Annotated in this window: 51 protein-coding genes and 2 pseudogenes (1 of these 53 running past the window's edge); 19 read left to right on the top strand and 34 right to left on the bottom strand. The window is 69.0% G+C overall.

What is annotated here, in order from left to right; genetic code table 11:
• A pseudogene (locus MKL20_RS25260) lies at positions 1–229 on the bottom strand (enolase C-terminal domain-like protein); the annotation flags it as partial.
• A gap of 342 nt (positions 230–571) precedes the next feature.
• Between MKL20_RS25260 and paoA the strand changes: the two are divergent.
• From paoA to paoC, 3 genes are read left to right on the top strand one after another with little or no spacing between them, the layout of a single operon-like run.
• Positions 572–1,207, top strand: a complete 636-nt coding sequence (paoA, locus tag MKL20_RS25255; RefSeq protein WP_243968022.1) for an aldehyde dehydrogenase iron-sulfur subunit PaoA — start codon at positions 572–574, stop codon at positions 1,205–1,207.
• Positions 1,204–2,154 carry an FAD binding domain-containing protein gene (locus tag MKL20_RS25250; protein ID WP_244038966.1) on the top strand — a complete coding sequence of 317 codons (951 nt, stop codon included), beginning with the start codon at positions 1,204–1,206 and terminating at the stop codon, positions 2,152–2,154. The genes paoA and MKL20_RS25250 overlap by 4 nt, the downstream gene beginning before the upstream one ends.
• A gap of 3 nt (positions 2,155–2,157) precedes the next feature.
• Positions 2,158–4,377 carry an aldehyde oxidoreductase molybdenum-binding subunit PaoC gene (paoC, locus tag MKL20_RS25245; RefSeq protein WP_244038965.1) on the top strand — a complete coding sequence of 740 codons (2,220 nt, stop codon included), beginning with the start codon at positions 2,158–2,160 and terminating at the stop codon, positions 4,375–4,377.
• Positions 4,378–4,649: 272 nt separating this feature from the next.
• Here the strand turns inward: paoC and MKL20_RS25240 are convergent, their stop codons facing one another.
• From MKL20_RS25240 to pobA, 11 genes are all read right to left on the bottom strand, one after another.
• The gene (locus MKL20_RS25240) at positions 4,650–5,084 is read right to left on the bottom strand and encodes a tautomerase family protein (RefSeq protein ID WP_244038964.1); all 435 of its coding nucleotides are present in this window, start codon (positions 5,082–5,084) and stop codon (positions 4,650–4,652) included.
• A gap of 171 nt (positions 5,085–5,255) precedes the next feature.
• Positions 5,256–6,665 (bottom strand): amidase, encoded by a 1,410-nt coding sequence (locus MKL20_RS25235; protein ID WP_244038963.1) that lies wholly within the window; start codon positions 6,663–6,665, stop codon positions 5,256–5,258.
• 136 nt (positions 6,666–6,801) lie between these two features.
• Positions 6,802–7,485, bottom strand: a complete 684-nt coding sequence (locus MKL20_RS25230; protein WP_244038962.1) for a type 1 glutamine amidotransferase domain-containing protein — start codon at positions 7,483–7,485, stop codon at positions 6,802–6,804.
• Between the two features lie 78 nt (positions 7,486–7,563).
• Positions 7,564–7,797 (bottom strand): hypothetical protein, encoded by a 234-nt coding sequence (locus tag MKL20_RS25225; protein WP_244038961.1) that lies wholly within the window; start codon positions 7,795–7,797, stop codon positions 7,564–7,566.
• Positions 7,798–7,930: 133 nt separating this feature from the next.
• Entirely contained in the window at positions 7,931–8,533 is a 603-nt protein-coding gene (locus tag MKL20_RS25220; protein ID WP_243967861.1) for a TetR/AcrR family transcriptional regulator, read from the bottom strand.
• 162 nt (positions 8,534–8,695) lie between these two features.
• Positions 8,696–9,889 (bottom strand): 3-oxoadipate enol-lactonase, encoded by a 1,194-nt coding sequence (gene pcaD / locus MKL20_RS25215; RefSeq protein ID WP_244038960.1) that lies wholly within the window; start codon positions 9,887–9,889, stop codon positions 8,696–8,698.
• Entirely contained in the window at positions 9,880–11,259 is a 1,380-nt protein-coding gene (locus MKL20_RS25210) for a lyase family protein (RefSeq protein ID WP_244038959.1), read from the bottom strand. The genes pcaD and MKL20_RS25210 overlap by 10 nt, the downstream gene beginning before the upstream one ends.
• A complete protein-coding gene (gene pcaG / locus MKL20_RS25205; protein ID WP_244038958.1) occupies positions 11,256–11,969 on the bottom strand; it encodes a protocatechuate 3,4-dioxygenase subunit alpha in 714 nt (237 codons plus the stop codon). The genes MKL20_RS25210 and pcaG overlap by 4 nt, the downstream gene beginning before the upstream one ends.
• A gap of 1 nt (position 11,970) precedes the next feature.
• A complete protein-coding gene (pcaH, locus tag MKL20_RS25200; protein WP_243967837.1) occupies positions 11,971–12,678 on the bottom strand; it encodes a protocatechuate 3,4-dioxygenase subunit beta in 708 nt (235 codons plus the stop codon).
• A 47-nt stretch (positions 12,679–12,725) separates the two neighbouring features.
• On the bottom strand, positions 12,726–14,111 hold the full coding sequence (locus tag MKL20_RS25195; RefSeq protein WP_244038957.1) for an MFS transporter: 1,386 nt from the start codon (positions 14,109–14,111) through the stop codon (positions 12,726–12,728).
• A complete protein-coding gene (pobA, locus tag MKL20_RS25190) occupies positions 14,108–15,316 on the bottom strand; it encodes a 4-hydroxybenzoate 3-monooxygenase (protein WP_244038956.1) in 1,209 nt (402 codons plus the stop codon). Before pobA ends, MKL20_RS25195 begins: the two co-directional genes overlap by 4 nt.
• A 132-nt stretch (positions 15,317–15,448) precedes the next feature.
• Here pobA and MKL20_RS25185 point away from each other — a divergent pair, with 132 nt between their 5' ends.
• Positions 15,449–16,312 carry a helix-turn-helix domain-containing protein gene (locus MKL20_RS25185; RefSeq protein ID WP_244038955.1) on the top strand — a complete coding sequence of 288 codons (864 nt, stop codon included), beginning with the start codon at positions 15,449–15,451 and terminating at the stop codon, positions 16,310–16,312.
• Positions 16,313–16,388: 76 nt separating this feature from the next.
• Here the strand turns inward: MKL20_RS25185 and MKL20_RS25180 are convergent, their stop codons facing one another.
• Entirely contained in the window at positions 16,389–16,766 is a 378-nt protein-coding gene (locus tag MKL20_RS25180; RefSeq protein WP_244038954.1) for a hypothetical protein, read from the bottom strand.
• Positions 16,767–16,900: 134 nt separating this feature from the next.
• Between MKL20_RS25180 and MKL20_RS25175 the strand changes: the two genes are divergently transcribed.
• Positions 16,901–17,278, top strand: a complete 378-nt coding sequence (locus MKL20_RS25175; RefSeq protein ID WP_091860741.1) for a PH domain-containing protein — start codon at positions 16,901–16,903, stop codon at positions 17,276–17,278.
• Between the two features lie 480 nt (positions 17,279–17,758).
• On the opposite strand, the gene MKL20_RS25170 is transcribed toward MKL20_RS25175, so the two are convergent.
• The 3 genes from MKL20_RS25170 to serA form a co-directional block, all read right to left on the bottom strand.
• Complete coding sequence (locus MKL20_RS25170; RefSeq protein ID WP_244038953.1) at positions 17,759–18,319, bottom strand: cytochrome b; 561 nt, start codon at positions 18,317–18,319, stop codon at positions 17,759–17,761.
• Positions 18,316–19,371 carry a catalase family peroxidase gene (locus tag MKL20_RS25165; RefSeq protein ID WP_244038952.1) on the bottom strand — a complete coding sequence of 352 codons (1,056 nt, stop codon included), beginning with the start codon at positions 19,369–19,371 and terminating at the stop codon, positions 18,316–18,318. Before MKL20_RS25165 ends, MKL20_RS25170 begins: the two co-directional genes overlap by 4 nt.
• 214 nt (positions 19,372–19,585) lie before the next feature.
• Positions 19,586–20,809 carry a phosphoglycerate dehydrogenase gene (gene serA / locus MKL20_RS25160; protein ID WP_244038951.1) on the bottom strand — a complete coding sequence of 408 codons (1,224 nt, stop codon included), beginning with the start codon at positions 20,807–20,809 and terminating at the stop codon, positions 19,586–19,588.
• A 523-nt stretch (positions 20,810–21,332) separates the two neighbouring features.
• On the opposite strand from serA, the gene MKL20_RS25155 reads away from it, so the two are divergent.
• The 6 genes from MKL20_RS25155 to groL all read left to right on the top strand — a co-directional run bounded on the left by MKL20_RS25155 (position 21,333) and on the right by groL (position 26,771).
• Entirely contained in the window at positions 21,333–22,376 is a 1,044-nt protein-coding gene (locus MKL20_RS25155; RefSeq protein ID WP_244038950.1) for an ABC transporter substrate-binding protein, read from the top strand.
• A complete protein-coding gene (locus MKL20_RS25150) occupies positions 22,373–23,152 on the top strand; it encodes an ABC transporter permease (protein ID WP_244038949.1) in 780 nt (259 codons plus the stop codon). The genes MKL20_RS25155 and MKL20_RS25150 overlap by 4 nt, the downstream gene beginning before the upstream one ends.
• 3 nt (positions 23,153–23,155) lie before the next feature.
• On the top strand, positions 23,156–23,977 hold the full coding sequence (locus tag MKL20_RS25145) for an ABC transporter ATP-binding protein (protein WP_244038948.1): 822 nt from the start codon (positions 23,156–23,158) through the stop codon (positions 23,975–23,977).
• A 137-nt stretch (positions 23,978–24,114) separates the two neighbouring features.
• Entirely contained in the window at positions 24,115–24,387 is a 273-nt protein-coding gene (locus tag MKL20_RS25140; protein ID WP_244038947.1) for an usg protein, read from the top strand.
• Between the two features lie 435 nt (positions 24,388–24,822).
• Complete coding sequence (groES, locus tag MKL20_RS25135) at positions 24,823–25,113, top strand: co-chaperone GroES (protein ID WP_244038946.1); 291 nt, start codon at positions 24,823–24,825, stop codon at positions 25,111–25,113.
• 35 nt (positions 25,114–25,148) lie between these two features.
• Positions 25,149–26,771, top strand: a complete 1,623-nt coding sequence (gene groL, locus MKL20_RS25130; RefSeq protein ID WP_244038945.1) for a chaperonin GroEL — start codon at positions 25,149–25,151, stop codon at positions 26,769–26,771.
• 192 nt (positions 26,772–26,963) lie between these two features.
• Here the strand turns inward: groL and MKL20_RS25125 are convergent, their stop codons facing one another.
• From MKL20_RS25125 to MKL20_RS25105, 5 genes are all read right to left on the bottom strand, one after another.
• Entirely contained in the window at positions 26,964–27,965 is a 1,002-nt protein-coding gene (locus tag MKL20_RS25125; protein ID WP_244038944.1) for a 4-hydroxyproline epimerase, read from the bottom strand.
• Positions 27,966–27,988: 23 nt separating this feature from the next.
• Entirely contained in the window at positions 27,989–29,245 is a 1,257-nt protein-coding gene (locus MKL20_RS25120) for an NAD(P)/FAD-dependent oxidoreductase (RefSeq protein ID WP_244038943.1), read from the bottom strand.
• A gap of 551 nt (positions 29,246–29,796) precedes the next feature.
• Positions 29,797–30,819 carry a glycosyltransferase family 2 protein gene (locus tag MKL20_RS25115; RefSeq protein ID WP_244038942.1) on the bottom strand — a complete coding sequence of 341 codons (1,023 nt, stop codon included), beginning with the start codon at positions 30,817–30,819 and terminating at the stop codon, positions 29,797–29,799.
• Between the two features lie 266 nt (positions 30,820–31,085).
• Positions 31,086–31,484: an MliC family protein gene (locus tag MKL20_RS25110; protein WP_244038941.1), complete on the bottom strand. Its 399-nt coding sequence runs from the start codon at positions 31,482–31,484 to the stop codon at positions 31,086–31,088.
• 142 nt (positions 31,485–31,626) lie between these two features.
• Positions 31,627–31,812 (bottom strand): hypothetical protein, encoded by a 186-nt coding sequence (locus MKL20_RS25105; RefSeq protein WP_243967716.1) that lies wholly within the window; start codon positions 31,810–31,812, stop codon positions 31,627–31,629.
• Between the two features lie 463 nt (positions 31,813–32,275).
• Between MKL20_RS25105 and MKL20_RS25100 the strand changes: the two genes are divergently transcribed.
• Positions 32,276–32,494 (top strand): hypothetical protein, encoded by a 219-nt coding sequence (locus MKL20_RS25100; protein ID WP_244038940.1) that lies wholly within the window; start codon positions 32,276–32,278, stop codon positions 32,492–32,494.
• A 13-nt stretch (positions 32,495–32,507) separates the two neighbouring features.
• Here the strand turns inward: MKL20_RS25100 and MKL20_RS25095 are convergent, their stop codons facing one another.
• Positions 32,508–33,983 carry a protein adenylyltransferase SelO gene (locus tag MKL20_RS25095; RefSeq protein WP_244038939.1) on the bottom strand — a complete coding sequence of 492 codons (1,476 nt, stop codon included), beginning with the start codon at positions 33,981–33,983 and terminating at the stop codon, positions 32,508–32,510.
• A 155-nt stretch (positions 33,984–34,138) separates the two neighbouring features.
• On the opposite strand from MKL20_RS25095, the pseudogene MKL20_RS33300 reads away from it, so the two are divergent.
• Positions 34,139–34,891: pseudogene (locus MKL20_RS33300) on the top strand (PAS domain-containing protein); the annotation flags it as partial.
• Positions 34,883–36,559 (top strand): ATP-binding protein, encoded by a 1,677-nt coding sequence (locus MKL20_RS25090; RefSeq protein WP_409568198.1) that lies wholly within the window; start codon positions 34,883–34,885, stop codon positions 36,557–36,559. The pseudogene MKL20_RS33300 and the gene MKL20_RS25090, both read left to right, overlap by 9 nt.
• Positions 36,560–36,671: 112 nt before the next feature.
• Here the strand turns inward: MKL20_RS25090 and MKL20_RS25085 are convergent, their stop codons facing one another.
• The 6 genes from MKL20_RS25085 to MKL20_RS25060 all read right to left on the bottom strand — a co-directional run bounded on the left by MKL20_RS25085 (position 36,672) and on the right by MKL20_RS25060 (position 40,982).
• Positions 36,672–37,727 (bottom strand): zinc ribbon domain-containing protein, encoded by a 1,056-nt coding sequence (locus tag MKL20_RS25085; protein WP_244038937.1) that lies wholly within the window; start codon positions 37,725–37,727, stop codon positions 36,672–36,674.
• A 51-nt stretch (positions 37,728–37,778) separates the two neighbouring features.
• The gene (locus tag MKL20_RS25080) at positions 37,779–39,092 is read right to left on the bottom strand and encodes an MFS transporter (RefSeq protein WP_244038936.1); all 1,314 of its coding nucleotides are present in this window, start codon (positions 39,090–39,092) and stop codon (positions 37,779–37,781) included.
• 36 nt (positions 39,093–39,128) lie between these two features.
• The gene (locus MKL20_RS25075; protein ID WP_244038935.1) at positions 39,129–39,272 is read right to left on the bottom strand and encodes a hypothetical protein; all 144 of its coding nucleotides are present in this window, start codon (positions 39,270–39,272) and stop codon (positions 39,129–39,131) included.
• 169 nt (positions 39,273–39,441) lie between these two features.
• Positions 39,442–39,933 (bottom strand): MucR family transcriptional regulator, encoded by a 492-nt coding sequence (locus MKL20_RS25070; RefSeq protein ID WP_244038934.1) that lies wholly within the window; start codon positions 39,931–39,933, stop codon positions 39,442–39,444.
• A 335-nt stretch (positions 39,934–40,268) separates the two neighbouring features.
• On the bottom strand, positions 40,269–40,550 hold the full coding sequence (locus MKL20_RS25065) for a hypothetical protein (protein WP_244038933.1): 282 nt from the start codon (positions 40,548–40,550) through the stop codon (positions 40,269–40,271).
• 60 nt (positions 40,551–40,610) lie between these two features.
• Positions 40,611–40,982 carry a hypothetical protein gene (locus MKL20_RS25060; RefSeq protein WP_243968005.1) on the bottom strand — a complete coding sequence of 124 codons (372 nt, stop codon included), beginning with the start codon at positions 40,980–40,982 and terminating at the stop codon, positions 40,611–40,613.
• Between the two features lie 243 nt (positions 40,983–41,225).
• On the opposite strand from MKL20_RS25060, the gene MKL20_RS25055 reads away from it, so the two are divergent.
• Positions 41,226–41,552: a hypothetical protein gene (locus tag MKL20_RS25055; protein ID WP_244038932.1), complete on the top strand. Its 327-nt coding sequence runs from the start codon at positions 41,226–41,228 to the stop codon at positions 41,550–41,552.
• 9 nt (positions 41,553–41,561) lie between these two features.
• Here MKL20_RS25055 and MKL20_RS25050 read toward each other — a convergent pair whose 3' ends face one another.
• On the bottom strand, positions 41,562–41,795 hold the full coding sequence (locus MKL20_RS25050) for a DUF2171 domain-containing protein (protein WP_092037671.1): 234 nt from the start codon (positions 41,793–41,795) through the stop codon (positions 41,562–41,564).
• Between the two features lie 156 nt (positions 41,796–41,951).
• Between MKL20_RS25050 and MKL20_RS25045 the strand changes: the two genes are divergently transcribed.
• Positions 41,952–42,194 (top strand): hypothetical protein, encoded by a 243-nt coding sequence (locus MKL20_RS25045; RefSeq protein ID WP_243967669.1) that lies wholly within the window; start codon positions 41,952–41,954, stop codon positions 42,192–42,194.
• Positions 42,195–42,330: 136 nt separating this feature from the next.
• Here the strand turns inward: MKL20_RS25045 and MKL20_RS25040 are convergent, their stop codons facing one another.
• The gene (locus MKL20_RS25040) at positions 42,331–42,669 is read right to left on the bottom strand and encodes a hypothetical protein (protein WP_244038931.1); all 339 of its coding nucleotides are present in this window, start codon (positions 42,667–42,669) and stop codon (positions 42,331–42,333) included.
• Between the two features lie 147 nt (positions 42,670–42,816).
• Here MKL20_RS25040 and MKL20_RS25035 point away from each other — a divergent pair, with 147 nt between their 5' ends.
• Both MKL20_RS25035 and MKL20_RS25030 read left to right on the top strand, forming a co-directional pair.
• Positions 42,817–43,173: a hypothetical protein gene (locus tag MKL20_RS25035; RefSeq protein WP_243967665.1), complete on the top strand. Its 357-nt coding sequence runs from the start codon at positions 42,817–42,819 to the stop codon at positions 43,171–43,173.
• A gap of 76 nt (positions 43,174–43,249) precedes the next feature.
• Positions 43,250–43,534 carry a hypothetical protein gene (locus MKL20_RS25030; protein WP_244038930.1) on the top strand — a complete coding sequence of 95 codons (285 nt, stop codon included), beginning with the start codon at positions 43,250–43,252 and terminating at the stop codon, positions 43,532–43,534.
• A gap of 12 nt (positions 43,535–43,546) precedes the next feature.
• Here the strand turns inward: MKL20_RS25030 and MKL20_RS25025 are convergent, their stop codons facing one another.
• A complete protein-coding gene (locus tag MKL20_RS25025; RefSeq protein WP_244038929.1) occupies positions 43,547–44,287 on the bottom strand; it encodes a DUF4336 domain-containing protein in 741 nt (246 codons plus the stop codon).
• A 777-nt stretch (positions 44,288–45,064) separates the two neighbouring features.
• Between MKL20_RS25025 and MKL20_RS25020 the strand changes: the two genes are divergently transcribed.
• The gene (locus tag MKL20_RS25020; RefSeq protein WP_244038928.1) at positions 45,065–45,400 is read left to right on the top strand and encodes a HigA family addiction module antitoxin; all 336 of its coding nucleotides are present in this window, start codon (positions 45,065–45,067) and stop codon (positions 45,398–45,400) included.
• Positions 45,401–45,741: 341 nt separating this feature from the next.
• Here MKL20_RS25020 and MKL20_RS25015 read toward each other — a convergent pair whose 3' ends face one another.
• The 3 genes from MKL20_RS25015 to MKL20_RS25005 all read right to left on the bottom strand — a co-directional run.
• Positions 45,742–45,975, bottom strand: a complete 234-nt coding sequence (locus MKL20_RS25015; RefSeq protein WP_244038927.1) for a hypothetical protein — start codon at positions 45,973–45,975, stop codon at positions 45,742–45,744.
• Between the two features lie 133 nt (positions 45,976–46,108).
• Positions 46,109–46,858 carry a Crp/Fnr family transcriptional regulator gene (locus MKL20_RS25010; RefSeq protein WP_244038926.1) on the bottom strand — a complete coding sequence of 250 codons (750 nt, stop codon included), beginning with the start codon at positions 46,856–46,858 and terminating at the stop codon, positions 46,109–46,111.
• A gap of 410 nt (positions 46,859–47,268) precedes the next feature.
• A protein-coding gene (locus MKL20_RS25005) for an amino acid ABC transporter ATP-binding protein (RefSeq protein ID WP_244038925.1) crosses the window boundary here: on the bottom strand, positions 47,269–47,938 show its 3' portion. 86 nt of this gene lie beyond the right edge of the window; 670 of the gene's 756 nt are visible here — the last part of the coding sequence; its start codon lies beyond the right edge, outside the window — the gene reads right to left on this strand; it ends in the stop codon at positions 47,269–47,271.

Here is a 47,938-nt window from a genome sequence, read left to right as displayed (position 1 = left end):
CCGGCCGTTCCGGCACCTGCACGAGGCCGCCGCGGATCGCCAGCGGCTCCCGGGTCAGGGCCTCCCCGTCCTGCCAGATCCAGTGGGTGTCGATCGCCGTGACCTTGCCCGGGGCCGCCGCGGCCGCGTGCGTGAACATGGCGAGCGACACGTCGAAGTGGTTGTTCGAGTGCGAGCCCCAGGTCAGGCCGTGATCACGGCAGAGTTGGGCCACCCGGACCGAGCCGGAGGATGGATGCCGCCTAATTGCGCCCGGGCGGCGGGTCGGGCCGTCGTTGGTTCGGCAGTTCCGGTCTTGGCAGGGGTGGAGGGTCTCAGCGGCGATCGCCGATCAGCGCCTTCAGCTCGACCTGTTCGGCGGCGTCGAGCTGGATAAGCCTGATGCGGCGACCGGCAAACGCGCCGCGTTCGTGCGCGGCGCGCATAGCCCCAGGCCGATTTGACCCACTCATCTCCGGACGCTCGCGCGGTACTTTGGATCCTATCCAAGGTGCTCGTGTTGCCTCGGGCATTCCGCTATCGATGGACGGTCCCTGGCCCGCCATCTCCCGCAACAGGCTCGGAGACCATGATGGGACGACCTGGAGACCTCGATATGAGTCGACGTGACATGGTCGCCGGCGCGACCGCCGCCGCAGCCCTCACCACGCTTCCGTCCGGCGCCCGTGCCGGATCCGCCGCCGCCGACAAGCCGGTGATGGCGAAGGTCGGACTGACCGTGAACGGGCAGCGGCGCGAGCTCGAACTCGACATCCGCACCAGCCTGCTCGACGCCGCGCGCGAGCACCTGCACCTGACCGGCTCCAAGAAAGGCTGCGACCACGGCCAGTGTGGCGCCTGCACGATGATCGTCGACGGCCGGCGCATCAACGCCTGCCTGACCTTGGCCGTGATGCATCAGGGATCCGAGATCACCACCATCGAGGGGCTCGGGCAGCCGGACAACCTGCATCCGATGCAGGCCGCGTTCATCAAGCATGACGGCTACCAGTGCGGCTACTGCACCCCGGGTCAGATCTGCTCGGGCGTCGCCGTGCTCGCCGAGATCAAGGCCGGCATCCCGAGCCACGTCACCGCCGACCTGAATGCACCGACCGAGGTGAGCGAGGCCGAGATCCGCGAGCGCATGAGCGGCAACATCTGCCGCTGCGGGGCTTATTCCAACATCGTCGAGGCGATGACCGAAGTCGCCGGGAGGCAGGCATGAGGTCCTTCACCTACGAGCGTCCGAGCACGCCCGCCGAGGCGGCCGCTGCGGTCACCGGCACGCCGGAGGCCAAGTTCATCGCCGGCGGGACCAACCTCCTCGACCTGATGAAGCTGCAGATCGAGACCCCGGCCCACCTCGTCGACGTGAACGGGCTCGGTCTCGACCGGATCGAGGCGACCCCGGAGGGCGGCCTGCGCATCGGTGCGCTGGTGCGCAACACCGACCTCGCCGCCGACGCGCGGGTGCGGAAGGATTACGGGGTGTTGTCGCGCGCCCTGCTCGCGGGCGCCTCGGGCCAGCTGCGCAACAAGGCGACGACCGCCGGCAACCTGCTTCAGCGGACCCGCTGCCCGTACTTCTACGACACCGCCCAGGCCTGCAATAAGCGCCAGCCCGGCAGCGGCTGCTCGGCCCTCGACGGAGTCAGCCGGCAACTCGCGGTCATCGGCGGCAGCGACGCCTGCATCGCGACGCATCCGGGCGACATGGCCGTGGCGATGCGCGTCCTCGACGCCACCGTCGAGACCGTCGACGCCCAGGGCACCCAGCGCAAGATCCCGATCGCGGAGTTCCACCGCCTGCCCGGCGACGAGCCCGAGATCGACACGACGCTCAAGACCGGCGAGCTCATCACCGCGGTGACGCTGCCCAAGCCGGTGGCCGGCACGCATATCTATCGCAAGGTCCGGGACCGGGCCTCCTACGCCTATGCCCTGGTCTCGGTGGCGGCCATCCTCGGCAAGGACGGGTCCGGGCACGTGGCCTTCGGCGGGGTGGCGCACAAACCCTGGCGGGTCGAAGCGGCGGAGGCCGATCTGCCGCGCGGCGCCAAGGCGGTGACCGACACGGTCTTCGCCGGGGCCAAGCCCACCCATGAGAATGCCTACAAGCTGAAGCTCGCCGAGCGGACCCTCGGTGCGGCGCTCAACCAAGCGAGGGCCTGAGCCATGAAGTTCGACACCCCCGCCGGCCAGAACCCCATCGACCAGCTCAAGGTCGTGGGCAAGCCGACCGAGCGGATCGACGGCAAGTACAAGACCACCGGCACCGCGGCCTATGCCTACGAGCGCCACGACGTCGTGCCGAACCAGGCCTACGGCTACGTGCTCGGCGCCGGCATCAGCAAGGGGCGCGTCCGTGCGATCCATGTCGAGGACGCGAAGCGCGCCCCCGGCGTGCTGGCCGTCGTCACCACCCTGGAGACCCCGCGGCTCGAACGCGGCATGATGAACACCGCCTACTTGTTCGGCGGCGACACGGTCCAGCACTACCATCAGGCCATCGCGGTGGTGGTAGCCGAGACCTTCGAGCAGGCGCGGGCGGCCGCCTTCCTGGTCACGGTCGACTACGCCGCCGAGGCCGGCAAGTTCGACCTCGCGGTTGAGGCGAAGGGCGCACCGCCCGTCCCGAGCGACAGCGGCGAGGGCAGCGGCGGCGATGGCGAGGAGCGGGTCGGCGACTTCGAGGGCGCCTTCGCGCAGGCGCCGGTCACCCTCGACGAGACCTACAGCACCGCCGACGAGAGCCACGCGATGATGGAGCCCCACGCCACCGTGGCGGCCTGGGACGGCGACAAGCTCACGCTCTGGACCTCGAACCAGATGATCGCCTGGGGCCACGGCAGCATCGCCAAGATCCTGGGGATCCCCAAGGAGAACGTCCGGATCGATTCGCCCTACGTGGGCGGCGGTTTCGGCGGCAAGCTGTTCGTGCGCGCCGATGCGGTTCTCGCCGCGCTCGGCGCCAAGGCGGCCGGGCGTCCGGTGAAGGTGGCGCTGACCCGCCCGCTGATCGCCAACAACACCACGCACCGGCCCGCCACGATCCAGCGCGTGCGCATCGGCGCGACCAAGGACGGCACGATCACGGCCATCGCCCACGAGAGCACCTCCGGGAACCTCCCCGATGGCGATCCGGAGACGGCGGTGAGCCAGACCAAGCTCCTGTATGCCGGCGCCAACCGCCTGACCGCGATGAAGCTCGCCCATCTCGACCTGCCCGAGGGCAATGCGATGCGCGCGCCCGGAGAAGCGCCCGGCCTGATGGTGCTTGAGGTCGCCATGGACGAGATGGCCGAGAAGCTGGGTCTCGACCCGGTCGCGTTCCGGATCCGCAACGACACCCAGGTCGATCCGCAGGCGCCGGAGCGCCCGTTCTCCCACCGCGACCTCGTCGGGTGCCTCAGGCTCGGCGCGGACACGTTCGGCTGGGCCAAGCGCAACCCGAGGCCCGGCCAGGTCCGGGACGGTCAGTGGCTCGTCGGCATCGGGATGGCCGCCGCCTTCCGCAACAACATGGTCCTGAAATCCGGCGCGCGGGTGCGCCTGGACGGTTCCGGCACGGTGACGGTCGAGACCGACATGACCGATATCGGCACCGGCAGCTACACCATCATCGCCCAGACCGCCGCCGAGATGATGGGCCTGCCCCTCGACAAGATCGTGGTGCGGTTGGGCGACTCGGACTTCCCGGTCTCCTCGGGATCGGGGGGGCAGTTCGGGGCCAACTCGTCGACGGCCGGCGTCTACGCCGCCTGCGTGAAGCTCCGGGAGGCGGTGGCGCAGCGGCTCGGCATCAACTCGGCGGACGCCGTGTTCGCCGATGGGGAGGTGCGCGCCGGGAACCGTGCCGTGCCCCTCGGCGAGGCTGCCGCCCAGGGCGCTCTGTCCGCCGAGGACACCATCGAGTTCGGCGACCTCTCCAAGAAGCAGCAGCAATCGACCTTCGGCGCTCACTTCGTCGAGGTCGGGGTCGATGCGGATACGGCCGAGATCCGGGTGCGGCGCATGCTGGCGGTCTGTGCGGCCGGGCGCATCCTCAACCCGAAATCGGCCCGCAGCCAGGTCATCGGCGGCATGACCATGGGCACCGGGGCAGCCCTGATGGAAGAGCTTGCCGTCGACACGAAGCGCGGCTTCTTCGCCAACCACGACCTCGCCGGCTACGAGGTGCCGGTCCATGCCGACATCCCGCACCAGGAGGTGATCTTCCTCGACGAGGTCGACCCGATGTCGTCGCCGATGAAGGCCAAGGGCGTGGGCGAGCTCGGCATCTGCGGCGTCGGCGCGGCGGTGGCGAATGCGGTCTACAATGCCACCGGGATCCGCGTGCGGGACTATCCGCTCACCCTGGACAAGTTCCTCGAACGCATGCCGGACGCGGCCTGAGCGGGGCCGGATGACGGGTCGGTTCCGAATCTGACACGTCGATGCTCGGATGGGATGGGTCGCCGCCTTGCGAGGCGACCCATTTCCATTTCAGGCTCTTCGCAGCCCGATCTTCGGCCCCGGGATCGATGCGACCGGCGTGCCGTGCCGGCGCTCATCATGCCGATCGCCGGGTTCGGCCCTCGCTTCAGGGGCCCCCGGAGCGGGCCTATGAGCCCGCTTCACCTATGGCAGTCGCGTCGACGAGGAGGCAGGGCCGGCACGGTTGCAGATCAGGCCGCCTGCCTGAGCTTCTCACGCAAGGCACTGGGTAACGCGGCCAGCCACGCGTCTTCCTCGCCCGGTTCCGGCAGGACGTGGCCGAACTCCAGGACGCCCAGCGCCGGGATGTCCGAGATGTAGACCCAGACGTCCTGGTCCGAGATGCCGAGGATCCCGCTCGTCTCTGCCATGATGCGCCGGAGCATCCTGGCCTTCTGCTCCCGGGTACGGCCCGCCCGGATATCGGCGCGCACCCAGACGTGATCGGGAGAGGCCGGCTCGCCGCCGATGAAGATCGACCCGGGCTCGACCCTGTTGAAGATGACCTGCACGAAGTAGCGCGGCGCGCCCGCCTCGACCGCATGGATCTCCGTGATGCTGGCGACGATCCCGGCGCGCTGTTCGGCCGTGAGGTCCCTCGCGGTCGAGATGACATAGGTCGGCATCGGCGTTCTCCCTGTCCTTGGGCGCTCGGCATGACGGCCGGTGCGCCTCACGCGTCCAAACCGGCCCTCAGCCTCTGCGAGGCCCACCGACTGGTGAAACCAAGGTCGGAGCGCCCCGCACTGTTCCTTACGGGGCCGACACCGGCACCCGGCATCCCCGCAAAGGGCCGCCTAGAGGCTCGGATGCAGGTCGCGAACCGGGCTCAGCGTCTCAAGCAGCGCGGCGACCTGCAGGATCGTCGACTCGGCCTGCCAGCTGGCCACGACCTGGACGTTGATCGGCAGTCCCTCCTTGCTCGTCCCGAACCGCATCGACAGGCCGGGCAGGCCGGTGACGTTCAGCGGCACGGTCGCGCCCTGGAGGTAGGTGGCGTCGACGGTTTGGCCGTTGATGACGAACGTGGTGACGCCGTGCTTGTGGGCCGGGATGGGCAGCACCGGCGTGATCAGCGCGTCGTAGCGCCGGAAGTACGCGGCGTAGCCGTCCCGCAGCCGCTCCGCCGCCTGTTCGGCCGCGATGTAGTCGTCCATCGACGTGTCGGGGAGTGCCAGCATGGTCTTGGCCATCGTGTAGAGCTCGTCCCGGCGTCGACCGGCGGTCGCCTCCCGGAAGGCCGGCTTCATCTCCATGACGTGGAGCTTGTTGAACACGTCGAGGGCGAAATCGCGCTCCAGCGCCGGGATGCGCACGGCCTCCACGAGGCAGCCCGCGCCCTTGAGGGCTTCGGCCGCCGCCTGGACGGTCGCGGCGACCTCGGGATCGATCGGGCCGAAGCCGGGCTCGACCAGCCAGCCCACCCGCAGCGGACGGCCGGGCGCGGTGCCCAGACCGGCATCGGCGGCGACGGTGCGGGAGGCGTAGCCGTCTTCGCCGTCCGGGCCGGACAGCAGCGAGAAGGCCAGCGCGAGGTCGCGGATCGAGCGCGCCATCGGGCCGACATGCCAGAAGCGCCGCGGCGCGCGGGGCCAGATCCCCGTCATCGGCACCCGGCCGTGGGTCGCCTTGAGCGAGACGATGCCGGTCTGCGCGGCCGGACCCCGGACCGAGATGGCGAGGTCGGTCCCGAGACCGAGCGGCGACATGCCCGCCGCGATGGCCGCCGATTCCCCACCGCTCGATCCGCCGGGCGTGCGTTCCAGGTCCCACGGGTTGTTCGACCGGCCCGAGAGCAGGTTGTCGCTCTCGATCCAGTAGGAGAATTCCGGCAGGTTCGTCTTCGCCAGCAGGATCGCCCCGGCTTCCTTCAGGCGGGCGACGCTCGTGGCATCCGCCTCGGGGACGCGGCCCTTGAAGATCGGCGACCCGCGCTGGGTCGGGACGCCGGCGGTGTCGATCGAATCCTTCACGGTGAACGGCACCCCGTGCAGGGGCCCGAGCGCGCCGCCGGCCAGAACCGCGGCCTCGGCCGCGCGGGCATCGTCGAGTGCCCGCTCCGCCACGGTGACGATGGCGTTGACCTTGGGATCGACCGCCGCGATGCGGTCGAGATGCGCCTGCACGACCTCCACCGGCGAGACCTGGCGGGTGCGGATCAGTTCGGCGAGTCGGGTCGCGTCCGAGAAGAGGATGTCGGTGGCCATGGGTCGGTGTCCTTCGCGATGCGTTTCGGGGGGGAGCACCGACCCGGGGCCGGTCTCCAACCGCACGGAGGCGCGGGCGGAGGTGCTCGGGGACGGCTTGGGAAAAAGGCTTGGAGACGGGACGGCTCGGAGGTGGTCAGCCGTTCGCGCGATGCGCGAGGAGACGCTCGGCGGCGGGTCCGGACGAGGCCGGGTTCTGGCCGGTGATCAGCAGCCCGTCGGCCACCACGTAGGGCGCCCAGTCGTCGCCCCTGGAGAACCGGCCACCGTTCCGGCGGAGCGCGTCCTCGACCAGGAAGGGAACCACCTGGGTGAGGCCCACGGCCTCCTCCTCGGTGTTCGTGAACCCGGTCACCGCCTTGCCCTGGACGAGGGGCGTCCCATCGGGGGCCTTCGCGTGGCGGAGGACACCGGGGGCATGGCAGACGAGGGCGACGGGCTTGCCGGCGCCGAGCGTCGTCTCGATCAGCCGGATCGAGGCCGGATCCTCGGCGAGGTCCCAGAGCGGACCGTGCCCCCCCGGATAGAACACGGCGTCGAACGGCTCATGGGTGAGGCCATCGAGCCGGGTCGTGTTCGCCAGCGCTGATAGGGCTTCCCCATCCGCCTCGAACCGGCGCGTCGCGTCGGTCTGGGAAGCCGGCTCGCTGCTCTTCGGGTCCAGCGGCGGTCGGCCCCCCAGGGGCGAGGCCAGCACGATCTCCGCACCCGCATCCTTGAACACGTAATAGGGGGCGGCAAGCTCCTCCAGCCAGAAGCCGGTCTTCCGGCCCGTGTCGCCGAGGCTGTCGTGGGAGGTCAGCACCATCAGGATCTTCATCGTCGCTCTCCGTGGTTTCCAGGATTGATCGGGTTGGGATGACGGGCGTCGGGTCGTTTGCGGAAAGACGGGGCGGCGTTACTGCGCCTTCGACGGGCGCTCCGCGATCTGCTCGCGTGCCGGCCTCGTCGCCACCGACCGGATTTCCGGGTTCGCGCGGCGGATCTCCTCGGCCCTGGCCATGCGGACGGCGCCGATGGATTCCAGGGTGATCCTCTCCTGCGCCGAGGCAGCGGGGGGCCCAATCAGGGCCGCCCCCAACCCGGCGATGCCGAGGGAGGGGAGGGCAAACGTTGTCGTGCGGTACGGCATGAGCTTTCTCCTTGTTGAATTCCCGGTTCCTCGCCGGCCTCGGCAAGGTGTGGTTGATCGCCTTTGAGTAGACCAGTCGTCTTTTATTCGAGCACAAGCGTGCAAGGTCTGGCTGCCTCCGTCTTGCCGCGCGTCAGCGTGAGGACAGGCCGAGGATCTGTCGTGTCGTCGCCATCGCTGCCTCGAACGGTGCGTCGGTCCGCACGATCTTCGCCATCAGGCTCGCGCCGAGCCAGACGTGATAGAGCGTCTCAGCGGTCGTATGCGGCTCGCCGGCAACGGTGAGCGAGCCCTCCGCGACGCCCGCTTCGATCGCCCGGGCCAGCCGCTCGATGATCCCGGCGGTCCCGCCCTTGAGGGCGAGGCGCATGGTTTCGGACAGGTCCGAGACTTCCGCGGCGAGCTTCACCGCCAGGCACTTGCGCTGGTAGTCGACGCTGCCCTGCGTCGCCTGCCATTTCCGCCAGTAGTTCATCAGGCGCTCGGCATGGCTCAGGCCTGGCTCGGCGAGAGTCGTGTCGAGATCGGCCAGATAGGTCTCGAAGTAGTCGTCGAGCAGTGCCTCGCCGAAAGCCTCCTTCGAGCCGAAATAGTGGTAGAATGACCCCTTCGGCACCCCGGCCGTAGCCAGGATCTCGTTGAGCCCCACGCCGGAAAACCCCTTCGCCCCCACCAGACCATAGGCGGTGTCGAGGATCTCCTGCCGGGTGTCGGTATGTGCGTTCAGGCGTGCCATGACGCTGAGATAGACCCGATTAGACCGGTCGTCTAGTGGGCGGGCGCATATTTTTGGCCTGCGATCCGAAATGGACTGCAGGTGACCCCGCGTTCGATGCACCTCCGCTCGCCGGACCGATCCGCCGCGCAGCGGCCGTCCGCCCGCCCTGTCCCGTGCCCCTCAGGTCGTCGGGACCACCCGAGCATCGGCCCCCAGGGTGTCGCGCACCCAGCGGAACGCACCGTTGGCGGCCGGTACGCCGGCGTAGATCGCGATCTGGAGGAGCAGCGACTGCAACTCCTCTAGATCGACACCGTTGGCGAGCGCGGGGCGGATATGGAGCTTGAACTCCTCCTCGTGCCCGAGGGCGACCATCAGCGCCAGGGTCACGAGCGAGCGCGTCTTCCAGGGCAGGCGCGGGTCGCCCCAGACCTCGCCCCACGCGGTCCGGGTGATGAAATCCTGCCACGGCCCGGCGAAGGGGCCCGCTGCGGCGAGCGAGCGTTCCACATGCGCCTCGCCGAGGACGGCCTTGCGGTTGGCGAGACCGGTCTCGAACGGCACCGCTCCGGCCGACGCGGTTGCGCCCCGATGGCGGTCGAGGAAGCCCAGCAGATGGGCTGCCGCCGCCTCCGGGTGCTCGACCGCCAACAGGTGTGCGGCCCGCGGAATCAGGACCAGCTCCGCCTGGGGGATGCCCGCACAGATCTCCTCGGCCATCGCCGGCGGCGTCGCCGGGTCGTCCCGCCCGGCGATCACCAGCGTCGGCGCCGTGATCCGGCCGAGCACCGGCCTCAGGTCCATCCGCCCGATCGCCCCGCAGGCGACCGCGTAGCCGGCCCGATCGCAGGCCGCGAACGCCTCCCGGATCGGCGCCACCACCGTCGGCGCCCGCTCGGCGAAGCCGGGCGTGAACCAGCGCCCGAGCGTCGCGTCGACGATCGCCGCCGTGCCCTGCGCCCGCACCGTGGCGGCACGCTCGTTCCAGCTCGCCTCGCTCGGCATGTAGGCGGCGGTCGCCATCAGGGTCAGGCTCAAGACCCGGTCCGGCGCCGCGGCGGCCAGAGCTTGCACCGTCATGCCGCCGAGCGAGAGCCCGACGAGATGAGCGCGGTCGATGCCGAGCCCGTCGAGCAACCCCAAGAGGTCGCCCGCGAGGTCCGCGATCTCGGCGGGCGCATCGCGGGTGGCGGAGGCGCCGTGGCCGCGTGTGTCGTAGCGCAGCACCCGGTAGCGCCCGCGCAAGGCGGCGGCGACGCCTTCCCACATCGCCCGGGTCGTGCCGAGCGAGTTCGAGAACGCGACCACCGGCGCGCCGCTCGGGCCGGTGAGATCGTAGGCGATGTCGAGGCCGTTGACGGGGATCAGGGGCATGTCGGCTCCGGGGTCGAAGGGGTGAGGCGGGCGGCGAGCCGGTCGAGCTGCGCCAGCGCCCGATTGGTCGCGGCGGCGGCGGCCGCGACTGGACGGTCGATGTCGAAGGCGCGGTCGAGATCGACGCCGTGCGTCTCCGGCATCCCGGCCAGGACGCTGCGCAGGTCGCGGCCGGTGTCGCGGACCTCTCCGGCCGCGCGCTCCACCAGGGCGTGGGCCGCCCCGGCGCCGAGCGTCCGGGCGCAGGCCGCGGCGGCCGCGTCGGCGAAGAGCAGGCCGCGGGTGAGGTCGAGATTGGCGGCCATGCGGTCCGGTGCGATCACCAGGCCCTCGGCGAGGGCGCGCGCCTCGCGCAGCGCGCCCGAGGCGAGGCCGAAGAGCTGCGGCAGGGCGTGCCACTCGGCATGCCAGGGGCCAGCCGCGCGCTCGTGGGCGCTCGCCATCGCGTCGAGCAACGTGGCCGCATGGCCCTTGGATGCGCCGAAGGCGGCGAGGATCACCGTGGCCGAGACCGGGTTGCGCTTGTGCGGCATCGCCGAGGAGCCGCCCCGGCCCGGCACGTGCGGCTCCGACACCTCGCCGACCTCCGTCGAAGCGAGGTGGGCGACGTCGCCGGCGAACTTCGCCAGGCTGCCGAGCAGCCGTGCCAGCCAGGCGCCGGCCTCGGCGATGCGGGCCCGGCGGCTGTGCCAGGCCACCGTTTCGGGGGCGAGGCCGAGATGCGCGGCGTAGGACAGAGCCACCGCCTCCGCCTGCCCACCGAGGCCCGCCAGCGTACCGACCGGGCCGCCGAGCGAGGCGGTCAGCAAGCGCGCGCTTAGATCCGGCAAGTGCGAAAAAACCTCGGCGAGGCCGAGCGCCCAGGTCGCGGCTTTGTAGCCGAAGCTGATCGGCGCCGCGTGCTGGCCGTAGGTGCGCCCGGCGCAGGGTGTGGCGCGATGCGCCTCCGCGATCCGCCGGAGGCCGGCGAGCACGGCGGCGCTCTCGGCCGCGATCAGGTCGAGGCCGTCGCGCATCTGCAGGACCAGGGCGGTGTCGGCGATGTCCTGGGTCGTGGCGCCCTTGTGGAAGCCCGCTTCCAGATCGGCCGGCAGCAGCTTGCGCACGGCTGCCACGAAGGGGATCACCGGCACGCCCGCGAGCGCGGTGCCGGCGCCGAGGGCCTCCAGGTCGAGCGCCGCGGGCGTGAGCGCGTCGAGGGCGTCGGCGAGCGCGGCCGGCACGAGGCCGGCCTCCGCTTCCGCTCGCGCCAGGGCCGCCTCGGCCCGCAGCATCGCGGCGAGGCGCGCTTCGTCGGAGAACACGGCGCGCATCGCCGCGGTGGCGAAGAGAGGCCCGAGCAGGCCGGAATCGAGGGCTGAGAAGGTCATAGGTCGAAGAACACGGTCTCGCCGTCGCCGCTCAGGACGATATCGAACCGGTAGGTCGGCGGATCCTCACCGACGCGGGGCGCGACCAGGGTCTGCCGACGCGCCTCGGGAACGAGAGCGAGGATCGGATCCTCTTCATTCGCGTCGGCATCGGCGAAGTAGACGCGCGTGACGAGCCGCTTGAGCAGGCCGCGCCCGAACACGCCGACGGCGATGTGGGGGGCCTGCCAGCGGTTCCCGCCGACCTGGAGCGGCACCGGGCCCGGCTTGACCGTGAGGAACCGGAAGGTGCCCTCGGCGCTGACCGCCGCCCGGCCGAATCCGATGAACCCGGGGTCGAGCGCCACATCCGCGCGGTCGTCGGCCGCCCCGTGATAGCGCCCGGCGGCGTTGGCCCCCCAGATCTCGATCATCGCGTCGGGGACCGGCCGGCCCTCACCGTCGCGCACCGTGCCGACGAGGGCGATGGCCTCCCCCCGCACAGGCCCGCGCGGCGGCGCGCGATGGAGGACGTCGTGCTCCTCCGGGAACAGGTCGGTGCGCGCACCGATGTCGCTGCCGCCGACGAGGTCGGCGCCGCCCTTCCAGGGCAGGCCGTAATGGAAGAACGGGCCGACCGTCTGCCAGGGCGTCTGGCCGAACAGGGCCGGATCCTGGTTGTCGGGCCGCTGGTCCGGATTGCGGGGCAGGCCGATGGGATCGTCGGTCATCTCAGGGCTCCCAGGGCGTCGCGTCGCGCCCGCGCAGAACGATGTCGAAGACGTAGCCGAGGGCGTGGTTCGGCTCGGTCGTGTCGATGTCGAACCGCGCCACCAGCCGGTTGCGGTAGGGCAGCGGCACGGCGTTGGCGATCGGATCGATCTCGATGAGCGGGTCGTCAGGGAAGTAGAGCTGGGTCACCAGGCGGGTCGCGAAGGCGGGGCCGAGCAGCGAGAGGTGGATATGGGCCGGCCGCCAGGCGTTGCGATGGTTGCCCCACGGATAGGCGCCGGGCCGGATCGTGGTGAAGCGGTAGCGGCCCTGCGCGTCGGTGACCACGCGGCCCGTGCCGGTGAAGTTCGGATCGAGGGGGGCGTTCCACTGGTCGTTGCGGTGGATGTAGCGCCCGGCGGCGTTGGCCTGCCAGATCTCCACGACGGTGTCGGGCACCGGTCGGGCGTCCTCGTCGAGGACCCGGCCGGAGACGATGATCCGCTGCCCGATCGCCTCGCCCGGGCCGCGCGCGTGGCGGGTGAGGTCGGCGAGCGCCGGCCCCATCAGCGCCTCCCAGGCGCCGGCCGGCCCGGTGATCTCCGTGAGCGTCTGCGGCACGCGCACCAGCGGCTGGCGCGGGCTGCGCAACGCCGTCGAGCGATAGGGCGGGAACAGCGAGGGCGGCTGGCCCGGATCCTCGGCTCTGTAGGGTCTGGCATCCGGCATGAGGATCCTCCTGTCCGGCGGGTGGCGTGAGGGGTGACGTATGGTGGTCAGTGGCCGAGCGCTTCGGCCGGCTTGGGGGCCGCACCGCCCGGGCGACCGCCGGCGAGGCGCTTGACGACGATGGCCAGGGTGGCGATCGCGGCCGGGATCGCCACGACCGCGAAGGTCGCGCTCAGGCTCCAGTCGGATAAGCCCCCGACGAGGAAGGAACCGGCGATGCCGCCGAAGCGGCCGAGCCCCAGCATCCAGGCCACGCCGGTGGCCCGTCCCCGCGTCGGGTAGAAGGCCGCCGCGAGGGCGGGGAGCGAGGATTGCGCCATGTTCATCAGGGTGCCGGCGACCAGCACCGCCGGGATCAGCAGGCCGAGATGCCCGACCGCCTGCCCGATCAGCGCGACCGCGAGTGCGGTCAGCGCGAAGGTCGTCGCCACCACGATGTCGGCGTCGAGCCGGTCCATCAGCGCGCCCAGCAGGACGGCGCCGATGCCGCCCAGCGGGAACAGGGCCGCGATCAGGGCCGCCGAGCGCGGATCGAGCCCGGTCTCGCGAAAGAGGATCGGCATCCAGTTGACCAGGGCGTAGAAGATCGTGAGGCCGCAGAAATAGGTGATCCACAGCATCACCGAGCCGAGACCGTAGGCCGGCGAGAGGACGAGGCGCAGACCGCCCGGCCCGTCCGGGGCGGCTCCGCTGGGCGTCGCTTCGCCGAGGGTGTAGCGGCCGGCGGGGGCGACGCCGGGCACGACCCGCCGCAGGATCGCCGCCACGCGCTCCGCCGGCGCCCCGTGGGCCACGAGGTGGCGGATCGATTCCGGCAGGAGCGCGCCGAGCAGCAGGGCCAGCAGCAGGGGCGCGACGCCGCCCAGGATCAGGACGCTGCGCCAGCCGAAGGCCGGGATCATCCAGGCGGCCAGGAAGCCGCCGAACGCCGCCCCGAGCGGGAAGCCGGAGAACATCAGATTGATCAGGAGCGCCCGGCGGCGGGCCGGGACGTACTCGCTGGTCAGCGTCACGGCGTTCGGCATCGCCGCCCCTAGGCCGAGGCCGGTCAGGAACCGCAGGATGCAGAGCCATGTGATGTCCGTCGCGAACGCGGAGGCGAGGCAGGCAGCCCCGAGCTCCGCGACCGCGGCGACCAGGACGGCCTTGCGACCGTAGCGGTCGGCCACGGGGCCGGCCGCGAGCGCCCCCAGCGCGAGGCCGAACAGGGCGGCGCTGAGCACCGGTGCCAGCGCCCCGCGCGGCACGCCCCACTCGGCCATGAGCGAGGGCGCGACGTAGCCGATCGCGGCGGTGTCGAACCCGTCGAGCAGCACGATCAGGAAGCACAGGCCGAAGGTCAGGCGTTGCAGGCCCGAGACCGGGCTCGCGTCGATCAGGGCCGGCACGTCGGTGGCCGGTGCCATATCGCGGATCATGGGTTCGCGGATCATGGGCGCGCCTCCAGCGAGAGCCGTCCGGCGTCCGGATCGAGCGGCAGGCCGATGTAGTTTTCGGCGAACGCCGTCTGGGCCGCGCGCGAGGTCCGCAGATAGGCGAATTCGGCCACCTGCATGCGGCGGTCGAAGCCGGTCGCCTCTGGGAAGCGGTGGGTCAGCCCGGTGAACCACCAGGAGAAGCGCTCGGCCTTCCAGACCCGTGCGAGCGCCCGCGCCGAGTAGCCGTCGAGGCCGGATCGTTCATTCCGGGCGTAAAAGCCCTCCAAGGCTTCGGCCAGCATGAGCACGTCCGACACGGCGAGGTTCATGCCCTTCGCGCCGGTGGGCGGCACGCTATGGGCGGCATCGCCCGCCAGGAACAGGCGGCCATATTGCATCGGCTCGCCGACGAAGCTGCGCAGCGGCGCGATGCTCTTCTCGAAGGCCGGCCCGCGCACGACGCCTGCGGCGGTCTCGGGCCCGAGGCGCAGGCACAGCTCGTCCCAGAAGCGCGCATCCGGCCAATCCTCGATGCGCGCGTCGATCCCGCACTGGATGTAGTAGCGGCTGCGCGTCGGCGAGCGCATGCTCGACAGCGCGAAGCCGTTGGCATGGCTGGCATAGATCAGCTCGTGCGCCGCCGGCGGCACCTCGGCCAGGATGCCGAGCCAGCCGAACGGATAGACCCGCTCGAAGGTTTTTCGGATCGCCTCGGGGATGAATTGGCGGCAGATCCCGTGGGAGCCGTCGCAGCCGGCGACGACATCGCAGGCGAGATGCTGCGTGCCGGCAGCGGTCCGGTAGCTGACGGACGGGGATGCGCTGTCGATGTCGTGCAGTTGCACATCCGCCGCCTCGAAGACGATCGGCATCCCGTGCGTCTCGGCCGCGTCGAACAGATCGCGCATTACCTCCTGCTGGCCGTAGATCGTGACGGCGCCGCCGGTGAGGTCGGCCATGTCGATGCGAAAGGTCTCCCCGTCCAGGGCGAGAGTCGTGCCGGTATGCACGAGGCCCTCGGCGCGCAGACGCCGGTCGAGACCGAGCCGGGCGAGCGCCGCGACGGTGCCCTGCTCCAGCACCCCGGCCCGGACGCGGCCCTCGACGTAATCGCGCGTCCGGCGCTCGATCACCACGCTCGCGATGCCCGCCGCCCGCAAGAGATGCGCGAGGACGAGGCCCGCCGGCCCGGCGCCGACGATCGCCACCTGCGTTCGCATGTTTCCTCCGATTCGTGCCGATCTCTGACGGATCGGTCTCCGGCTTCATCCTGCCGCGGCGGGCGGCCCTTGGGGATGGAGACGCGTGCGATTCCCTTGTATTTTTGTGTCGATTCCGCCTCCGACGCACCGATGCCGAGACCCCTCGTCCCGCACTATTTCCTCTACGGCGAGCCGCCCCAGGCGCCCGACGATCGCTTCCTGCACGTCGAAGACCTGGACGATCGCAGTCGGGCTGCGGCGTGGCGGATCACGCCGCACGCCCATGCGGACCTGCACCAGGTGTTCCTGATCCGGCACGGGCATGGAACCGTGACCGCGGAGGGGGAGGCGACTGCGTTCGTGGCGCCCTGCGCGCTGATCATCCCGGCCGGCGTCGTGCACGGCCTCGTCTACGAGACGATCAGCGCCGGCCGGGTCGTTTCCGTCTCGGATACGTTCCTCCACGCGCTGACGCGCGAGGAGCAGGCCCTGTCGGGCCTGTTCGGTTCGGTGCGCAGCCTCGCGCTGTCGCCGCCGTGCCCGCTCGACGCCGCGATCGAGGCGCTCTGGGCCGAGCAATCCAGGGCGGCACCGGCCCGGAGCGCGGCCGTGGCAGCCCGTCTGACGCTGCTTCTCATCGAGATGGCGCAGCTGATGGACGAAGCCGGCACCGGCGCGCCGACGCAGCTCGCCGCCCAGACGCGGATCGTCGCCGGCTTCCGCAGGGAGGTCGAGAACAGCTTCCGGACCGGCATCGACCTCAAAACCTACTGCGACCGGCTCGGCACCACCCCGGGGCGCCTGCGCGCAGCCTGCCGGTCCGTCGCCGAGACCACGCCCGGCCAGCTCATCGCGGACCGGATTGTCCTCGAGGCCAAGCGCGGCCTACGCTACTCAACCCTGCCGGTCTCCGAGATCGCCTACGCGCTGGGCTTCCAGGATCCGGCCTATTTCTCCCGATACTTCGCCCGCGCAGTCGGCATGACCCCCTCGGCCTTCCGCAACGCCGCGTGAGCCCGCGCTGCTGGTCCCAAACAGGCGGCCGTCGCCATGGTGGCGAGGCCGTGTCAGGGCACGCACCGCCGTCGCGTCATGCGGCGACGGGCCTGACCACGACGTCCTCAACGTCGACAAGGGTCGCCATGACGCCGGACTGGATCCGAGCGAAGACCGCATCGAGATCGCCCGTGCTCTGCATCAGCACGGCGCAGGAGAGGGCGATGACGTGCGGAGTGCGGTCAGGCCCCTCGGCGAGGAACTCGCGGATCGCCTCGACCAGGGATGCGTTCGGGTCCTCCTCCGGCAGAGTGCTCAGGACATGCGCGCAATCCTGCCGCAGCGATGCCATCTCGGTGTCCACGACCGAAACCCAGTGCCGGGCCTGGTCATAGATGAGCCAGCGCACCGAGCCAGGAGCCACCGGGGCCAGTCCCGCGAGATAGCGCCGAGCGGCTGCGTCATCGAACATGCCATGGGCTTTAGCGCCGGCCCTCCGAAACGCCAACGCGTCGGATGGCCGGTTCGGACCGCCGCCCTGTTGCCGGCGCGGAACCCGGCCGGCATGGTGTCGGCCCCGGAACAGGCGAAGCGAGCGTGCGAGCCATGGGTTTGCTGGACGGATTGCTCGGCCATGGCAGCGAGGTCGATGCCGCATCCCTGGAGCGGCGGCTCGCGGGCATCCTGATCGACGGCGAGACGGCGCGCTTGGCGTTCAAGATCATCCGCGACGTGTTCGTGTTCACGGAGCGCCGGATCATCCTGATCGACGTGCAGGGCGTCACCGGCAGCAAGGTCGAATTCACCTCGATTCCCTACCGGGCGGTGGTCCGCTTCTCGGTGGAGACGGCCGGCACCTTCGACCTCGATGCCGAGCTCAAGATCTGGGTCTCGGGCACGCCCCAGCCTATCGAGCGCACCCTTAAGAAGGGGGCCGACGTGCGCGGCATCCAGCGCGCCCTGGCGGAGGGCGTGCTGCGCTAGTGGTCAAAATCTAACGGATGGAACCCGCCAACAACGTCCGAGAAGGGTGGAAAGCAATCATTCGCTCTTTTAAGGAAGATTATGTTCGAAGCTCTGTCTGTGCTCGTTGCGCCGCCGGTCCTGATCCTCGCATCCGCTATCGGACTGCGTTACAGATGGCCGGTTCTACCCACTGTCGCCTTCGACGGCGTTATAGTTGCTATGGCTGCGTATTTTCTCTACGGGGGAGTTCAACAGAGTTGCCGCATAAACGAAAGTGAGTGCATCGGCGCAACGGCTACCGCTTACATTACCTTGGTCTTCTGGTTTTTGGCAATTGGAGCACTAATTGTCAGCATTATCCTGACCATGAGAGAACGGCGTAAGCACACTGCACGCAGACCCTAACTGTCTGCCATGGGCCGGAAGTTGACCCAGAGCATGGGTTTGATCCGTCAGATTTCGACCACTAGAGCCTCGTCCCGACCGCCGGACGCCGGCTCACCGGGACGGCGCGCCGCTCCGCGATCCGACGGGAGCCATCGCCTCGAACACGCCGTCCCGGCGCACCAGCGCGTGGAACAGCGCCGCCGCGACATGGGTCAGCACCAGGGCGAAGAACGCGAAGGCGAGGTAGGAATGCGCGTTCCAGAGCAGCGTATGGAGCGCGGCGTTCTGCGGTAGGATCGCGGGCAGCCGGATGTCGCCGTAGAGCACGACCGGGTAGGCGCCGGCCGAGAGCATCGCCCATCCGAGCAGCGGCATCGCGAACATCAGCCCGTAGAGTCCGTAATGGGACAGGTGCGCGGCGAGCTTCATCGGGGCCGGCAGGTCGGCCGGCAGGGGCGGCGTCCCGCTTCGCGCCCGCACCGCCAGGCGGATCAGGGCGAGGACGAAGATCGCGACACCCAGGGTCTTATGGGTCGCGAGCAGCGGTACGTATGTCGGCATAATCGTCGAGACCATGCCGACCCCGATGAAGAACATCGCGATGATGCACACGGCCATCGACCAGTGCAGGAGCCTCTGGCCGCCTGTGAAACGCGTCCGGTCGGTCGTCATCGCCCCGCCTCCGAGGTGCGCTTGGAATAATCCTTCGCCTCCGCGGTGCGCAGGTCGTAGGATCGCGCGTAGGCCGCCGAGCGCGCCGCCGGAAACGGGTCGTCGGAGACCTTAATACCGTCCGGCAGGATCGTCGGATCGAAGTTGATGTCGCGGCACGGGCCGTCCGCCTCGGGCTCGATACGCTCGACCACCAGAGTGCCGGCCTCGACGCTGCGCCGTCCCTCCGGCCAGGCGCGGCTCGGATCCGCGGTCGGGTCGCCGGGATCGGCGAGAGTGAGGATCAGGCTCCAGCGCTGCGGCGCGGCCGCGACCCGCTCGGTGATCTCCCGCTCCAGATAGGCCGCGCCGCGCTTGCCGAGTTCGTCGGGCGTGATCCGCTCGGCCTGCGCCTGCGGGCGGAACGACCAGCGCACCGCCTGCTCGGCCCCAGATGCGTTGGTGAGCAGGAAGGCGTCGAGGCTGTTGTAGGGCTCCTGCGCGTAGCTCGCGGTCCAGTCGGGGCACTTGGCCCAGGCGCCGAACGGGGCGAAGTCCGGATGCGCGGCGACGAAGGCCGCCATGGCGTTGGGCTCCTTGCTCGCGGGAACCCGCAGGAGCTCGTAGAACGCTTCCGGGGTGGCGACCGGGAAGACCGGCGCGTTGATCATGGCGGCGCGCCACACAGCGCCATCGTCCGTGGCGATCTGCAGGCCTAAGCCCCGCACCCGGACGGTGGCGTCCGGCGCGCCGGGATCGGGTGTTCCGAGGTTGAACCGCCCCAGGGCCGGATGGCGCCCGGTTGCGAAGGCCTTGGCGCGTGAGAGCGCGGCACCGTTGCCGTTGGCCTCGAACACGCCCGTGAAGCAGATGCCCTTGGCGTGGTTGCGCCGGTACCCGGGAACCGGCCCCTTCGGCGGCGCGAGGGCGTCGACCAGCTTCGTCGGCGTCAGGCGGTCGGGCGAGAGCCAGCCCGCGGTGTAGGCGAACGCGCCGGTGGCGCCGGCGCAGACCGCCGCGATGACGGCGAGGGAGGCCAGGGTCGAGCGTGGCCCTGACGATGGCAGCGGCATGTGAAGGTCTCCCTTGGACGTCGCGCGGCGGCGGCCGCGGACGGCTTCGGCGCGGCGACGAACGATCCCGGTCCCGGACGGCGGCGGAGACCGGCTCCGCCCGCGTTCGAGGCCTCACAAGCTGCCAGAAATTTTGAATTCAGGAAAGCAAAGCTTCAGCGCGCTGCCGAATATGGGCCGCGGTCGCGAAAGGACGGGTTTTGGCCCGCGCCGCTCATGCGGCCCGTTGCGCGAGGTGCCGCGCGCGCACGGTGCCGTCGATGCTCCGGAGCGCCTGGAGAACCGCGCCCGCCTCCGGCAGCTGCACCGACGCGTCCACCACGACGTAGCCGAATTCCCCATCGGTCTGCAGGTACTGCGCATCGATGTTGAGCGCGCGACCCGAGAAGATCGCGTTGATCTTGCCGAGCACGCCCGGCACGTTCCGGTGCACGTGAAGGAAGCGCGCACCGGAGAGGCGCGGCGGCAATTGCACCTGCGGGAAGTTGACGGCGCCGAGGGTGGAACCGGTCTGCGCGTAATCGACCAGCTTGCGGGCGACCTCCGCGCCGATGCGGTCCTGCGCCTCCTCGGTCGATCCGCCGATATGCGGGGTGAGGATGACGTTCGGCAGCCCCTGAAGCGGCGACACGAAGCGCTCCGCATTGGATTTCGGCTCGACCGGAAACACGTCGATCGCCGCGCCGCCGAGACGCCCGTCCCGCAACGCCTGCGCCAGAGCCTCCAGATCCACCACCGTGCCGCGGCTGTTGTTGATCAGATAGGCCCCGGGCTTCATCGACCGGATGCGCTCCGCATTCATGAGCCCGTGCGTCGCCGGCGTCTCAGGGACGTGCAGGCTGACGACATCGCTGGAGGCGAGCAGGATCTCCAGGCTGTCCACGGGCTCGGTGTTCCCGTGCCGCAGCTTGTCGGTCAGGTCGTGGAAGATGACCCGCATGCCCATCGCTTCGGCGAGATTGGACAGCTGCGAGCCGATATTGCCGTAGCCGACGATCCCCAGCGTCTTGCCGCGGACCTCGAAGGATCCCGAAGCCGACTTGTCCCATCCGCCCTCGTGGGCGGAGGCCGAGCGCGGCAGGATGCGCCGGAGCAGCATGACGATCTCGCCGATCGTCAGTTCGGCGACGCTGCGCGTGTTCGAGAACGGCGCGTTGAAGACCGGCACTCCGCGCGCCCGGGCGCTCTCGAGATCGACCTGATTGGTGCCGACGCTGAAGCAGCCGATGGCGGTCAGGTTGGGCAACGCGTCGAGAAGCTCGGGGGTGATCTTCGTCCGCGAGCGGATCCCGAGCACGTTGGTGTCGGCGATGCGCGGCGCATCGGTGACGCCGATGGCGTGCGACAGCTGCTGCACAGCGTCGAGGCCCGCCTGCGCGAAGACCTGACGGGCCGTGGACGCGATGTTCTCGGTCAGGACGATACGATCCGTGGGCAAAACCGGTACCTCAGTGGACGGGAGGGCGCAGATTATCACGTTCCCGGCGCTTGGCTTCGCCGGCAATTGTCTTCCCATAGGCGACAGTGGTAGCTTATAGGATCACTGTGCTTCTCAGGTGTATGATCGCATTGATGTGATCGGTCTCGCTAAGATCGGCCGGTGGTGAAGGTATCGACGGGGTTTTGACGACTCAACGACGGCACAGATCCGCGCCCGCACCGTAACGCGGCGCCGGAAGAAGGACATGCCAAATATAGGTCTGGACGGGGCAGAGATTTTCAGCTTGGCCGTTTGATACGAAGAACACATTCTGTTGACCTGGGAGGTGGTTAGGCGAGAATGTCGCCGATGCCTCCTCGCGCTTTCTTCCGCAGCAAGACCCCTTTCGTCGGGCTCGACCGATGGCAGGATCGGGATTGCTGAAAGCAGCCGGTCGGGCATCGGCATCCCGGTTCTTCCCGCGCCGTCCGAGACCACGGCCTCAACGGACAGGCGCGCCTGCGCATTCAAGGCACTTCCCATGACACGCGATCGCACGACCCTGTCCCGCCGCCGCGTGCTGGCGCTCGGCGCGGGCGCGCTCGGGACCGGGGCCCTGCCGGCCTCCGGCGGCGCTCAGCAGGGTGCGAAGCCTTCGGTGGTCCGGATCGGCTACCTCACGGCGCCCCGGGCCTGGGTGATCGGCAAGCATGACGGTGCGTTCGAGACCGCCCTCGGCACGGGGGTCGAGTGGATTCCGTTTCCGTCGGGCGGGCCGGCGCTGCAGCTGCTCGCGGCCGGGAAGCTCGACCTCGCGATCTTCGGCAGCACCCCGATCGCGGCGGGCATCTCCCGCGGGTTGCCGATCCAGATCCTCGGCTCGCCCGAGGTGGTGGCGACCAGCGAGCGGCTCGTGGTCAGGCCCGAGATCACGGAGGTCAAGCAGCTGGAGGGCAGGCGCATCGCCGTGGCGCCGTCCTCCACCATGGCCTTCGCCCTGGAGGCGGTGATCCGGATCAACCGGCTCGATCCCGCGAAGGTCAAGCGCCTGCCGCTCGGCCAGCCCGAGACGATCGCCGCCTGGAAACGCGGCGACATCGACGGCACCTACATCAACGGGCCGTTCTGGAGCGACCTGCTCGGCTCGGGCGGGAGACAGCTCCTGGTCTCCGGCGATCTCCAGCCGCACGGCTTCTTCTTCTGGAACTCGGCGGTGGTGCGGACGGACTTCGCCCAGCGCTACCCCGAGACCGTGGTCACCTGGCTGCGCGCCGTGCAGGCCCAGTTCGAGCGCTACAGGGCGGATCCCGAGGGCGTGGCCCGAACCCTGGCCGAGGATTTCGGCGCGCCCTTCGAGGCCGTCCGGGACACGCTGGTCGGCCTGTCCTATCCGACGTTCCAAGAGCAGCTCGGCCCGAAATACTGGGGGCGCACGGCCAAGGCGAGCGCGGCACCATTCCTCAAGGCGCTCTCGGACACCGCCGACTTCCTGGCGGAGAGCGGCGAGATCAAGCGCGGCGGCATTCCGGCCTCCTTCGGGCCGTTCGTGAACTACGACCTGCTCAACCGCGCCTTTCCCGCGTGAGCCGGCTCTCGCTTCCCCACCGCGCCCTGCTGGGTGCGGTGTCGGTGCTGCTCATGGTCTTCGTCTGGGAGGCGGCGTCCCGCCTGTCGCTGGTCGATGCGCTGCTCGTGCCGCCGCCCTCGGAGATCCTCGCGACGGCGGCCGACCTGATGCGCGACGGCTATCGGCAGACGCCCCTCTGGGATCATGTGCTCCTCAGCCTCGCGCGATCGCTGGCCGGATTCCTGGCCGCGATCGTCACGGGGGTGCCGCTCGGCATCGCCATGGGCATGGCGCCGGTCTTCGGCGCGCTGGTCGACCCGTTCGTTCAGTTCCTGCGCCCGCTGCCGAAGCTCGCCCTGATTCCCCTGGTGGTCCTCTGGTTCGGCATCGGCGAGACCTCCAAAATCCTGCTGATCTACCTGTCCACCGTCCTGACGATCGTCGTCGGGGCGGCCGCCGCCGTGAGCCAGGTCCGGCGGCAGCAATTGCGGGCGGCGCGCGCGCTCGGTGCCCGCGGGTTCACGATGTTCCGGTTCGTGATCCTGCCGGCGATCCTGCCCGACCTGTTCGTGACTGTCCGGCTCGCCTTCGGCATCGGCTGGACCACCCTGATTGCGGCCGAGATGATCGCCTCGGAGGCCGGGCTGGGCTGGATGGTCGTCAATGCCGGCGCCTACCTGCGCACCGACGTGGTCATGCTCGGCATCGTGCTCCTGGGCGCCACCGGCTACGCCCTCGACCTCGCCCTCGTCGGGCTTCAGCGCTGGGCCACGCCCTGGGCCGGCAGGGGCTGATCCGTGACCGTGCACATCCTGCCGCCCGACCTCCAGGCCACCCTGCCGCCGCCGTCACCTGACCCGCTGATCGTCCTGGAGGATGTGGCGAAGCGCTTCGTCGACGGGCGGACGGGGCGCGTCACTGCGGCCCTGGAGCACCTCTCCTTCGCGATCCGGGACGGCGAGTTCGTCTGCCTTCTGGGACCCAGCGGCTGCGGCAAGTCCAGCGTGCTGGACCTGCTCTGCGGCTTCGAGCAGCCCAGCGCGGGGCGTATCGTCGTGGAGGGCGGTCCGGTGCGGGAGCCGGGGCCGGACCGGGGCATCGTGTTCCAGGAGGCGCTGCTGTTCCCCTGGCTGTCGGTGTTCGACAACATCACCTTCGCGCCCCGCCTCGCCGGCGTGCCGGCCGCGCTCTACCGCCCCCGGGCGGCCCGCCTGATCGCCCTGATGGGGCTCGACGGCTTCGAGACTCACGCCCCCTACGAGCTGTCCGGCGGCATGCGGCAGCGTGCGGCCATCGCCCGGGCCTGGATCTCGGAGCCGCGCATCCTGCTCATGGACGAGCCCTTCGGCGCCCTGGATGCCCAGACGCGGCTCGGGATGCAGGAACAGCTGCTGATCGCCCGGGAGGCCACGGGGGCGACGGTGCTGTTCGTCACCCACGACATCGAGGAGGCGCTGTTCCTGGCCGACCGCATCCTCGTCCTGAGCGGCCGGCCCGGCCGCGTCGCCCGGGAGATCCCGGTGCCGTTCGGCCGGTCGCGGCGCTATGCGGCGCTGCTGACCGACGAACGCTTCGGCCGGCTCAAGCGGGAGATCGTCGAGGAACTCCGCGCCGGCTGACGGAGGACGTGCGCCGGGCCTTCCCCGTGGCACAAGCATCTGTCGACACGCGGGAATATGGCGAACCGTTTCCTTGAGGCGGCAAATCGCCCGGGTTAGCTTACCGTCTCGGTCAACCGGCTTCAGCGAGTTGGGTGATGGCGACCTCGAAAAAGCGTCCTTCCTGGATCGAAGGCTACAGCCTGACCACGGCGGAGATTTTTTATCACCTCCCCGATTATCCGCATCTTCTCCAGACCTTCGTCTGGCAGCAGCTGGACCTGTTCCCCCATCTTCCCGAACTGAAGAAGTTCCTGGCCTTCTGGCAGGAGCAGCTCGACGGCCCGGTGCATTCCGTGAAGGTCATGCATGGCCAGCTCCTGAAGCCGGCGGAACTGCGCGCGGTGTCCGGGGACTTTTTGCTTCACTGAAGGCCTGTCTGACCAACCCTATCCCTTCTCGACCTCATCCTAAGGTGGCGTAGCGGAGCGGAGCCCTCGAAGGAGCACTCCGGCCAGCCACGCCATTCCGGAAGGCCTCCTTCGAGGCTGCTGCGCAGCACCTCAGGATGAGGGGAAGATTGGGATACACGCCGGTCAGAACCGTCAGGCTACTGCGAGCGCGTGGTCGAAAGGCTCCGAGAGCCGGATATGAAGCGCCCTAACAAACCGCGTGCACGGGTAGGGGCGGCTGCGGGAAAATATTTCCGGTCCCACCGGTTCTGCTGTTCGAACACTCTGCCGAAGCGCGTTCTTTTAAAAGAACATCTCCGTTGACAGAAAGAACGTCTCTGGACACCTTATTCGGTGTCGGCGGGCCTGGATCAGGGCGCGCCGGAGGCTCGTCAGACTGGAGATTCGATCCCGATGGCCCTTCGACCCCTGCACGATCGCGTGCTGCTGCGCCGCGTCGAGAGCGACGAGAAGACCAAGGGCGGCATCATCATTCCGGACACCGCCAAGGAGAAGCCGCAGGAGGGCGAGGTCGTCGCCGTCGGCCCCGGCGCCCGCGATGAAACCGGTCGGGTGACCCCGCTCGATGTCAAAGCCGGGGACCGCGTCCTGTTCGGCAAATGGTCGGGGACCGAGATCAAGGTCGATGGTGAAGACCTCCTGATCCTCAAGGAAGCCGACATCCTCGGCGTCATCGCGGCCTGAACAGGCTTCACAACCTTAGACTTGGGAGATTGGACATGGCTGCAAAGGACGTGAAGTTTTCCGGCGACGCACGCGAGCGGCTTCTGCGCGGGGTCGATATCCTGGCCGATGCCGTGAAGGTCACCCTCGGTCCGAAGGGCCGCAACGTCGTGATCGAGAAGAGTTTCGGCGCCCCGCGGATCACCAAGGACGGCGTCACCGTCGCCAAGGAGATCGAGCTGGAGGACCGCTTCGAGAATCTCGGCGCCCAGCTCCTGCGCGAGGTGGCCTCGAAGACCAACGACTTGGCTGGCGACGGCACCACCACCGCGACCGTGCTGGCCCAGGCCATCGTCCGCGAAGGCGCCAAGGCGGTCGCCGCGAACTTCAACCCCCTCGACCTCAAGCGCGGCATCGACCTCGCCACTGCCGCCGCGGTGAAGGATATCACCGAGCGCGCCCGCAAGGTGACGTCCTCCGACGCGATCGCCCAGGTCGGCACGATCTCGGCCAACGGCGACAAGGAGATCGGCCGGCTCATCGCCGAGGCGGTGCAGAAGGTCGGCAACGAGGGCGTGATCACCGTCGAGGAGGCCAAGACCGCCGAGACCGAGCTCGACGTGGTCGAGGGGCTGCAATTCGATCGCGGCTATCTCTCCCCGTACTTCGTCACAAACGCGGAGAAGCTGATCGCCGAGCTCGAAGACCCCTACATCCTCATCCACGAGAAGAAGCTCTCCACCCTGCAACCGCTGCTCCCGATCCTGGAAGCGGTCGTGCAGTCCGGCCGGCCGCTGCTGATCATCGCCGAGGATATCGAGGGCGAGGCTCTGGCGACGCTGGTGGTGAACCGGCTGCGCGGCGGCCTGAAGGTCGCGGCCGTCAAGGCGCCGGGCTTCGGCGACCGCCGCAAGGCGATCCTGGAGGACATCGCCATCCTCACCAAGGGCCAGACCATCTCGGAGGATCTGGGCATCAAGCTCGAGAACGTGACGCTGCCCCAACTCGGGCAGGCCAAGCGCGTGCGCATCGAGAAGGAGAGCACCACGATCGTCGACGGCGCCGGCGACAAGGCGGAGATCGCCGGGCGCATTGCGCAGATCAAGGCGCAGATCGAGGAGACCACCTCGGATTACGATCGGGAGAAATTGCAGGAGCGCCTGGCCAAGCTCGCGGGCGGCGTCGCGGTGATCCGCGTCGGCGGCGCCACCGAGGTCGAAGTGAAGGAAAAGAAGGACCGGGTCGACGACGCGCTCAACGCCACCCGGGCAGCGATCGAGGAGGGCATCGTCCCGGGCGGCGGCACCGCGTTGCTGCGCGCGAAGGTGGTGGTCTCCGCCATCAAGACCGACAATGCCGACGTGAAGGCCGGCATCGCCATCGTGCTCAAGGCCCTCGAAGCGCCCATCCGCCAGATCGCGGCCAATGCCGGCGTCGAGGGTTCGATCGTGGTCGCGAAGGTCATCGAGAGCGGCTCCGACACCTACGGGTTCGATGCGCAGACCGAGGTCTATGGCGACCTGATCGAGGCCGGCATCGTCGATCCGGCCAAGGTGGTGCGCACCGCCCTGCAGGACGCGGCTTCGGTGGCGGGCCTGCTCGTCACCACCGAAGCCCTCATCACCGAGCGGCCGAAGGAGAGGACCTCGCTCCCGACCCCGGCGGGTGCGGATTTCTGATCCCCACGCGATAGGCCGGCTCCTTCGGTAGAATCCAGACGCGGCGTCCGTCCCCTCGAAGGTTCGCGGGGACGGACGTGATACGAGACGGAGGGTGCCGTCACTCTCCCGGATCTGCTTCCGCGGTTCGGGCTCTCCCGATCTGAAGCGTCCTTTTGCCGAAAGTCGGCCGCCCCCTATCGAATTGCCGCGCTACGCCACCACGAAGCCGTGGGCGAACGGGTCGCGGTCGTCGATGAAGATCGTGTTGATGCCGGTCTGGCGCGCCCAGCCGGCCACCGAGGGCACGATCGCCGGCTTGTCGCCTACTGTCGCGGCGGCCTCGACCCGGCCGCGGAACAGCGAGCCGATGATCGATTCGTGCACGAAATCATCGCCGGCCTTCAGCCGGCCCTTGGCGGCGAGCTGCGCCATGCGGGCCGAGGTACCGGTGCCGCAGGGGGAGCGGTCGATCGCCTTGTCGCCGTAGAACACGGCGTTGCGGGCCTGGGCCTCGGGATGGCGCGGCGCGCCGGTCCACAGGATGTGGGACAGGCCGCGGATCTCCGGGTGCTCGGGATGGACGAAGTCGTATTGGGCGTTGAGCGCCGCCCGAAGCCGCGGCGACAGGGCGATGAGCTCGCCGGCGGAATGCTCGGCCATGTCCCGGAAGTTTTTCTGCGGCTCGACGATGGCGTAGAAGTTGCCCCCGTAGGCGACATCCACCACGATCTCGCCGATGCCCTCGACCTGCGCGGTCAGGCCCTCGGCGTGGAGATAACCCGGCACGTTGCGCAGCTGCACCTCCTCCACGAAGCGGCCCTCCTGCCGGTAGGTCACCTCCACCTTGCCGGCCGGCGCGTCGATGGCGAGCTTGCCCGGCTCGCGCGGAGTGACCAGGCCGTTCTCGATCGCCATGGTGACCGTGCCGATCGTGCCGTGGCCGCACATCGGCAGGCAGCCGCTGGTCTCGATGAACAGGATCGCGACGTCGCAATCGGCCCGCGTCGGCGGATACAGGATCGAACCCGACATCATGTCGTGGCCCCGCGGCTCGAACATCAGCCCGGTGCGGATCCAGTCGAAGGCGCGCAGGAAATGAGCGCGCTTCTCCAGCATGGTCGTGCCTTCGAGGATCGGACCGCCTCCCGAGACGAGGCGGACTGGGTTGCCGCAGGTATGGCCGTCGAGGCAGGAGAAGGTGTGGTTGGCCATGGCGGCAAGTCCTGTCTGGAGCCCTATCGGAAGCGCTGGGGCGAGAACGGCGCGAGGTCGATCGCCGGCGGCGCGCCGGTGACGAGATCGGCGACGAGGCGGGCGGTGCCCGCCGACTGGGTGAGGCCGAGATGGCCGTGCCCGAAGGCGTAGACGACCCGCCGCGTGGCCGCGGCATGGCCGATCGCCGGCAGGGAATCGGGCAGCGACGGGCGAAACCCCATCCAGGGCCGACCGCCCTCGGTGTTCAGGCCCGGCAGGAAGCGTTTTGCCTTGCGCAGCATCGCGTCCGAGCGCCGGAAGTCCGGCGGCCGGTCGAGGCCGCCAAGTTCCACCGCGCCGCCGACCCGGATGCCGGACGACAGGCGCGTCACCACGAAGCCGTGGCCGCCGAATGTGACCTGCGTGCGCAGGTCGAAGGCACCCTCGGGCAGGGTCGTGTTGTAGCCGCGCTCGGTCTCCAGCGGGATCCGCTCGCCGAGGCTGCGGGCGATCCGGTGCGAGAAAGCCCCGGCCGCGACCACGACCTGCGCGGCGTGGCGCGTGCCGGCTTGCGTCACGACGGCGACGCCGTCTCCCGTAGGCTGGAGCGCTGTCACAGCGGCGCGCGCGATCGTGCCGCCCTCGGCCCGCAGGCGCTCGGCCAGGGCGAGCACGTAGTCCTTCGGGTCCGCGATCGAGAACCAGCCGGGCGTGAACGTCCCGTGGGTGAATCGCGGCGACAGGCCCGGCTGGATCGCCGCCATCGCGGCAGCGTCGAGGTGCTCGAAGGCGATGCCGTGATCCGCGCGCACGTGCCAGCCGGGCAGGGCGGCCTCGAACTCCGGCCTCCCCTCGTAGACCTGGAGGTTGCCCTCCTTGCGCAGCATCGCCGATGTGCCCGTCGCCGTGAGGAAGGGCTCCAGCGCATCCCGCGAACAATCCATGAGCGCGGCCTGGGCTTCCGTCGCCCGGCGGACGCGCTCCGGCGCGCAGGCCCGCCAGAAGCGCAGCATCCACGGCAGAATCCGCGGAGCATAGGCCGGCGGCACCGAGAGCGGCCCGAGCGGGTCGAGCAGCCAGCGCGGCGCCTTCTTGAGGATGCCGGGCGAGGCCAGCGGCAGGATGTCGGTGAAGGCGAAGGCCCCTGCATTGCCGGCGCTGGCCCCGGCCGCCGGGCCCTCGCGGTCGAGCACCGTGACGGACAGGCCCCGGGCGCGCAGGGCCAGCGCGGCGGACAGGCCGATGACGCCTGCGCCGATGACGACCACGTCACGCGGTTCGGAGGGGGAGGAGCCCATCGTTTAGCGCGCCGCCGCCGGGAGCCGGCGCGTCCTGCAGGACCGGACGACGACGAGGCCAAGTGGCGTGCCCCCCGTGGTGCTCCGATGGAAGATCGTCATCGCGTCCGTCATGCCGATCGTCAGGTCTCTGAAGGGTCAGGACGCATATTTCGGGCCGTCAGCAGGCATCCGGATCGCATATGCCTTCCGGCCCGCGTCGTTCAAGTGCCTGCATTCAAGGGAGATCCGAACGTATTGGCAAACACGCGTCTTGAATGACTACCGCGTGCGGGAATGATATTTCATGAATACCGAATATATTGTGAGAAGTCCAAGAAATACTTGATCTAGTAACTGAGTTTGCTCAGCGCAGGGATCGGAGCCCGCCTTCGGACCGCCGCGCGGATCAGATTCGAGTTCGACATGGGTCCCCCACGGTCGCGCAGGGATCGTTGGCTGTGCACGGCTGAGCCGTCGAGTCGGGATGCGCATGGATGGCCGCATGAACCCTCTAGGTGCATGCGCAGCCGTAAAGAACCGGCTCGAATAGGCGATCCGACAATGCGCCGTCAGCCGGACCGGGCCATGCCCAACGTGCGGATGTTCGATACCACCGGCCGCCAAGTCCTGGTCAGACGTGCCTCGAGGAGCGATCGGATCGTACTGAGCGGCAGAACCAAACACGCGAGCAAAAACACGACGACCGATAGGCGCTTGATCGGATTGTACCAGCTCGGGAAAGATGTCGCCGTAACGATGGCGCTCCTCCATGTGATGCGTCGGAATTCAATGATATCGATGTAATTTCTGTACCGAGCATACATATACATTTTGGTCGAGTCGCCGATATTACATTTTCCATCCTTCTCGATTAATATCGTTCTCAGATGGGACAGGCGATCGACAAATCGCTTCTGGTGCCGTCTGAGCAGCGTCGGCGCCGGCACCCGGTTGCTGCCGGATTTGTTCCTGTTGTGCAGCCGATAGCGTCCGAGCGGCTCGGAAAGACTCACGACATCGCCGTAGAACGGAGCGGCCAGCAGCATGATGCCGTCGACCGCGGAGTCGTAATGCGCGTCGTCCAGCAGCGTGCACAGATCCCTGCGGAACACATTGCCCGAGGTCGGCGGAGTGATGTAGGTGCCGGCCTTCTCGATTGCATCGACGAAGAGGCCGCGGTCGCGCGCGTCGGCCAGTTTCGGAAAGGCGGGGCCGACGACGGATCCGGTGCTGTCGATCCGAAGCAGAGGGAACTGAAGCTTCGCGACTCCTTCGTCGAGATGGAGGATGATTTTCTGTATTGCGCCGGGAATCAGCTCGTCGTCGGCATCCAGGAACAGTACGAAAGGCGCGTCTGTCTTGGAGACACCGTATCGGCACGCGCTCACTTGGCCGCCGTTCTCTTTCCGGAACGATCGAAGGCCGAATTTCTCAATCTCATCCCACGATCGGTCCGTGGACCCGTCATCGATGACAATCACATCGCAGTGTGTTGTATCCTGAGAAACGACGCTCTCGATCGAATGCCGGACATAATTTTCGTAATTGTAGCAATTTATTATAATCGCGAGCCGCGGTCTCTCAGGCGTCATCGAGTCTACCTATGTAACTATAGCTCGTCAAAATCAACATAAGTCTGGATCGCCCCAGATATTGCTATTATCCATGTATTATGGCTTTCGGTAAATGCCGACGCGTTCGATTTCGATCGGGATTAAATTTGAGGCCGATCCGTACCTTCAAGGCACGTGGCTGACATCCGCTTTGCGGGCCTGGGTTCGGCGCCGCGGCGGCGCCGCTTTCGGTGGCCTCTCCGTCGGAAGGGATGCCGGTTCCGAGAGCACAGGAGGCCGGCGCGCTATCGCGGTGTCGTGCCGGAGGGGGCCGGCATCTGCTCGGTGCACACGATCGGGCGCTTGGACGCGTCGGTCCAGATCACCTCCTGGCCCTTGCCGCGCAATTCGTACGTCTCGTCCGCATAGCGGAAGCCGGAACCGCTCGGCTGAATTGGGAGCGTCACGGCGGAGCCGCTCGGCGGCTGGACCACGGCTTGCTCCGCTTGGCCTGCGGTGACGAACGCGACGGTCAGGGTCTGGTCCTTGGGGCAGGAGAAGACGACCTTGTGCGCCTGGGCCGGTTCGGGGCGGATGGCGTCGCCCGTCGCCTGCGCGGGCTCTTCGGCGGCGAGCGCCCGGGTGGCGCCGGTCCAGGCTGAAACTTCGCAGAGAAGGCATAGGGCCTGCGCGAGTCTTCGCATCAGCAAGTCTCCCTCGGCCGCGACTGGGGCCCTTAAAGGCGAACGCGCGAAATCGCGATTCCACGGCACCGGCCCGTCACGCGATCATCGGACCCAAGCTCATCCGCAGGACGGTAGCATCCGGCACGCGCCGGGCCGAGTGTCAGCGTCCGGGGTCGGCGTGGTCCTTCAGCTCGCCCAGCAGCGCCAGGATCCGCCCCAGCAGCGCCCGGGCATGGAGCGCGACGCCGCTGCCGGCGCGGTCGTCGGCTTGGGCAGCACAGGCCTCGTAGGCCGCGCGCAGGGCGGCAAGCTGGCGCGCGCGCAGCTCGGGATCGTCGGAGCCCATGGGCTACCTCTCCGACAGGCTGGTGTCTGCGGTACGTCCCCGCGGACAAGCCTCCTCAACCACCCTCAGTCGGGGAGTTGGAAAACCGTGTTTGAACGGTCCCTACGACCTTTAGTGCCGGAACACCTGGACATGCGCCGCAGGCTCCCCGACCACGCAGTCAAGGATTCCGGTGCCGTCGCGGTCGGCACCAAACCGTCAAACAGGGGTTTCCACGCCCCAGGGCGGCACGTACCGCCCCGGGCAGGCGGGTAGCCCATTCTAGGAAGGGAATCCAGGCCCCTGACGCCGCCGAGCCGATACGGTCTGGGGATGGTGCAGAAACGTACGGACGAGTCTTTCGCTAGATAAAATGTCGGATTTTGTCTTAAAATCCATTAACCTTGACTCAGGGCGCCGTTGAACAAGCGGGGTGCCTCAGACTTCTGCTTTCGTGCATCATGACGTCTGAGGTGCAACAAAGATGAACTCTTATTCCATCTTACTTCGCGACCGGGCACAGGCGGGTGTGGGCCATCCGCGACTTCTGGCCTACGAGATTCCGGATCGGCTCGCGGCGCAGGCGCTCGTTTCAGGGATCGCCGCCTCCTACCGGGAGCACGGCTTCAACCCCGCAACCCGGATGCACTGGTTCCAGGACGGTGACAGCATCCACGAGATCTATGCGTGGCCGCACTTATGAAGGTTGCGCCGGCTCAGGTGCCACAGAACGTCCGGTAGCCGACCCCGCCGCCCTCGGGCGCCTCGGCGTAGTGGGCCATGGCGGGCTGGTCGTCGTAGGGGCGGGACAGCACCGTCAGCAGCTCCTCGAACGGCGCGAAGTCGTCGCGCTCCAGAGCCGCGGCGATCATCGCCTCGACGCGATGGTTGCGCGGGATGAAGGCCGGGTTGACCTGGCGCATCGCAGCCTCGGCTGCGGCAGGGGCGCGGGCCTCCTGAGCGAGGCGCTGGCGCCAGTTCGAGGCCCAGCCGTCATAGGCGGTCGGATCGACGAACAGGTCGCGCACGGCGCTGTCGGCCTCCGGGTTCGAGGCGGCGGCGCACAGGGCCCGGAAGGTGCGGGTGAAATCGGCCTGGTTCTCGGCCATCCGCTTGAGCAGGTCGCCGGCCAGCGCCGGGTCACCATCGCGCAGATCGGTGAGCCCGAGCTTGGCGTTGAGGCCGCTGTGGTAGGCGGCCTCGAAGCGCGGCGCGTAGCCGGCGAGCGCCGCCTCGGCCTCGGCGACCGCCTCGGTCTCGTCGGCGGCCAGCAGCGGCAGCAGGGTCTCGGCCAGGCGCGTCAGGTTCCACAGGGCGATGCGCGGCTGCTCGCCGTAGGCATAGCGCCCGTGCTGGTCGATCGAGCTGAACACCGTCCGGGGATCGTAGGCGTCCAGGAAGGCGCAGGGGCCGTAATCGATCGTCTCGCCGGCCATCGACATGTTGTCGGTGTTCATCACCCCGTGGACGAAGCCGACCAGCAGCCAGCGCGCCATCAGCGCGGCCTGGCGGGCGACGACGCCTTCGAGCAGCGCCCGGTACGGTTTCTCCGCGCCGGCCGCCTCGGGATAGTGCCGGGCCAGTACATGGTCGGCGAGCGCCCGCAGGCCCTCGACATCGCCCCGGACAGCGAAGAACTGGAAGGTGCCGACCCGGATATGGCTCGCCGCCACGCGGGTCAGCACGGCTCCGGGCAGCAGGGTCTCGCGCACCACCGGTTCGCCCGTCGCCACGGCGGCGAGCGCCCGCGTGGTCGGGATGCCGAGCGCCGCCATGGCCTCGCTGACGAGGTACTCGCGCAGCACCGGCCCGAGCGCTGCGCGGCCGTCGCCCCGCCGGGAGAACGGTGTCGGGCCGGAGCCCTTCAGCTGGATGTCGCGACGCTGTCCCGACCGGTCGACAACCTCGCCCAAGAGAACCGCCCGGCCGTCGCCGAGCTGCGGCACGAACTGCCCGAACTGGTGCCCGGCATAGGCGGCGGCCAGGGGCGTCGCGCCCTCGGGAACCTGGTTTCCGGCCAGCGCCGCCACCCCCTCGGGGCCGGCGAGCCAGTCCGGATCGAGGCCGAGGTCTTCGGCGAGCGCCCGGTTGAGCCGGATCAGCCGCGGCGCCGCCACGGGTGTGGGCGCTCGGGCGGCGTAGAAACGCTCAGGCAGGCGGGCGTAGCTGTTGTCGAAGGGGATCGCGCTCATCGACGGCATCTATGAACGCCCCCGGCGGCCAGCAAGCGCGGCCGCAAACCAGAGAAGACGGTTCAGGCCGCGCGGCGTTCCCTCGGGCGTCGTGATGCCCCCCGGCACAGTCATGGCGTCGAACAGCCGGCCGATTTTGCGACCGAACCGCCGGGATGCGCGTTCGCCCCAGGCATCCGGCTCTCCGCCTCCGGTCCGAAGCCGTCGATCCGCACTGTGGCAGGCAGGTCTCAGAATGGCGCCTCTGGACGAAAACATGCGGGCACAGCCGACCGCATGCTTGTAAGACTTGCCCCCACGGGCGATGCCGCTGCCATGGCTCTACGCGGACCTCTATCGATCTTGCCGAAGCCCGTATCGCGGGCGGCGCTGCACGGCGGCGAGACCCGCGACCGGGCGTGGGCGTCCGCGCGACCGCACGGGCCGGGCCAGCCATGAGCGCCACGGCCGCATTTCTGCCCGGGGGCGGCGAGCTCGGCGCGATCGTCCGAGCCTATGACTGGGCGACCACCCCGCTCGGCCCGATCGAGACCTGGTCCCAGAGCCTGCGCTCCGCGGTCAGCACCGTGCTGCTGTCGCCGGTGCCGATCGTGCTGCTCTGGGGACCGGACGGCATCATGATCTACAACGATGCCTACTCGGCCTTCGCGGGCGGGCGGCATCCGCAACTCCTCGGCTCGAAGGTGCGCGAGGGCTGGCCCGAGGTGGCCGATTTCAACGACAACGTCATGCGGGTCGGGCTCGCCGGCGGCACCCTGTCCTACAAGGACCAGGAACTCACCCTGCACCGCTACGGCCGGCCCGAGCAGGTCTGGATGAATCTCGATTACTCGCCGGTGCTCGACGAGGCCGGCGAGCCGGCCGGGGTCATCGCCGTCGTGGTCGAGACCACCGAGCGCGTGCTGGCCGAGCAGCAGCTGAAGGCGAGCCAGGCGCTGGCCCAGCTCTACGCCGACCGGATCCAGCTCGCCCTGTCGGCGGGCGCGATCATCGGCACCTGGGTGTGGGATCTGCAGGCCGACGAGTTCACTGTGGACGAGGCCTTCGCCCGCAGCTTCGGCCTCGATCCGGCCCTCGGGCGGGTCGGGCTCAGCCTGGAGCAGGTGATCGCCACGGTTCATCCGGAGGATCGCCAGGGGCTGATCGCGGCGATCAACGAGGTGATCGCCCGCGGCGGCGCCTACGCGCATCAGTACCGGGTCCGGCGCACCGACGGAAAATATTACTGGATCGAGGCCAACGGCCGGGTCGATCTCGCGCCGGACGGGACGCCGCTCAGCTTCCCGGGGGTGCTGATCAACGTCGAGGACCGCCGGGCCGTCGAGGCCGAGCGCGACCGCGCCATCATGATGCTGCGCACCCTGACCGACACGCTGGAGCAGCGCGTCGCCGAGCGGACCAGCGAGCTGATGCGGACCGAGGACGCCCTGCGCCAGTCGCAGAAGATGGAGGCGGTCGGCCAGCTCACCGGCGGCGTGGCGCATGATTTCAACAACCTGCTGACGATCATCCGCTCGTCCGTGGACTTCCTGCGCCGGCCCGACCTGCCGGAGGCGCGCAAGGCCCGCTACCTCGATGCCGTCTCCGACACGGTCGACCGCGCCGCCAAGCTCACCGGCCAGCTCCTCGCTTTCGCGCGCCGGCAGGCGCTGAAGCCCGAGGTGTTCCATGTCGGCCAGAAGGTCCGCGGCATCGCCGACATGCTCGATACGGTGATCGGCGCCCGGGTCCGGGTGGTCGCCGAGGTGCCGGACGCGCCCTGCTACATCCGGGCCGATGTCAGCCAGTTCGAGACCGCCCTGGTCAACATGGCGGTCAACGCCCGGGACGCCATGGACGGGGAGGGGACCCTGACCCTGCGGCTGGCGGGCAACCGCACCATGCCGGCGATCCGCGGCCATGCCGGGGCGGACACCGCCTTCGCGGCGGTGTCGCTGACCGATACCGGCGCCGGGATCTCGGAGGCCGATCTCGGCCGCCTGTTCGAGCCGTTCTTCACCACCAAGGAGGTCGGCAAGGGCACCGGGCTCGGCCTGTCCCAGGTGTTCGGCTTCGCCAAGCAATCGGGCGGCAACGTTGACGTCACCAGCGCGCCGGGGCAGGGGGCGACCTTCACCCTGTATCTCCCGCAGGTGGACGTGGATCGCGCGGTCGACGCGGCCGAGACCGCCCCGGCGCCGATCCTGCCCCTCGGCGCAGGGCAGCGGGTCCTGGTGGTCGAGGACAATGTCGAGGTCGGCCAGTTCGCCACCCAGATCCTGCAGGATCTCGGCTACGAGACCGTCTGGGCGGCCAACGCCGAGGCGGCGCTGGAGCGGCTCGGCCGGGACGGCGGCGGGTTCGAGGTGGTGTTCTCCGATGTGGTCATGCCCGGCATGGGCGGGCTGGCGCTGGCCCAGGAGCTGGCGCGCCGGCTGCCGGACCTGCCGGTGCTGCTGACCTCCGGCTACAGCCACGTCCTGGCCCAGGAGGGTACCCACGGCTTCGAGCTGCTGCACAAGCCCTATTCCGCGGACCAGCTCGGGCGGGTGCTGAGCCGGGTGGTCGGACGGCCGGTGCCGGTCTCCGCCGAGTGAGGGCTTCGCCCTAGCGCATCGTCCCGGATATCGGAACCGGGACGATGCGCTATAACCTTGGTTTTGCATCATCTTTTTCCGAAAGGCAGCAACCACCTTTCGGGATGATGCTCTAGGCGGCCGGCAACGCGGCGCCCGCGCCCGGGGTGCCGCAGGCGTGGCAGAAGCGCTCGAAGGTGCTCTTGCGCTGCGTGCAGGCGGGGCAATCCTCGAACAGGCCGAGCCCGCAATGGGGGCAGAAATTCGTGTTCGGATCGCCGAGCGCCGCCGGCCGCTCGCAGCCCGGGCAGACCTTCTTGGCGAGCCGGGCCAGGGCCTGATCGGTGGCGATCTCGGTGCGGCGCTCCGCGTCGGGCCGCGCTTCGACCTGCGCCTGGCGCGCCCGGTAGGCGTGGAGCGCGTTGATCGCCGCGCGTCCGCCGACCAGCGTGACGACCACGCCGACGCCGTACTGCACGTAGCCGCCGTAGCTCGGCATGTACGGCACCAGCTCGACGAAGAACGCGAAGGCGGCGGCGAAGGCGAAGCCCCAGACGAACGGCCAGTTGCGCGTGTGCCGCCGCTTCATCAGCAGCCATCCGGCGAGCACCAGCAGCGGCAGCGTCAGGGCGAGCCGGTAGCCGAACACCCGCAGCTCCTGGCCGCGCTCAGCCGCGTCGAGTTTTTGCTGGGCCGCCGCGCGCAGGGCATTGTCCACGCGGATCTGGTCCTGCTCCCGCTCGGACAGGTCGGCTTGCGCCTGGGCCAACTCGGTCAGCCGGTCCTCGACCGCCCGCTCGGCATCTTTCAGTGCGTCGAGCTGCTTCGTGCGGTCGATCAGGCCGGGATCCTGGTCGACCCGCTGGGTCGCGTCCCGAGTCTTCAACCAGTTGGCGAAGGTCTCGCGGGCGCCCTCGGACGCCGCCTGGGCCGCCTCCAGGGCGAGCTGGTCCCGCCCGGTCCGGCGCCGGGTGTCGTCCATCTCCCGGCGGATCTGCTTCAGCGTCTCGGTCGAGGCCCGGGCCTGGTCGGGTTCGAGGAACTGCTCGAGCGTGTAGCGCTGCTCCACCTGCGGCAGGTCGCCGACGACCAGGGAGCCCAGCCCGATCAGGAACCACGCGAACAGCAGCGCGACGAGCCAGAGGGCGAGGTTGAACCAACGCTCGGACAATCGGGACCCAGCACGCACGCCGTCGCCTCCACAAACCCACTGTCCGCAAGCTCTAGCATAAGCCGGCGGTCAGCGGGCCGGCGCGGTCCCCGGTACAGCCGGTACGGCGCGCGCCCGGCCCGGGACGAGCGACAGCCCGGCCGAGATCAGGGCGAACAGGATCAGCGGCGTCAGGGCCAGGGTGAAGCTGCCGGTGCCGTCCTTGATCGCGCCGATCAGGTAGGGGCCGAGGAAGCCGCCGAGATTGCCGACCGCGTTGATCGCCGCGATGCTGGCTGCGGCCGCGGCCGGCGGCAGCTCCTCGGTCGCCAGGGCCCAGAACGGCCCCTTCAGCATGTAGACGCCCACCGCCGCCACGGTCAGCGCGCCGACCAGCGGCAGGATGCCGGACAGGACCGTGCCGCCCGCGAGCCCCGCCGCCAGGACCAGGAACGGGATGGCGAGGTGCCAGCGCCGCTCGCCGACCTGGTCGCTGTGCCGGCCCCACAGGATCATCGCCACGGAGGCGACGCCGTAGGGGATGCTGTTCAAGAGGCCGGTCTCGACATTGGTCAGGCCGTAGCTCTTGACGATCTGCGGCGTCCAGAAGGTCAGGCCGTAGCTGCTGGCGGTCGAACCGAAATAGATCGCGGCGAACAGGATCAGCCGGCGGTCGCGCAGCATGGTCCCCAGCGACGGCGAGCCGGTCCCGCCGGTGCGGGCGGCGTTCCGGGCCGATTCCTCCCTCAGGCGTCCCTCCAGCCAGTCCCGCTCGGCGGGGGGCAGCCACCCCGCGTGCCGCGGCCCGTCGGGCAGGAACCACAGCACGGCGCCCGCCATCAGGAGTGCGGGCAGGCCCTCCAGGATGAACAGCCATTGCCAGCCGGCGAGCCCCCAGCCGCTGAGGCCGAGCAGCGCCCCGGAGATCGGCGAGCCCAGGAACGACGAGATCGGGATCGAGATCATGAAGATGCCGACGATCCGCGCCCGGTAGGCCGAGGGGAACCAGTAGGTCAGGTACAGGATCACGCCCGGGAAGAACCCGGCCTCGGCGACGCCGAGCAGAAAGCGCAGGCCGATGAACGACCACGGCCCCTGCACCAGCGCCATGGCCATGGAGATGACGCCCCAGGTCGCCATGATCCGGGCGATCCAGAGCCGCGCCCCGAAACGCTCCAGCATCAGGTTGCTGGGCACCTCCATCAAGAAATAGCCGAGGAAGAAGATCCCGGCGCCCCAGCCGAACACGGTCGCGGTCAGCCCGACATCGTGGTTCATCTGGATGGCCGCGAAGCCGACATTCACCCGGTCCAGGAAGGACACGAAATAGGCGAGGATCAGGAACGGCACGAGCCGCCACCCGATGCGGCGCATCGCCGAGCGTTCGAGTTCAGACTCGGCCATGGTGATCCTCCTCGTCGGCGGCCGTCTCCGGGCCGCTCACGGGTGCGGGCGCAGGCTCCGGGAGCGCCGGTTCGGCGATCCGGCGACGAAGAGTTCGATAGCGGAGAGGCAGGCGGTCGCGCGGGTCGCGCCGAACAGGGCGGCCCGGTCGCCCGCGCCGGGATCGGTTCCGGACGGCATCAGAGGGTCGCCGCGGCGTATCGCGTGCGGTTCATCTCGGGTTTCCTCGCGGCCGGTCGGTTCGAATGCCGATCCTGGCCAGCCGATCTACCGCGAAAGCCCGATGATCGGAAGTCGTCACCGCGTGAGGACTTCCGATTTGTCGCCGGTTTCCGGACCGCGTGTAACCCTACGCGGGCTTTCGGGCTCGGGCGGCTTTCGCCGGCGCCTCGCCGGTCTCGGCGGATTTCGGGGGCGACTTCCGGCGCTTGTGGCCGAGGCCCGCGGTCCGGGCGAACTCGGCGCGCATGGCCGAGTAGTTGGCGGCCGTCGTCGGGTAGTCGCGCGGCAGCCCGAAGCGCTCCCGATACGTCTCGATGGTCAGGCCGTGCCCCGTGAGGTGCCGCTTCAGCGTCTTGTACGGCTTGCCGTCGATGAAGCTGATCAGCGCGTCGGGCGTGATCGACTTCCGGACCTGGCCGGAGGTGATCTTCTTCGGCTCCGGCTCGGCGGGCGCGCCGACCTGACCCAGGCCGCTCAGGGCCTCGTGAACACGCGCCAGCAGGGTCGGCAGTTCGGGCATCGGCACGGAGTTGTTGGACACGTAAGCCGACACGATGTCGGCGGTCAGAGCGATGACATCGACCTGATCGTCTTGCGGAAACGCGGTGTTGTCTTCCATGGGCGGCTCTCGATGCGGAACTGCGCGATGAACATCGCTCTATCTGCCGCCAGTCAAGCGCCTATCTGAGCAAAAACAGGTGATCGCCCCTGTTGTTGGTCAAAGTATCTGTTGAATACCAGCATAAAGTGGTTATCCCGCAACAGCGGGCCCGGCACAGCGCTATTCTGCCCATGCCCTAGGCAACTTGCGCGGATCGACCGCGCGGCGGCGCCGTTCAGGAAGTCTTAACGGCGCCGTGGTCTCTCGAAGCGTCGCTCCGGCTTCGCGGGGCAGGAAGCCGAACGACAGGCGGGCCGAGCCTTGCCCTTCATGCTCGGCCCGCGCCCTTGCGCTCAGGCGTTGGCGGCGCGCGCGATCGGCGTCGGGATCGCCCCGCGCTTGCTCGGCGGCGTCGCGCTCGACGCGTAATCCGCCCGGTAGCTGCGCTCCAGATTCATCAGCGTGCGCATCGGCGCCTCGGCCAGATCGAGCAGCCGCGCGTCGCGCCAGCGCAGCTTGGTCAGATGTCGGCGGCTGAACCACCGCGGCTTCTCTTCCTCGACGAGCAGGATCAGCTTGCCCGTCCAGGTTCTGCGAAACCAGAACCGCCCCGTGAGCTTGCCTGCGCCGAACATCGCAGTACCTCGCATGAGAGCCCGGGACGACAACGTCCCGGAAGCTCGGCGGTTTCCGCCTCAGCCGCTCGTGCGGGCCTGCAGGTGGCGGGCCGTCCAGGAGGCGACCGCGAGACCGACGATCCCGCCAGCGACGGCAGCCGCCGCCTTCACCAGGAAATCGTCGAACCGGCCGTGGCGGGTGCCGGTCAGCGTCTGACCGGCTTCCAGGCCGCCGGCCAGCAGGACGGCGCCGAGCAGAATCCAGGGCCAGCGCCGCGGGTAGCCCAGGGTCAACAGCAGCCCGGCCAGCGCGTAGGCGGCCGCCCGCTCGAAACTCGGATTGGCCGTCACCACCGGGCGCAGGCCGATCGGCACCAGCGTGATCGCGACGATCGCCGCGACGAGGATCCAGGCTGCAAGTCGCACCAGGCTCAGCACCCACTTGTCCATCATGAGCCCCGCGTCTCGAAACACCGCGCCGACCTCTCCCGCATACAGGGCCTGCGGACCGGAAGCTGTTGCAGTTCGGCGGCCCGGACACAGAAAGCCGACGCAGCACCGGCGCGTTGCCGAGTCCGGCGTGATCGCAAAGGGTTAGCGCCGCGCGCGGTCGGGGAGGCTCCCGATCGCGCCACTGTTGCTCGTTCGTTCTAGGCAAAGGATCGGCGAATCGGGCATAAGAGCGGGATGCGCATGCCCGTGCTCAGCCCTCTCGCGATGCTCGTGCTGATCGATGTCGGGTCGGTTGCGATGGCGGCCGCGCCGGCCGATCCGCGCGCGCTCGAACTGGCTTGGCACCGCTGCCTGCGGGAATCCTACGCCCACCAGCCGCCCGGCCAGAGCCGGGCCGGGGACGAGCGCAACGCCCTCGACGAATGCAAGGCCCAGGAGGATGCCTTCGTGGCCTCGCTGATGGCCGCCGGACCGACGCAGGATGGCCGGACCGGGACCGTCTGGTCCCGGACCTGGGCGGCGTTCGTGGAGCCGCTCACCGCCTGGATCGGCGGTCTCCGGCGCTGACGCCGCCGGTCAGGAGGTCGACCACTCGCGCTTCACCTCGTCGGCCGGCCGGTCGAGATGGACCTTGCCGCCCTCGACGGCCCGGACGAAATCGAGCGGGATGTAGTGGTGCAGGCCGCCCGCCGCTGCATCGCGCTTGGTCAGCTTGATCTCGCCTTTGTCGATGTGATCGACGGTGCCGACATGGGCCCCGTCCGAGCCAACAACCTCGGCGTGTTCCTGAATCTGGGCGGCATCAACCATCGGTTTTCTCCCTGTCGTGCCGCGTCAAACCGCGCGCCGGGCGGCGCAGTTCCGGGCCGCGCCATCCAGACCCAGGCCGTCGGGGGGGGCGGGCTCCGCGGCGTCGCACCGCGCGGGCGCCGCTGAACCGGTGCAGGCGCGGCTCGTTGATCCGCCATGACCGATTCAACGCCCGCCCCGCTGGACCAAGTCGCCGACGCCCGTCGGCACGAGATGGCGACCGAGCACCTGCTGTTCGGCACGATCCGCTTCCTCGCCCAGCGCCATCCGGAGCTGCTGGACGAGCTCGACCGCAGCCTGGACCACCTATGGGACCGGGCCGAGGGTGCGGAGCGGGACGACGCGGCCGTGCGCAAGATCGCTAGCCGCATCATCAAGAGCCTGCGGGCGGAGAGCTAGAGCATCGTCCCGAAAGGTGGCCGCCGGCTTTCGGAAAGAGACGATGCCAATCAAAAAGCTAGCGCGTTGTGCCGGTTCCGATATCTGGCACGACGCGCTAGCGGGGCGATCCGGTCGCCCTGCATTCCGGAGACCGCTACTGGCGCGCGCAGCCGATGCAGATGCCGCGGGTGATCGCGTCGTTGCGCTGCTCGAGCGGGCTGCGCCGCTCGATGCTGCCGGTCTCGTTGGGTCCGAGCGCGCCGGGGTTCGGCACCGTCTGGCCGGTGGCCGCAGTGTGGGGTGCTTTCGCGGCCGTGGCCGGGCCACCGCCGGTTCCCGTCTGGCTCACGGGTTGGGCCCAGACGGGCTGCGTGCCCAGGGCCAGAACGACGAGCGTGGCGATCTTGAGTGGCGCGCGCATAGGTACCTCCCGGCGCTTTTTATCTGCGTGGAACTGACGCACCTGCCGGTCGAAAGTTCCGTTCTCGCGCATGAGCGGGATGCAAGGATCACCTTCGCGTGGCGCTCGGCTGGCTGGGATCACGGCCCCACCATCCGGGGTATCGACTAAGCCCTATTGAGGCTTGCCGGCCAAGCTGGAGCGCCGGTTAGTGGCACCCTCACGATCGAGGGGCTCACCATGAACCCGACCGTCAAGGCGGTGCTGCTGAACGAGCGGGCCAGTGTCCTGGCCGCCATCGCGGCCCGTGAGGGGACCGTGTCCGATCTGCTGGTTCAATTGAACGGCGTCGAGAACGACATCTGGCGGTTGCGCCACCGGCTCATCGATCTGGAAGCCTATCTGATCGGCCAGCGGGTCGAGTTGACGGAGGATGCGTCACCACCGGAGGTCGCCGCCGTCGCAGCACCGAGCGACGCGCCCGGCCTGCCGGCCTGCAAGCCCCTCGACGACTTCGTCCGCCACAGGTCCGGAAAGCGGAAGCTCCTCGCCGAGGTCGCGCCCCGCCTCATTGAGGATGCGCGCCGGTCGAGCTGAGCGCGCCGACGGGATTGCCCCGTGGCCCTGTCCTGGGGCCTATCTAGACCCCGCGCGGATTCGAGAGGGGTGAGGGATGGGCAACCGGGATGGCGCCGGCGCGTCGAGCGCACGGATCGCAGAAGTCCAGCGCCTCGCGACCGCCCTGGCTGCCCGGGTCCGGTACGCGCAGCTGGTCCAGCGGCCGGTCTACGAGGAGCAGATCAACGCCCTGGTCGGCGCCGCGCGGCTCCTCGACGAGGAGAGGGTGCCGTGGCCGCCCATGGTCGAAGAGGTGCTGATGGAGCTGGCCAAGTCCCTGGACGGCTCCGGCACGGAGGAGGATGCCGAGGCGCCGGATCCGGCCGGGGAGGGCCGTTAAGTCTCTGCATCATTAAGAAAAATCGCCGAGCCAGCGCAGCGAGCGTCGCAGGCGGTCGGTGCCACCCTGGGCGAACCACAGCCCGTGCGCGAAGATCACGGCGTCGGGCTTGAGCGCGACGAGTTCCGCCGCGGCCCGCGCGGCATCGCGCCGGCGCAGCTTGATCACGAGGCGCAGATAGGGCGGCGGCTGGCCCCCCGGCGCGGTCATGCCGGCCAGGCGCAGCAGCGGCCGCAGGAGCGCCGGCATCTTGGCCGGCTCCAGGTTGAGCACGAGATCGGTCAGAACAAGCGTCCGGCTGCGCCCATGGAAGAACGCGACCTCGCGGAAGCCGAGGCCGCCCGGGACCACGATCTGGCGCAGGTCCGAGGCCCATTCGGGCGGCGCCCCATCGTCGAGCACGCGGTCGATCCGCAGGCCGGCGCGGCGGACCTGGCGGCGTTGGCGCAGGTTCGGGGCGGCCCAGGTCAAGGCGTCCGGGCAATGGCTCTGCCAGTCCTTCAGGAAGGTCCAATGGGCGATATTGGGCGCGACGAGGTGGCGGATCGGCCCCAGCGCCGCGATCGCCCGGTGCAGGGCCGCATCGTAGCGCGTCGGCGAGTGGAGCCACAGGCTGCCGTCGCCGAGCCGGATCACCGTCATCCGGACGGGAAGCGGCATCCCGAGGATCCGCAGGGGACCGCTGTCGACGATCCAGACGCCCTCGGCCACGGGCTTGAGCACGTCGAGGGGCGGATACGTCGCTTCAGGCAAGGCCCGGTCCTCTCGGTTGCCTCCGGCGTCACGGCCGGATCGTCAGGCAACCGGCGGAGGGCGCAGGATTTCCCGGATGGATCGCCGCAGCCCTGATTCCTCAGCTCAGGCCTGGAGATAACCTGTGGCAGGCGCGGCGGTCGCGAGAGCGCGCTGTTCCAAGTGGTGATCGTCAGCCAGCCCGCGAGCGGCTCCACGCCTCGTCCAACACTTCGGATGGGGCCAGCTTGAGGGCGATGCTCCTCGCGCACCGTTTAAAAGCGACCTGCTCCCGAACGCATTGTTCGTCGTTCGATCTAAATTGGGTTCGATAACCTGCCTCGTGCTTATTAATTTCTGTCTATAGATCTAAAATTATGCTCACAATAGTACCGATTGCGAAATTCTTCGACGGCTTGATTTGTGTTGTATATCGATTGACCGGCGATGTTGTGATTTATAATTTGCGCGCTGCTCGCTGGAGGACCATCAAGATAAGACGTCGTTTGATGTGAGTGATACGATAAGTTATAGTCATGCGAATGCTGCAGTATAAAAATTCCGGCGCGTTGATATTGTTGTCCGATACGATCGGCTGAGAGCGTGAACGACGATGCAACTTGAGCGGATTTGGAGCGTTGCATCGAGGTGTCTCTCTCAGATCCCTCTTGGTGCTTAGGACGAACCAGAACAGTTCTGGATGTTGAGGAGCATCCGCGGAGAGACCCGATCACTGTCGCTGGATTTGTGCTGATCAACGAAGAAACCCTAGTCCAACGCTGTTGTAAGGAAAATATGATGGGCATTCCCTACGCGTTGAAGAATCCATGCCATCCGGGCGCTTTTATGCGCCGCAATATCGTCGAACCCCGCAATTTGACCGTGATGGCCGCGGCCGCCCTTCTCGGCGTCACCCGCCAATCGCTGTCCGATTTCCTGAGTGAGAAGACCAGTCTATCTGCTGAACTGGCTTTCAAAATCGAAAAGACGTTCGGATTTGAAATGGAAGCCATGATGGAGATGCAGAAGCAGTTCGACATCGCCAAGGTGCGGAAGCGCGAGCAGGCTCGTCAGAGCCAGTTCCGGGGCCAAACAAAGCCGCAAGCGACCGGGCTTTTGCGCGCATTCGGGTAGGACTGTCTCGCTGCCGGGATGCGACCCGACATCCAGCTGCCGGGTCGCCCGTTGAAGCCACGGAATGACCGGCCGAGGGCCCTCAGGATCATAGGGCGGGAAAAAGGGAGGCGGTCGAGCGTTTCCTACGACCCTGTGGGCTCGTACTCGGTAATTCTCCACCGCTCCGTTGCCGACTCCCTCGGCGACCATCGCGACCAACGTCGCGATCGAGGCAGCCGGGTCGAGGCGATCCCGCTATCGAAAGGGCCGCCGACACAGGTGTCCCGGCATCGCATCCGGTAACGACGGCCGCCACCCAGCGGGTGATCCATAAGAGCTGGTCGGATGCCTCGCCGGGCTCACCCCGCCTGGAACGGCCGATGCTTGTCGTCATCGGTATCCGTCGCCGCGCCTTTCGGTACGGTGCTGGTGTCGACCATGGTCCGCTGGTCTCGCTGAGGATCCGGAAAGTCCGTCAACGCGCGCCAGGGCGTCGCTGGCACGCCCATCCGGAAACCGCCCGATGACCGGAACAGCCAGGCCGCGACGAGCATCCAGGGCACGACGAAGAAAACGAAAGCACTGAGTCCCACGACGATCCTCCTTGGGCGGCACGCTCACTGGAAGAACGCGGGAGAAGCCGCCATCGATCCTGGCGGCCGCTACAGCACGCGCCGCCGAAGTGGATACCGGTTCGGCGTTAGCGAGGGCGTTGAATCAACGGCTCTAAGACGACGCCACCAAGTTGCTGCGGATTCCGGCACCGAACCCACCGATCAGACGGTCATACTCGGCCTCGGCCGTGCCGTAGCTGTCGCCCGCGAGGTCGAGCAGGCCCTCGCGGTCGATGATCTCGACGAGGCCGCGGTGCGTGCGCACGAAGCCGTCCCGCTCAAGCCGTCTCAGGGCGGCCGTCACACCGGGCCGTTCGACGCCCAGCATCAGCGACATGAACTCGTGCGTGACCATCACGGCGTCGCCGTCGCTCCGGTCCTGGTACATCAGCAACCACCGGGCCAGCCGCATCGGGGTGTTGCCCCGCGCATTGGCGAAGGCCGTCTGCGCGGTCTGGGCGAAGTGGGTGTGGATGTAGCGGAGCAGCACGAGGCGCATGGCCGGACGTGCCTCCACCACCCCGAGCAGCACGCGCGCATCGATCGACAGCATGTGGCCGGGCGCCTGCACGAAATGTGTGTAGGGGGTGCGGTCGTCACCGAGCAGGACGGGGGCGGCCCCGACCAAACCTTCACGGCCGATCAGCCCGATCTCCACCCGGCCGCGCGCGCCGTCGTTCGTCACGGAGACGATGCCGGTCTCCACGAAGTAGGCGGTCTCGATCTTCGTTTTGGGGGCGATCAGGATCTGCCGGACGGCCATGTCTTCCGGGCGCAACGCGGGCTGCAGCGCCAAGAAATCGTCCGGTGCGAGCGCCCGGAGAAGGCGGTTGCCCAGATCGGCCTGCTGAAGCTGTGCCACGGGGTCTCATGCGTATCGGGCCAGGGCACAAGCGGTCCCTCAATCGTCGACGCCCTGGACGTAGCCGACAACCCACCTCCGCTAAGGCCTGGTTTCGGTCGCTGCAACGTAAGAATTTGACAGAAAAGTGCGTCCGAATGCCGTCTTCGATCCAATGTAAATTTCTTACCATTGGGCTTTTCGATGCATTGGCGCGTCATGCGGATACGATCCCACGCGAACGACCGCATTTGCACCGGAACGGTGCTGACGATCGAGTCAGACGCCTGATCTCCATCTTTCGGGATGAGGTTTGATCTGTCCGATATCGCATGATCATCTCGGACGTATCGGTCGACGTCCGGTCCTCGCCCGGCTGCGGCATGGCCTGCGACGACCTCCTGAGCCTGCGCTGCCTGTCCAGCCGACGCTCAGCCCCCGACCTCGCCGAGCAGCGTCTGGACGAAGCGGCGGGTGCGCGGATCGGCGGGCCGGGCGAACAGCTCGGCGGGCGGGCCCTGCTCCACGAAGGTGCCGCCGTCGAGGAACACCACCGCGTCGGCGACCCGCCGGGCGAGGCGCAGGTCGTGGGTCGCCATCAGCATGGTCATGCCCTCGCGGGCGAGGCCGGCCAGCACGTCCACCACCTCGGCGGCGAGCTCGGGATCCAGCGCCGAAGTCGGCTCGTCGCAGAGCAGCAGGCGCGGGGAGGGGGCCAGCGCCCGGGCGATCGCCACGCGCTGCTGCTGGCCGCCGGAGAGGCTCGCCGGCCAGGCCTCGGCCTTGTGGGCGAGGCCGACCCGCTCCAGCAATTCCAGCGCCCGGACCCGCGCCGCCGCCTTCGGCCATTTGCCGACCGTGATCAGCCCCTCGGTGATGTTCTCGATCACCGTGCGGTGGGGAAACAGCTGGAAATTCTGGAACACCATGCCGGTCTGGCGGCGCACCGCGAGCACGTCCCGCCGGGCCGGCGGCGCGCCGGGCCGGAAGTCGAGGCGCTGATCGCCGAGCACGAGCGTGCCGGCCTGCGGGATCTCCAGCAGGTTCACGCAGCGCAGCAGCGTCGACTTGCCCGAGCCGGACGGCCCGATCAGCGCCGTG

The sequence above is a fragment of the Methylobacterium sp. E-066 genome (genome assembly GCF_022829635.1).
Lineage (GTDB): Bacteria > Pseudomonadota > Alphaproteobacteria > Rhizobiales > Beijerinckiaceae > Methylobacterium.
Note: the sequence above shows the minus strand (reverse complement) of the source record. Positions and strands in the feature narration are given on the sequence as shown.

Bases quoted from the DNA above. Each gene is read 5' to 3' on its own strand.
- MKL20_RS25175 (WP_091860741.1), top strand. From the start codon at position 16,901: ATGGGTTTGCTGGACGGATTGCTCGGCCATGGCAGCGAGGTCGATGCC.
- MKL20_RS25185 (WP_244038955.1), top strand. From the start codon at position 15,449: ATGCCGAGACCCCTCGTCCCGCACTATTTCCTCTACGGCGAGCCGCCC.
- MKL20_RS25105 (WP_243967716.1), bottom strand. From the start codon at position 31,812: ATGGGCTCCGACGATCCCGAGCTGCGCGCGCGCCAGCTTGCCGCCCTG.
- MKL20_RS25235 (WP_244038963.1), bottom strand. From the start codon at position 6,665: ATGGCCACCGACATCCTCTTCTCGGACGCGACCCGACTCGCCGAACTG.
- MKL20_RS25180 (WP_244038954.1), bottom strand. From the start codon at position 16,766: ATGTTCGATGACGCAGCCGCTCGGCGCTATCTCGCGGGACTGGCCCCG.
- MKL20_RS25040 (WP_244038931.1), bottom strand. From the start codon at position 42,669: ATGCGCGAGAACGGAACTTTCGACCGGCAGGTGCGTCAGTTCCACGCA.
- MKL20_RS25045 (WP_243967669.1), top strand. From the start codon at position 41,952: ATGACCGATTCAACGCCCGCCCCGCTGGACCAAGTCGCCGACGCCCGT.
- MKL20_RS25055 (WP_244038932.1), top strand. From the start codon at position 41,226: ATGCCCGTGCTCAGCCCTCTCGCGATGCTCGTGCTGATCGATGTCGGG.
- MKL20_RS25100 (WP_244038940.1), top strand. From the start codon at position 32,276: ATGAACTCTTATTCCATCTTACTTCGCGACCGGGCACAGGCGGGTGTG.
- MKL20_RS25115 (WP_244038942.1), bottom strand. From the start codon at position 30,819: ATGACGCCTGAGAGACCGCGGCTCGCGATTATAATAAATTGCTACAAT.
- MKL20_RS25035 (WP_243967665.1), top strand. From the start codon at position 42,817: ATGAACCCGACCGTCAAGGCGGTGCTGCTGAACGAGCGGGCCAGTGTC.
- MKL20_RS25120 (WP_244038943.1), bottom strand. From the start codon at position 29,245: ATGGGCTCCTCCCCCTCCGAACCGCGTGACGTGGTCGTCATCGGCGCA.
- MKL20_RS25155 (WP_244038950.1), top strand. From the start codon at position 21,333: ATGACACGCGATCGCACGACCCTGTCCCGCCGCCGCGTGCTGGCGCTC.
- MKL20_RS25165 (WP_244038952.1), bottom strand. From the start codon at position 19,371: ATGCCGCTGCCATCGTCAGGGCCACGCTCGACCCTGGCCTCCCTCGCC.
- MKL20_RS25050 (WP_092037671.1), bottom strand. From the start codon at position 41,795: ATGGTTGATGCCGCCCAGATTCAGGAACACGCCGAGGTTGTTGGCTCG.
- MKL20_RS25210 (WP_244038959.1), bottom strand. From the start codon at position 11,259: ATGACCTTCTCAGCCCTCGATTCCGGCCTGCTCGGGCCTCTCTTCGCC.
- MKL20_RS25195 (WP_244038957.1), bottom strand. From the start codon at position 14,111: ATGATCCGCGAACCCATGATCCGCGATATGGCACCGGCCACCGACGTG.
- MKL20_RS25125 (WP_244038944.1), bottom strand. From the start codon at position 27,965: ATGGCCAACCACACCTTCTCCTGCCTCGACGGCCATACCTGCGGCAAC.
- MKL20_RS25110 (WP_244038941.1), bottom strand. From the start codon at position 31,484: ATGCGAAGACTCGCGCAGGCCCTATGCCTTCTCTGCGAAGTTTCAGCC.
- MKL20_RS25065 (WP_244038933.1), bottom strand. From the start codon at position 40,550: ATGTTCGGCGCAGGCAAGCTCACGGGGCGGTTCTGGTTTCGCAGAACC.
- MKL20_RS25020 (WP_244038928.1), top strand. From the start codon at position 45,065: ATGGGCATTCCCTACGCGTTGAAGAATCCATGCCATCCGGGCGCTTTT.
- MKL20_RS25080 (WP_244038936.1), bottom strand. From the start codon at position 39,092: ATGGCCGAGTCTGAACTCGAACGCTCGGCGATGCGCCGCATCGGGTGG.
- paoC (WP_244038965.1), top strand. From the start codon at position 2,158: ATGAAGTTCGACACCCCCGCCGGCCAGAACCCCATCGACCAGCTCAAG.
- MKL20_RS25240 (WP_244038964.1), bottom strand. From the start codon at position 5,084: ATGCCGACCTATGTCATCTCGACCGCGAGGGACCTCACGGCCGAACAG.
- MKL20_RS25220 (WP_243967861.1), bottom strand. From the start codon at position 8,533: ATGGCACGCCTGAACGCACATACCGACACCCGGCAGGAGATCCTCGAC.
- MKL20_RS25060 (WP_243968005.1), bottom strand. From the start codon at position 40,982: ATGGACAAGTGGGTGCTGAGCCTGGTGCGACTTGCAGCCTGGATCCTC.
- pcaD (WP_244038960.1), bottom strand. From the start codon at position 9,889: ATGCCCCTGATCCCCGTCAACGGCCTCGACATCGCCTACGATCTCACC.
- MKL20_RS25095 (WP_244038939.1), bottom strand. From the start codon at position 33,983: ATGAGCGCGATCCCCTTCGACAACAGCTACGCCCGCCTGCCTGAGCGT.
- paoA (WP_243968022.1), top strand. From the start codon at position 572: ATGGGACGACCTGGAGACCTCGATATGAGTCGACGTGACATGGTCGCC.
- MKL20_RS25250 (WP_244038966.1), top strand. From the start codon at position 1,204: ATGAGGTCCTTCACCTACGAGCGTCCGAGCACGCCCGCCGAGGCGGCC.
- MKL20_RS25070 (WP_244038934.1), bottom strand. From the start codon at position 39,933: ATGGAAGACAACACCGCGTTTCCGCAAGACGATCAGGTCGATGTCATC.
- groES (WP_244038946.1), top strand. From the start codon at position 24,823: ATGGCCCTTCGACCCCTGCACGATCGCGTGCTGCTGCGCCGCGTCGAG.
- groL (WP_244038945.1), top strand. From the start codon at position 25,149: ATGGCTGCAAAGGACGTGAAGTTTTCCGGCGACGCACGCGAGCGGCTT.
- pcaG (WP_244038958.1), bottom strand. From the start codon at position 11,969: ATGACCGACGATCCCATCGGCCTGCCCCGCAATCCGGACCAGCGGCCC.
- MKL20_RS25140 (WP_244038947.1), top strand. From the start codon at position 24,115: ATGGCGACCTCGAAAAAGCGTCCTTCCTGGATCGAAGGCTACAGCCTG.
- MKL20_RS25170 (WP_244038953.1), bottom strand. From the start codon at position 18,319: ATGACGACCGACCGGACGCGTTTCACAGGCGGCCAGAGGCTCCTGCAC.
- MKL20_RS25075 (WP_244038935.1), bottom strand. From the start codon at position 39,272: ATGCCGTCCGGAACCGATCCCGGCGCGGGCGACCGGGCCGCCCTGTTC.
- MKL20_RS25230 (WP_244038962.1), bottom strand. From the start codon at position 7,485: ATGAAGATCCTGATGGTGCTGACCTCCCACGACAGCCTCGGCGACACG.
- MKL20_RS25225 (WP_244038961.1), bottom strand. From the start codon at position 7,797: ATGCCGTACCGCACGACAACGTTTGCCCTCCCCTCCCTCGGCATCGCC.
- pcaH (WP_243967837.1), bottom strand. From the start codon at position 12,678: ATGCCGGATGCCAGACCCTACAGAGCCGAGGATCCGGGCCAGCCGCCC.
- MKL20_RS25030 (WP_244038930.1), top strand. From the start codon at position 43,250: ATGGGCAACCGGGATGGCGCCGGCGCGTCGAGCGCACGGATCGCAGAA.
- pobA (WP_244038956.1), bottom strand. From the start codon at position 15,316: ATGCGAACGCAGGTGGCGATCGTCGGCGCCGGGCCGGCGGGCCTCGTC.